The following is a 55,513-nucleotide window of genomic DNA, read 5'->3' as shown; positions in this document are numbered from 1 at the left end:
CAATAGATGCCGCCCTTGAGCTTCCAGCCGTCGATGATGTCGCCGACCAGGTAGATGCGATCGGCCTGGTAGCGCTTGAGGAAGGCGGCCAGGCGTTCGGCCTGGCAATCGCGGGTTCCGAGGTGCACATCGGAAATCCACAGGGTACGGACATGCTGCTTGCGGCTGGGCTTGCTGCGCTCGGCGATGCTCATGGGCGGCCTCCGGCTGGGTTTGCCCAAGGGTGCGAGGCGGCGGTTAAGCGACCATGACATTCGCGCGACGACTCGATGACAATCGCCGGCGCCGATGGCGGTGTACACTGACCGTTCGATCAGGAGCCCGCCATGTATCCGCTGCTATCCCTGCGCCACTACCATCACGATCAGATCGCCCACAGCCACGATCACGCCCAGCTGGTGTTCGGTCTGTCCGGCCAACTCGACTTCGAGGTGGCCGGGCATGGCTGCCAGGTCGCCAGCATGAGCCTGGCCGTGGTGCCGGCGGCGACCCACCACGCCTGTGCCAGCCCGGCGGGCAGCCGCTGCCTGGTGCTCGACGTGCCGCAGGAGGACTGGCTGCGTGAACGCCTGGGCCACCATGCCGATGCCGGCCGCCGCCTGCTGGGCACCCCGGGACGCGTGCAACTCAGCCAGGCCCAGGGCCGCCTGGTGGAGTGGCTGGCGGCCAGCCCGATCGACGATACGGTGATCGCCCAGCAGGGCGCGGCGCTGCTGCTGGCCAGCCTGAGCGGCGCCCCCGCCCTGGCGAGCGACGGCCTGCCCCTGGCGCGCCTCGATGCCTTCATCGACCGCCACTGCGCGCACCCGCTGCAGGTGGCCGACCTGGCGCGCCTGTGCGAACTGTCGCCGGCGCGCTTCCACGCCCGCTTCCTCGCCGAGACCGGGCGCACGCCGATGGAACATGTGCGCCGCCGGCGCCTGCAGCTGGGCCGCCACTGGCTGCTGCACAGCCGCCTGGCGGTGGGCGAGATCGCCGCGCGGGTCGGTTACGGTTCGCAGAGCGCCTTCACCGCCGCCCTGCTGCGCGAATTCGGCGTTACCCCGCGCCAGCTACGCCGCGAGTTGCGCGACAAACCGCGCGAGTAGCGCGACAGACGCGAGCAGCGACGGGCACCTAGACTCTGCCGAACACTCAGGAGCCCGCGATATGCAGACCATCGAATGGCAGGACTTCGAGCGCGTGGAGCTGCGCGTCGGCACCCTGCTCAGCGCCCGCCCCAACGCCAAGGCGATCAAGCCGGCCTACGTGCTGGAAGTGGACCTCGGCGAGTTCGGCGTGAAGACCTCCAGCGCCCAGCTCACCGCCCACTACGATGCCGCCGGGCTGGTCGGCCGCCAGGTGCTCTGCGTGTGCAACTTCGCCGCCAAGCGGATTGCCGGCGTGCGCTCGGAAGTGCTGGTCACCGGCGTCTACGACCAAGACGGCAAGGTGGTGCTGGCCAGCTTCGACCGGCCCTTGCCCAATGGCGCCCGCCTGGCCTGAGCCCGGCGCACGCGAAACCATCGGCCCTACTCACCCGGAATCACCATGCAACATCGCACCGCCCTCTTCGCCCTGCATCTGGCCGCCCTGTTCTTCGGCCTGTCCGGCATCTTCGGCAAGCTGGCCCTGGCCGCGCCCATGGTCATAGTGTTCGGCCGCGCCCTGTTCGCCGTGCTGGCCCTGCTGCCGCTGACCCGCTTCGGCGAGCGGCCGGCGGCCATCGGCTGGCAGCGCCGCCTGGCCCTGATCGGCGCCGGCCTGCTGCTGGGCGGGCACTGGTGGGCATTCTTCCTCGCCGTGAAGGTGTCCGGCGTGGCGGTGGCCACCCTGGGCTTCGCCAGCTTCCCGGCCTTCACCGTGCTGCTGGAGGGTCTGCTGTTCCGCGAGCGGGTGCGCTCGGTCGAATGGGCCGTGGTGGCGTTGGTCAGCCTCGGCCTGGTGCTGGTCACCCCAGACTTCGACCTGGGCAGCGACGTCACCCAGGGGCTGGCCTGGGCGGTCTTTTCCGGGCTGCTGTTCGCCATGGTCTCGGTCTCCAACCGGGCCACCACGGTCGGGGTCAAGCCGGCCCAGGCGGCGCTCTGGCAGAGCCTGGCGATACTGGTGGCCAGCCTGCCGCTGGCCTGGGACGCGCTGCCCACGGTGCGTGCCCTGGACTGGCTGTGGATCGCCCTGCTCGGCCTGTTCTGCACGGCCATGGCGCACAGCCTGTTCGTCGCCAGCCTGCGCGTGCTCAACGCGCGCAGCGCCTCGGTGGTATTCGCCCTGGAGCCGGTCTACGGCATCCTCTTCGCCTGGTGGTTGTTCAACGAGCAGCCGAGCCTGCGCATGCTGTGCGGCGGCGCGCTGATCCTGCTGGCCACCCTGGTGTCGGCACGCCTGAACAAGCACACGGTCAGCGTCGAGGCCATTGCCTAGCGATCGTTGTGGCCGAGGTCACGCCCCGGATCGATCAGGTCGCGCAGGCGCTGCTTGAGCACCTTGGCCTCTGGGAAACCGCCATCGGCCTTGCGCTCCCACAGCTGCACGCCATCGCAGGTGATGCGGAACACTCCGCCAGTGCCCGGCTGCAGGCAGACCATGCCCAGCTCGTCGGCAAAGGTGCTGAGCAGTTCCTGGGCCAGCCAGGCGGCGCGCAGCAGCCATTGGCACTGGGTGCAGTAGGTGATCACCACTTCGGGCTTGCCGCTCATGCTCGGACTCCTGGACGCATCGGGCGTGCATCATAACGCGCAGAAAGGACGACGCCGCGGGTTTGCCGCGGCGCCCTCCTCCCCGCCCTTGTTCTTACCGTCTCGACTCAGGCGATCTTGGCCAGCAGTTCGCGGGCACGCTCGCGCTGTTGCGCGTCGCCCACGCTGACCAGTTCGTTGAGGATGTCGCAGGCGCTTCCGATGTCGCCCTGTTCGATATAGGCCAGCGCCATATTCAGCTTGACCAGATGCTCGCGGCTTCCGGCCAGGTGATCCAGGTCGCTGTCCAGCGGATTGGCCTGGGTCGGCTGCGGGTTGGAGCGACCGACCGGCTCGCGGGAGAAGGCGTCGACGAACTCCTCGACCAACACCTCCTCGTGGGGATGGGGAAGATCGGCGAAGGACTCCAGCATCTCCTTGTCCGCGTCCACCTCCTGCACCTCCGGCAATTGCTCCAGGTCGGAGCTGAACGCGGGTTCGACTCCCTCTTCCTGCGCGCGCTTGATGCGGGCCGGCTGTTCCGGCTGGAAGACATTGGCCAGGTCCCAGTCGGCATCCAGCGACAGATCGTCGAGATTGAGCTGGAACTCCTCCTGCAGCGGCGGCTCGGGTTCCGGCTCGTCCAATTGCAGTACCGCGTCGGCCAGCGCATCCTCCTGCGGGCGTTGCAGCCCGGAGTAGCGCGCGCGGATCTGGTCCAACTGGGCATGGCTGGCGCCCATCTCGCGCAGCTCACGCTCCAGTTCGAAGAAGGCGGCGGCCTCACCCTGCTCGCCGCACACCTCGTACAGACGCAGGCGCAGGTCCAGCCGCTCCGGCTGCTGCCCCAGCGCCTTGCGCAGCACATTGGCGGCATCGGCGAAGCGACCGTAGGCGATGTAGATGTTGGCCTCCTCCAGAGGGTCCGCCGCGCCGGCCGGCTGACGCTCTGGGGCCGGTCGCACCACGGCAGCGGGCGCTATCTCGACTTCGCTCTCGGACTCGAGTTCGGGCTCGGGCTCGGCAGATGCCTGCGCCTGGGAGATGATCCTCACCTCGGACCTCGGCTCGGGCAGCGGTGTCGAGCGGCGCAACACTTCGGCCTCGCGCGGCACCACGCGGCGGCGCGAGAACAGCACGGCAGCGAGCAGCAGGGTCAAAACCAGCAGGCCTCCGAGCAGCCAGAGTCCCCAGTCGCTCCGCGCTTCGGCGGGCGCCGCCGCGGCTTTCTGCTGGCGGGGCTCGGTACTCGCCAGCGGAGCGCTGTCGAGCGGGCGTCGCTGCAGATCGGCGCGAATCTGCTGCAGCTGGCGATCCTTCTCGGCCATCTGCGCCTGCAACTGGGCCAACTGGCTCTGCAGATCGCCCAGGGCGCTCTGCAACTCGCGGTTCTGCGCATTGGCCTCGGCCAGCTCGGCATCGACCCGGCGCTGCTGCGCCTCGATCTGTGCGGCGGCAGGCTCCTGCGCACTCGCCTGGGCGACGGGCTCGAGCGCTGCGCCGCCGCTCTCGACCGCCGCTGCGGGCTGCGGCGTGGCGGCCAGGGCCGAGTCCGGCAGCAGCAGCTCCACGCCGGCGCGCAACCTATTGGGGTCGCCGCCGGCGAAGGCCTGCGGATTGAGGGCGTGGATATCGGCCATCAGTGCTTCCCGGCCGGCAGCGCTGCCGCCGGCCTGCAGCTGCCCGGCTATGCGCCACAGGCTGTCGCCAGTCTGCACCCGGTAGCGCTCGCCCCGCTTGGCCACTGGCTGCGGCCTGGCCGGGGCCTGGCGCGGCGGCGCAACCGCACGCGCCGGTTCGGCAGAGGTTCTGGGGCTGAAGGCGGCGGAACCCGGCGGGTCGATCAGCACCGTGTACTCGCGCAACAGGCTGCCGCCCGGGCGTGCCACCTCGACGATGAAGTTCAGGTAGGGTTCGCGCACCGGCTTACCGGAAGTCACCCGGATCAGGCCGCGGCCGCCCTGCAGCAGCGGGGTGAAACGCAGATCGTTGAGAAAATAGAAGCGCTCCACGCCGGAGCGGGTGAAGTCCTCGGCCGAAGCCAGCCGCACCTTGATCTCGTCGGTCTCCAGGTCGCCGATCTGCAGCAGCTCTATATCGGCATCCAGCGGTTGATTGAGAGCCGAATGCAGGCTGATCTCGCCCAGGCCCAGAGCGGGCACCAGGCCCGAGTAGAAGGCCGACCCCGAGGCCAGGGTCAGTAGCAGTTGGCGCATGCGAGCCATGAATCCTCCCGGCACGACCTGTCCGCGTCTCCCTATCCCCAGCGGATCTGGCGTGTGGTGTGGAACTCTGCGGGGGTGCCGTCCCTAGCGCCCCGAAAGCCCGCGCGGCATCTGGAACGCGCGACGGGTATAGGTTCAGCGTAAGAAAGGCTCAGGGCGAACGCCAATCGGGGGTTATGCCAAATCGAGATAGGGAAGGCTCGAAACTCAGCTAACGGGTTGATCAGCTTCTGACCAGATTGGCCAGGATGCGTGCGTGGATGTCCTGGCACAGGCGCTGCTCTTCCTCGCTGACGCCGGCGAACAGCTCCTTGCGCAGCTGCAGGGCGATGCTCTCGATCCGTTCGATCAGCGGGCGCGCCTTGGCGGTCAGCAGCACCTTCTTGGCCCGGCGATCCTCCGGCACGGCGATGCGCTGCACCAGCTCCTGGCTCTCCAGCCCATCGAGCAGCCGGGCCAGAGTCGGGCCTTCGACGCCGACCGTCTGCGCCAACTCGCGCTGGGTCGGCGGCTCCTTGAGCAGGGCCAGGTGCAGCAGCACCAGCCAGCGTGCCTGGGACAACCCCAGGCCGGACAGGCGTCGATCGAGCTCGGCACGCCAGGCCCGGGAAAGCTGGGCCAGCTGCATGCCGAAACTGTGGTGGGCGAAGTTATGCATAGTGGATTCCCGACTGGTCCTTGCCATTGCCCGCATCCCCTGGATTCATGGCGGACAGCAGAAAAACCTAATTATTAGTCGACTAACCATAACTCCGTACAAGCGCCAAGCCAACCCCGAATCACCACTTGACGTACTGGTCCTCGACGAAGCCCCAGAGGCTGTCGATCGCCACCGGGGCCCTGCCCGGCGGGCGCAGGGTGCCACGGAAGCGGCCGAACACCTGCTTGAAGTTGCTGGCCAGCAGGCCCAGGTCGAGTCGCTCGCGGTGCAGCCCGTAGCCCTGGAACTCCAGCTCCACCTGGCCGTCGCCGGAGAGGATGCGCCAGGGCTGCAGAGGGTCGTCGCGGTCGAACTGGAAATGCACGCCGGCGACCGGCAGCAGCTCGTCGTCCAGCCAGTAGCAGTTCTCGCTGAAGCTGGTCTCGTTGACCCCACAGGACAGGTTCAGGCCGACCCGCACACCGGCCACCTCGCCGGACAGGCAGGCCCAGTTCCAATGGGTTTCCGGGCGCATGTAGCCGGCCGACCAGTCGTGATGCGCGAAAGCGTTCAGGGCCTGCAGGTCGAAGTCGCCCAGTTCGCTGCGCACGCTGCCCCGGCAGCGCACACCGGCCACCTTCTGCGCATAGACCCAGCCGTTGACCGCGGTCGGCGTGCAGATACACATGGGCTGGAAGCCGGTCTCGGAGAAGCTCGCCTCGATCCGCGTGCCGTCGTCCAGCTCCACCAGCAGGCGCTTGTCCGGTCCGGCATTGTCCAGGCGTAGCAGGTTGGCGCCGCTGCGCAGCTCGCAGACGCCGTCGTTCGGTCGCTCGGAGAAGGCGCAGCCCAGCCCCAGCGGGCGCTTGAACTGGCGTTCGATCATGCGCCCGCTGGACGGATGGAACAGGTAGACGAAACCGGCCGTGAGCAGGCTGATGTCGGCCAGGGCGCAGCCGCCGATCAGCTCCTCGCTGACCAGGCCGAAATACTGGAACTGGTGAAAGCGCCGCCACTTGGCCAGGGCGCCGAGACGCCTGCCCATGGGCGAGCGAAAGTCGAAGTCGCGCCAGTTCACCTGCCCCGGCGCGTCGGGGAAGATGCCGTAATGGGGTTGGCCATTGGCCTGGATCAGTCGTTCCATGAGGGTCGCCGGCAGAGAGAAGCGCCGATGCTAGCAGCCACCCATGGGCCCGTGAGGGACTATTCGCGCCAGCGCCTGTGGCGCTTCAGGTCACCACCTGATTGCGGCCGAAGGCCTTGGCCTCGTACAGCGCGCGGTCGGCGTGGGCACACAGGGCGAGCGGATCCTGCTCGGCCTGCGGCTGCTGGCAGGCGATGCCGATGGACATGGTCAGCACCGGCGCCGTGGTCGAACCGGCGTGCTCGATGCCCGCCTCCCGCAGCGCGCGGCACAGGGCCTCGGCGTGCTGGCGTGCCTCGGCCGCGCCGATGTCGTAGAGCAGCACGGCAAATTCCTCGCCGCCCAGGCGCACGGCCATGTCCAGCGGGCGCCGCGCGCCCTGCCTGAGCACCTCGCCGACGCGCTGCAGGGCCTGGTCGCCGGCCTGGTGGCCGTAGCGGTCGTTGTAGGCCTTGAAGTGGTCGATATCGCACAGCAGCAGGGCCAGGCCGCGCCCCTCGCGCTGCGCCTGGCGCCATAGGCGCGGCAGCTCGCGGTCGAAACTGCGCCGGTTATGCAGCCCGGTCAGGCTGTCCTGATGGGCCAAGAGCCCCATCAGCCGGCCGATCAGGAACTGCTCGCGCGACTTGTGTTCCAGCAGGTAGCAGCCGAACGCGCCGATCAGGTTGCCGCTGACCAGGAACAGCAGATTGTTGAACAGGCGCTCCGGCGCCAGGCCACCCAGCCATTCGATCAGGGCGTAGCCGAGCAGCACCAGCAGAGACACACCGGTGGCCTCGGCCAGACGCAGGCCGACCAGGAAATAGCCGGCGATACACACCAGCAGCAGGCCCTCGTAGGGGAAGAAGTCGTTCTGCTGACGGCCCAGGGCGATGATGACCGACGTCCCCAGGCCCATGGCACCGATGCAGAGCATGCTCAGCGGGGTGGAGAGTCGCGCATGCCGGAAGATGTAGCGGGCGCAGCCCAGCAGCAGCAGAGCCACGCCCAGGCGGATCGCCAGCAGGGCCAGCAGCAGCGGCCCCTGGATCATCCAGACGTCGGCGCCGATGAAGCTCAGCCAGGCGCACAGGGCGAAGACCAGCGCCACCCGGCGCAGTTCGAGGCTCTCCCGTTGCAGATGGGCGCGGTATTCGCCCTCCATTACGGGAGAGAAACGCAGACGGCGAAAACCCCGAACCAGTTGCTCGGCATAGGGGTTGGAGCGCACTTCGGCCAGCCAGTCGGGATATGAGGGCACCGAAACCTCGCGGATGAATAGGGTGACGCCACCCTAGCCTTTCGAGAAGCGCGTCACAAGTTTGTCGCCAATAATTTGCCGCAAATTCTCGTTATTACCGCGTTACAGCTCGAACTCCGCCTGCAACGCCGCACGCACGCAGTGCAGCACGCCTTCCGGGACCTGGCCAGAGAACCGCTCGGCCACCGCCACCACCGGCGGCAGTTCGCCCTCGCCGTCGAGAAAGGCATCCTGGATCTCGCCGAGCAGCTCCTCGGGCAGGTCCAGCGCCTGCTCCAGCGACAGTTGCTGGCGGCCGATGGCCTCGGCCAGCAGGTTGTACACGCTCTTCTCGCCGCAGTTCAGCTGGCTGGCGATCTGCGCCGGGGTCATGCCGGCGCGGGCCAGGCTGACCAGTTCATGGCGCAGGTCGGTGACCGCCTTGGGCGCCTCGACGGACTCGCCGCCGGCCAGCACGGCGAGGAAGGCCTCGCCGTAGCGCTCCAGCTTGCGCGCGCCGACGCCGCTGACCCGGGCCATCTCGGCCAGGTTGCGTGGCTGGCTGCGCAGCATCTCCAGCAGGGTCGAGTCGGGGAAGATGACGTAGGGCGGCACGCCGTGCTCCTCGGCCAGCTTGCGCCGCAGGGCACGCAGGGCCTCCCACTGCTCGCGCTCCTCGCCCCGCACCAGCTGGCTGGCGCTGCTGCCGCTGGCCTTGGCCGCCTGCTGCGGCTTGAGGTCACGGCGCAGTTCCAGGCCGACCTCGCCGCGCAGCAGCGGGCGGCAGGCATCGGTCAGGCGCAGGCCCCCGTAGCCGTCCAGGTCGACGTCGGCCAGGCCGCGCGCCACCAGCTGGCGGAACAGGGTGCGCCAGTCGCCCTCGGACAACGCCTTGCCCATGCCGAACACGGCCAGGTGCTGGTGGCCGGCGGCGCGGATCTTGTCGTTCTCGCGGCCCAGCAGGATGTCCACCAGATGGCCGACGCCATAGCGCTGGCCGCTGCGGTACACGGCCGACAGGGCCTGACGCGCCGCCTCGGTGGCATCCCAGGTCTGCACCCCGTCGATGCAGATGTCGCAGTGGCCGCAGGGCTTGGCCAGTTCCTCGTCGAAGTAGGCCAGCAGCGCCTGGCGACGGCAGCGCGTCTCCTCGCACAGGGCCAGCATGGCGTCGAGCTTGTGCTGCTCGATGCGCTTGTGCCGCTCGTCGCCCTCGGACCCTGCGAGCATCTGCTTGAGGAAGATCACGTCCTGCAGGCCGTAGGCCATCCAGGCATCCGCCGGCAGGCCGTCACGGCCGGCGCGACCGGTCTCCTGGTAATAGGCCTCCAGGCTCTTGGGCAGATCCATATGGCAGACGAAGCGCACGTTGGGCTTGTCGATGCCCATGCCGAAGGCGATGGTCGCCACCATGATCAGTCCCTCCTCGTTGAGGAAGCGCTTCTGGTGGTAACCGCGCAGGTCGCTGGACAGCCCGGCGTGGTAGGGCAGCGCCGGGTAGCCCTGGGCACTGAGGAACTCGGCCACCTCCTCCACCTTCTTGCGCGACAGGCAGTAGACGATGCCGGCATCACCCTTGCGCGCGGCGAGGAAGGCCAGCAGCTGCTTGCGCGGCTGATCCTTGGGCTGGATGCGGTAGAAGATGTTCGGCCGGTCGAAGCTGGAGAGGAAGCGCTCGGCGCCCTGCAGATGCAGGCGCTGGACGATCTCCTCGCGGGTGCGCATGTCCGCCGTGGCGGTCAGGGCGATGCGCGGCACACCGGGGAACAGCTCGGCCAGCTGGCCCAGCTGCAGGTATTCCGGGCGGAAGTCGTGGCCCCACTGCGATACGCAGTGGGCCTCGTCGATGGCGAACAGGGCCAGCTGCGGCAGGCGCTGCAGGAAGTCCAGCATGCGCGGCTGCACCAGGCGCTCGGGGGCCAGGTAGAGGAACTTGATCTCGCTGCGGCGGATGCGTTCGGCGATCTCGCGCTGCTCGTCGGCGTTCAGGGTGGAGTTGAGCGCCACGGCGGCCACGCCCAATTCGTCGAGGGTGGCGACCTGATCCTCCATCAGCGCGATCAGCGGCGAGACGATCACCGCCAGGCCGCCCCGCAGCAGGCCGGGCACCTGATAGCACAGCGACTTGCCGCCGCCGGTGGGCATCAGCACCAGGGCATCGCCGCCACTTGCCACGCGCTCGACTATCGCCGCCTGCTGGCCACGGAAGGCGTCGTAACCGAAGACATCTTTGAGAATGCGCAGGGCGTCGGACATGGGCGGCAGGATCATCCACAGGCTGAAGAAGCGAGCCGCGCAGTATACGCGAGCCTGCCCGGGGCCTGACCATCGCCTGTCGGCCCTCGCCCATTTATGGGAAAGGAGAATCCACTCGTCCTCTCCCGCAGGCGGGAGAGGGGAAGATCCATGCCCCGCCGACCGTGCTTTTGCCGGCTCGGGCGGCTAGAATCCGCCTGTTCACTCACTCCAAGGTAGTCCACGATGTCCTTCGCCGAGCAACTGTCCCGCCTGCAAGCCTTCCTCGATGCCGACGACCTGCACGAAGAGGCGCTGGACTACATGGCCAGCCATGGCTACCTGACCGCCCTGGCCATCTGCCCCGAGCCGATCCCGGAGCGCGAGTGGATCGACGCCCTGTTCGCCGAGCCGCCGCATTACCGCAGTGACATCGAGCGCGAGGAAGTGGAGATCACCCTGCAACTGCTCAAGGGCCACATCGCCCGCCAGCTGGCCAGCGACGACGAGCCCGAGCTGGCCTGCGAGCTGGACCTGGGCGACGAGCCGGACGAGTCCGACCTGCGCTGCTGGTGCATCGGCTTCATGGAAGGCGTGTTCCTGCGCGAGGCGGTGTGGTTCGAGAACGCCGAGGACGAGGTCAGCGAGCTGCTGCTGCCGATCATGGTCGCCTCCGGTCTGTTCGACGAGCAGCCGGAATTCGCCGAGATCGCCCGCGACCGCCACCTGGTCGACAGCATGATCGAGCAGATTCCGGAAGTGCTCACCGCCCTGTTCCTGCTGTTCCAGGCACCGGAAGAAAAACCCGCCCTGCTCAAGCCCCGCCACCACTAAGGCGCGCCCATGGCGCACGCCGATATCCGCGAGAGTCGCCACCGCGGCGTGCGCTATGCGCTGCTGGCGCTCGGCTGGCTGAGCGTGGTGCTGGGCGTGATCGGCATCTTCGTCCCGGTGCTGCCGACCACGCCCTTCCTGCTCCTGGCCGCCGCCTGCTTCGTACGCAGCTCCAAGCGCTTCTACCGCTGGCTGGTCGAGCATCCCAGGCTCGGCCCCTGGATTCGCGACTACCTCGAGGGCAACGGCATCCCGCTCAAGGGCAAGGTCTACGCCCTCGGCCTGATGTGGGCCAGCATCGGCCTGTCCTGCTACCTGGTGCCGCTGCCCTGGGCACGCGCCTTCATGCTCACCAGCGCGGTGCTGGTCAGCGCCTACATCCTGCGCCAGAAGACCCTGCCCGAGCGCTGAGCCGCAGCCGGCAAACCACGGGACCAGCACCTACACTTTCTGCACTTTCCGCGGAGAGCGCCTTCATGCAGCCTGGGTCGAGCCCACAGGGACGAGTCTTGCGCCGGCCGGCGGGCCAAGTGCTGCTCGGCGCCCTGCTCGGCCTCTGCCTGGCCCTGGCTGCACGCGCCAACTGGGACTTCCAGCTGATCATCGGCAAGGCCGAACAGCGCTATGGCAACCTCGGCGTGGCCAAGGGCCGCATCGAGGCCTGGGACGAGCTGATCCGCGCCAGCGGCAACCTCCCGGAGAAGGACAAGCTGACGGCGGTCAACCGCTTCTTCAACCGCCAGATCCGCTTCGTCGACGACATTCGCAACTGGCGCCTGAACGACTACTGGGCGACGCCGGTCGAGTCGCTGGTCAAGGGCGCCGGCGACTGCGAGGACTACTCCATCGCCAAGTACTTCACCCTGCGCCGCCTCGGCGTGCCCAGCGACAAGCTGCGCATCACCTACGTCAAGGCCCTGCAGTACAACCAGGCACACATGGTGCTGACCTACTACTCCAGCCCCACCGCCGACCCGCTGGTGCTGGACAACCTGATCGGCGAGATCCGCCCGGCCTCCCAGCGCCGCGATCTGCTGCCGGTCTATGCCTTCAACGCCGAGGGGCTCTACCTGCCGGGCCAGGTCGGCAAGAAGAGCGATACCAAGAAACTGTCGCGCTGGCAGGATCTGCTGAAGAAGATGCGGGCCGAAGGCTTCGACATCGGAGAGGGTTGAGCTATGTCCCTGTTGAAACAGCTGTTTCTCGCCATCTGCCTGTTCCTCGTGGTGGCCTTCACCGGCAGCTTCATCGCCAGCGTGGAGACCTCGCGCGAACAGCTGCTCAGTCAACTGCGCTCGCATGCCCAGGACGCCGCCACCGCACTGGGGCTATCGATGACGCCGCACGTGGACGACCCGACGATGATCGAGCTGATGGTCAGCTCCATCTTCGACAGCGGCTACTTCGCCACCATCCGCGTGGTGCGCATCCCCGGCGAGGAAGTGATAGTCGAGCGGCGCACCACCACCACCTCGGACAAGGTGCCGGCCTGGTTCGTCGACCTGGTCCACCTCGACCCGCAGGGCGGCGACGCGCTGATCATGCGCGGCTGGGAACAGGCGGCGCGGGTCGAGGTGCTCAGCCACCCGCAGTTCGCCCTGGCCAAGCTGTGGGACAGCGCCATCGGCATCCTGCTGTGGCTGCTGTTGTGCGGGGTGATCAGCGCCATCCTCGGCGGCTGGCTGTTGCGCACCCAGCTGCGCCCGCTGGACAAGATGGTGCAGCAGGCCCAGGCCATCACCCGCCGCGAGTTCCTCACCCTGCCCCGCGTGCCGCGCACACCCGAACTCAAGCGCGTGGTGCTGGCCATGAACCAGATGGTGGACAAGCTCAAGCAGCTGTTCGCCGAGGAGGCGGCGCGCAGCGAGAAGCTGCGTGCGGAGGCCTACCAGGACAACCTCACCGGCCTGGCCAACCGCCGCCTGTTCGATATCAAGCTGGCCAACCAGCTGGCGATCACCGAGCAGAACGCCGAGGGCTACCTGATGCTGCTGCGGGTCAACGACCTCGGCGGCCTCAACCAGCGCCTCGGCGGGCAGCAGACCGACGCGCTGATCCAGGCCGTCGGCGATATTCTCAAGCGCCTGCTGGAGCAGCGCGGCAAGCCGGAATGGCTGGCCTCGCGCAGCCGTGGCGGCGAATTCACCCTGCTCGCCCCGGGCCTTGCCGGCGAGGACGCCGAGCGCCTGGCCCAGGCCCTGAGTGAGGGCCTGGAGAGCCTGCAGCAGACCGGCGCCAGCGACTGCACCCCGGTGGCCCACCTGGGCATCGCCGCCTTCAGGCCCGGCGAGGAAGTGGCCAATGTCATCGGCCGCGCCGACCAGGCCCTGGCCCAGGCGCAGAGCAACCCCAGCCAGCCCTGGGAACGCCTGGACGACTTCGACGCCCTGCCCGGCCATGACCAGCACGACTGGCGCACCTGGATCGACGAGGCGCTGCTGCAGGGCAAGCTGCAGCTGTACTTCCAGCCGGTGGCGAGCTGCGCCGACACCACCCGGATCCTCCACCGCAAGGTGCTGGCGCGCCTGCTCGATCCCCAGGGCGAGGCCGTGGCCGCCGGCCGCTTCCTGCCCTGGATCGAACGCCTGGGCTGGGCCGCGCGCTTCGACCTGGCCATGCTCGAACACAGCCTGGCGCATCTGGACCAGCACCCCCAGCCGCTGGCCCTGAGCCTGTCCGCCGCCACCCTGCGCGACGCCGGCAGCCTCGGCAGGCTGCTGAGCCTGCTCAGGGAGCATCCGCAGCAGGGCCGCCTGATGACCCTGGAGCTGGACGAGCGCTACCTGCCGCCGCCGGCCGAGCTGGAGAGGCTCAGTCAGCGGGTGCGCGAGGCCGGCTACCAGCTGGGCCTGCAGCACTTCGGCGGACGCTTCAGCCTGATCGGCAACCTGACCCACCTCGGCCTGGCCTACCTGAAGATCGACGGCAGCTACATCCACGCCATCGACCGGGAAGAGGACAAGCGGGTGTTCATCGAGGCGATCTTCCGTGCCACCAACAGCATCGACCTACCGCTGATCGCCGAGATGGTGGAGACCGAGGGCGAGCTGCGGGTGCTCCGAGAGCTGGGCATCCACGCCGCCATGGGCCGCCTGCTCGGCGCGCCGGCACCCTGGCAGGGCTGATTCGGCAGGAGCGAGCCCTGCTCACGAACAGCGACGGCGCAAGAACCTCGCGAGCAGAGGGCTCGGCGCCCTCCGGCGCCTAGGAAAAACGGCGCCGCGTCGGAGCCGACTCGACCTAGCGGAACAGACTGGCGACCCCGAGCAGCTCCGCGCCGTTCTCGGCGCTGGCCGCCACCGCCTCGATCAGCGGCGTCAGGGCGAAGCCCTGCTGCGCCAGCCAGGCATCGTCGTAGTAGCTGGTGGCGTAGCGCTCGCCGCCGTCGCAGAGAATGGCCACCACCGAGCCACGCTCGCCGGCCTGCACCATCCGCCGCGCCACCAGCAGCGCGCCGACCAGATTGGTGCCGCTGCTGGCGCCGACCCGCCGGTTGAGACGCCGGGCCAGGTAGTGCATGGCCGCCAGCGACAGGGCATCCGGCACCTGGCAGGCGGCGTCCAGCACCTGCGCCATGAACGAGGGCTCGACCCGCGGCCGGCCGATGCCCTCGATGCGCGAGCCGCAGTCCAGGGTCAGGCCGCGGTCGCCGCTGACATAGCTGGCGTAGAACACCGAACGCTCGGCATCGGCGCACAGCACCCGCGTGGCGTGCTGGCGGTAGCGCACGTAGCGGCCCAGGGTGGCCAGGGTGCCGCCAGTACCGGGGCTGGAGACCAGCCAGCTCGGCTCGGGATGCGGCTCGTGGCGCATCTGCTGGAAGATCGACTCGGCGATGTTGTTGTTGGCCCGCCAGTCGGTGGCCCGCTCGGCATAGGTGAACTGATCCATGAAATGGCCGCCGCTCTCGTCGGCCAGACGCCGGGACTCGGCATGGATGCGCGTGGGGTCCTCGACCAGGTGGGTCTGGCCGCCGTAGAAGGCGATCTGCGCCAGCTTCTCCCTGGCCGTGGAGGCCGGCACCACGGCGATGAAGGGCAGGCCCAGCAGGCGGGCGAAATAGGCTTCGGAGATGGCGGTGGAGCCGCTGGAGGCCTCGATCACCGGCGCCCCGGGCCTGAGCCAGCCGTTGCACAGGGCATAGAGGAACAGCGAACGGGCCAGGCGATGCTTGAGGCTGCCGGTGGGGTGGCTGGACTCGTCCTTGAAGTACAGTTCGACCCCCGGCAGGCCCGGCAGCGCCAGGGGAATCAGGTGGGTATCGGCGCTGCGCTGGAAGTCCGCTTCGATGATGTGCATCGCCTGGCGGGTCCACTGGCGTATATCGGTCATGTGCAAGTCCTCAGTCGAGAATGCCGGCCGACGCCGGCGCCGGCGCACTGCCGCGCCACTGGCTCAGCGCCACGCCGGCGAACACCAGCGCGGCGGCCGCGTATTGCGCCGGCGCGAGCCGTTCGCCGAGCAGCAGGGCGGCGAAGATCAGGGTGAATACCGGGATCAGGTTGGTGAAAGCGGAGGCCTGGCTGGCCGGCAGGCGGCTGACGCCGAAGATGTACAGACCATAGGCGCCGACCGTGACCACCAGGCCCAGATAGATCACCGCGCCGACCCCGAGCACGCCGAACTCGCTCGGCAGCGACTGGCCCGCCAGGGCCAGGGGCAGGAAGAACAGCGCGCCGACGAAGGCCTGCATGGCGGTGAGGATGAAGGGCGAGTAGCGCTCGCAGAGCAGCTTCAGCAGCAGGGTGTAGCCGGTGGCGCAGAGCATGGCGAGCAATTCGTAGAAGTTGCCCAGCAGCGGCGCCGGCGCGCCGGCATCGGCCTCGCCGACCAGGCTCAGCCATAGCGCGCCGCATACCGCCAGGAGGAAGCCCGCCCAGGTACTGAGGGCGACCCGCTCGCGCAGGAACAGCGAGGCTCCCACGGCCACCAGCAGCGGCAGCAAGGCGGTGATCATGCCGGCCTGGGCGGCGCTGGTGTGCTGCAGCGCCAGGGCCTCGAAGATGAAATACAGGCAGGGCTCGCAGGCGGCCATGGCCAGCAGGTAGCGCCAGTCGCCGGGGCGGTAGTCGAGGCGGCCGCGCCAGCGCCAGGCCAGCAGGAACACCAGGCTGCCGAGGGCCATGCGGGCGCAGATCACCCACATGGTCGGCAGCTCGGCGAAGGCGAACTTGAGCGCGATGAAGGAACTGCCCCACAGGGCCATGGCCAGCACCAGGCAGGCCATGGCGAACGCTTGTCCCTGCCGGGCCATGTTCACCTCCACGAGAAAAGCTCAGTGTAGGTGGCAGGCACAGGCGCCGATAGACACAGCGGCGCACAGAAACTGTGTGGAGGCGACTACTGCTCCCAGGGCTCGCCGCGAGTCTTGGGGTCGCGCGGCACCTGCTGCAGCACCGCTGCCTTGGCCAGCATGTAGGCGCTGACCGGCGCACTGATGAAGAGGAACAGGCCGATCAGCAGCTCGTGCAGACTGAAACCCTTGTCGCCGAAGGAGAAGAACAGCAACGAGGCCAGCACCAGACCGCCGAGCCCCAGGGTGGTGGCCTTGGTCGGGCCGTGCAGGCGGGTGAAGAAATCCGGCAGGCGGTACAGGCCGATGGCGCCGACCAGCACGAAGCCGCTGCCGAGCAGGAGAAACAGCGAGACCAGCACTTCCAGCCACAGGCTCATTCGATGATGTCTCCACGCAGCATGTACTTGGCCACCGCCACCGTACTGACGAAACCGAGCACGGCGATCAGCAGGGCGATCTCGAAGAACAGCTCGCTGCCGCGCCAGATGCCGAACAGCACGATCAGGCCGATGGCATTGATGTACAGGGTATCCAGGGCCAGCACCCGGTCCGGCAGGCTGGGCCCCTCGATCAGGCGCAGCACCGCCAGCAGCAGGGCCAGGCCGAGCATGACCAGGCACAGCGGGATCACGTAGCCGAGCATGGGAATATCTCCTTGAGCGGCGCCTCGTAGCGCTGCTTGATCTCGTCGATCAGGTCCTGCGGCTCGCTCACGTTGAGGCCATGGACCAGCAGGGTGCGGCGATCCTGGCTGAGGTCGGCGGCCAGGGTGCCCGGGGTCATGGTCACCACGCTGACCAGGATGCTGATGGCCAGCTCGTCGTCCAGCTCGATGGGCACCTCGACGAAGGCCGGGCGCAGCGCGCCCATCCGTCCCAGAGTCAGGCGCGCCACCTGGAAGTTGGCGACCAGGATGTCGCCGAGCACCATCAGCAGGAAGGGCAGCAGCCGCAGCGCTCGCCAGCCGCGCGGATGCTCTACCAGCAGCGGCCCCAGCAGGTGCGGAATGACCAGGGCGAGCAGAGCCCCCAGCAGCCAGTGGGCGAAGGCGAAGGAGTTCACCAGCAGCAGCCAGGTCGCCAGCAGCAGCAGACTCTGGGCGGGATGAGGCAACAGGCGTGCGATCATGGCGCGGCCTCCAGCGGGATCGCCCGGTACGGCCCCAGGTCGTGCAGCTGCGCGGCGGCGGCCTGGGCGTAATCCAGCAGGGGCGCGGCCAGCGGCACCAGCAGCAGCGCGCTGGCCAGCAGCAGGACACAGGCCAGCAGGCGCCCGCCGTCCAGCTCGGAGCTGTCCAGGGTGCTCTGGCCGACGCGCCAGAACAGCGTGCTGCCGGCCCGGCTCATGGCCACCAGCACCACCAGGCCGCCAATCAGCACCACGCCCCACAACCAGGGCGAAGGCACGGCGCGCAGCAGCAACAACTTGCCGAGGAAACCGGACAGCGGCGGCAGGCCGATCACGGCGATGGCGCCGAAGAAGAACAACGCGCCGAGCAGCGCCGGATGCTCCAGCGCGGCGCCCTGCACCAGTTCGCCGCCCTTGTCGCCACGCTGACGGGCGATCAGGTCGGCCAGGAGGAACAGGCCGCCGCCGACCCAGGAACTGTGCAGCAGGTAATAGAGCGCCGCCGCATGGGCCTGCGGCGTGCCGACCGCCAGCGCGGCCAGCAGTGTGCCGGCCGATACCACCACCAGGTAGGCCAGCAGCCGCTGCAGGCTGCGCGCGGCCAGCGCCCCGACGGCGCCCAGCGCCATGGTCGCCAGGGCCAGCGGCCAGAGCCAGGCCTGGGCCAGATTGGCCAGTTCGCCGGCACCCTCGCCGAAGGCCAGGGTGAACACCCGCAGGATCGCGTAGATGCCGACCTTGGTCATGATGGCGAACAGCGCCGCCACCGGCGCGCTGGCCGTGGCATAGGCCTGCGGCAGCCAGAAGTACAGCGGCAGCAGGGCCGCCTTGAGGGCGAACACCAGCAACAGGAGCAGGCCGGCGGCGGCCAGCAGCGGAACCTGGTCGCCCGTGGCCGCCGCCGCGCGCAGCGACAGGTCGGCCATGTTCAGGGTGCCGGAGGTGCCGTAGAGCACGCCCAGGGCGATGAGAAACAGCGCCGATCCGGTCAGGTTGAGCACCACGTAGTGCAGCCCCGCCCTCACCCGCTGAGCGCCCTGACCGTGCAGCAGCAGGGCGTAGGAGGCGATCAGCAGGATCTCGAAGAAGACGAACAGGTTGAACAGATCGCCGGTGAGGAAGGCGCCGTTGACGCCCAGCAACTGGAACTGGAACAGCGCGTGGAAGCGCGCCCCCAGGCGGTCGTCGCCACGCAGCGCATAGAGCAGCGCGGCGACCGCCAGCACGGCGGTGGCCAGCAGCAACCAGGCGCTGAGGCGGTCGAGCAGCAGCACTATGCCGAAGGGCGGCGCCCAGTCGCCGAGGGCGTAGACACGCACCTGGCCATCGCCGGCCAGCTGCAGCAGATACAGGGCCAGCGGCAGCAGGGCCAGGGTGGCCAGCAGCGACAGGCAGCGCTGGAGCCGCTCGTGCGACGGCAGGATGAGCAGCAGCGCGCCGGCGAACAGCGGCAGGAGGATGGGCAGTATGGACCAGTGATTCAAGACGCCTTCTCCTCGTCCGCCTGGCCATCGACATGGTCGCTGCCCAGCTCGGCCATGCCGCGCAGGGCCAGGACCACGACGAAAGCGGTCATGGCGAAGCCGATGACGATGGCGGTCAGCACCAGCGCCTGCGGCAGCGGGTCGGCGGGATTGCCGCCCCGTCCCAGCACCGCCACGTCGCCGGTCAGGCGGCCCATGGCGAAGAGGAACAGGTTGACCGCGTAGGACAGCAGGGTCAGGCCCAGCACCACCGGGAAGGTGCGCGCGCGCAGCAGCAGGTAAACGCCGCTGGCGCTGAGCAGGCCGAGGGTAATGGCGAACAACGCCTCCATCAGTGCATCTCCTTGCCTGGCGCCAGGCTCAGCTTGCCGAGGTTGACCAGCACCAGCTGGGTGGCGCCGACCACCGTCAGGTAAACGCCGAGATCGAACAGCATGGCCGTGGCCAGCTCGAACTCGCCCACCAGCGGCAGCTCGAAGTGGCCGAAGGCCGAAGTCAGGAAGGGCCTGCCGAAGGCCCAGCTGCCGAGGCCGGTGAGGCCGGCGAGCAGCACGCCGCAGCCGGCCATGCGCTGGTAGTCGAGCGGCAGGCGCTGCTCGACCCAGCTCACGCCGCTGGCGATGTACTGCAGGGCCAGGGCCACGGCCGTCACCAGTCCGGCGATGAAGCCGCCGCCCGGCAGGTTGTGGCCGCGCAGGAAGATGAACACCGAGATCAGCAGGGCCAGCGGCAGCAGCAGGCGCGACAGGGTCAGCAGGACCAGCGGACTCTTGCTCCAGGCCCAGCGCCGCCCCTGCGGATCGCGGGTCGGGACGGGCAGGCGCAGGTCGTGCAGCATGGCCAGGATGCCCACCGCGGCGATGGCCAGCACGGTGATCTCGCCCAGGGTATCGAAGCCGCGGAAGTCGACCAGGATCACGTTGACCACGTTGCTGCCGCCGCCACCGCTGAGACTGTTGGCCAGGAAGTAGCCGGCGATGCTGTCGTAGGGCCGGGTCAGCACCACGTAGGCCAGCAGCGCCACCATCACGCCGCAGCCGCAGGCCACCAGGAAGTCGCGCAGGCCACGCAGACTGGAGCTCTCGGCCGGGGTGCGCGAGGGCAGGTAGAACAGCGCCAGCATCAGCAGGACTATGGTCACCACCTCCACCACCAGCTGGGTCAGGGCCAGGTCCGGCGCGGAGAAGCGGGCGAAGGCCAGGGCCACCAGCATGCCGCCGAGGCCGAGCACCAGCAGCGCGACCAGACGCTGGCGATGCAGCGCGGCGGTCATCACCGCGCTGCATGACAACAGCAGCAGGCCCAGGGCGGTGATGCCATCCAGCGGACTGAGCCCACGCGGCCCGGTCAGCTGCGGCAGCGGCGCCAGGGCCACGGTCACCAGCAGCAGGGCGCTGAGCAGCAGCAGGCTCAGGTAGCGCTGCAGCGAGCCGCTCTCCAGGCGCGCGGTCAGCCAGCCGGCCAGGCGCACCAGGGCCTGCACCTGGCGCTCGAAGAATGTCCGCGCGTCCATGTCCGGCAGCCCGGCGTACCAGAGGAACAGCGGCCGGCGTAGGGCGTAGACCAGGATGCCGCCGGCCAGGGCGACGCAGCTCATCGCCAGCGGCAGGTTGAAGCCGTGCCAGATGGCCAGGTCGTACTCCGGCAGGCTGCCGCCCAGGCTGGCCTGCGCCGCCACGGCCAGCAGCGGCGCCACGGTGTAGGCCGGCAGCATGCCCACCAACAGGCAGATGAACACCAGGATCTCCACCGGGATCTTCATGTAGCGCGGCGGCTCGTGGGGCGGAAACTTGGGCAGGCTGGCCGGCTCGCCGTTGAAGAACACGTCGTGGATGAAGCGCAGCGAGTAGGCCACCGAGAACACACCGGCCAGCGTCGCCGCCGCCGGGATGCCCCAGCTGAAGCTGCCCAGCAGGTGCTGGCGGAGGGTCTCGCCGAAGAACATCTCCTTGCTCAGGAAGCCGTTGAGCAGCGGCACCCCGGCCATCGCCGAGGACGCCACCATGGCCAGCACCGCCGTGTGTGGCAGGTACTTCCACATGCCGTTGATCAGGCGCATGTCGCGGCTGCCGGTCTCGTGGTCGATGATCCCCGCGGCCATGAACAGCGAGGCCTTGAAGGTGGCGTGGTTGATGATGTGGAAGATCGCGGCGACGTTGGACAGCGGTGTATCCAGGCCGAACAGCAGGGTGATCAGGCCCAGGTGGCTGATGGTGGAGAACGCCAGCAGGCCCTTGAGGTCGTGCTGGAACAGCGCCATGCAGGCGCCGACCAGCAGGGTGGCCAGGCCGGTCAGGCTGACCAGGTAGAACCACAGGTCGGAGCCGGCCAGCGCCGGGTACAGCCGCGCCAGGAGAAACACCCCGGCCTTGACCATGGTCGCCGAGTGCAGATAGGCCGACACCGGCGTGGGCGCCGCCATCGCGTGCGGCAGCCAGAAATGGAAGGGAAACTGCGCCGACTTGGTGAACACGCCCAGCAGCACCAGCACCAGGGCCAGGGGATAGAGGGCGTGGGCGCGGATCAGCTCGCCGGACTGCAGCACAGCGCTCAGCTCGAAGCTGCCGACCATGTGGCCGAGCAGCAGGATGCCGGCAAGCAGCGCCAGGCCACCGCCACCGGTCACCGTCAGGGCCATGCGCGCGCCCTTGCGCGCATCGCTGCGCGAGCCCCAGAAACCGATCAGGAGGAAGGATGACAGGCTGGTCAGCTCCCAGAACATCAGCAGCTGCAGCAGGTTCTCGGACAACACCACGCCAAGCATGGCGCCCATGAACAGCAGCAGGTAGGCGAAGAAGCGCCCGGTCGGCTCGCGCTCGGAGAGGTAATAGCGGGCGTAGAGGATGACCAGCAGGCCGATGCCGAGGATCAGCAGGGCGAACAGCAGGCCCAGGCCATCGAGGCGCAGCGACAGGTTCAGGCCGAGCTGCGGCAACCAGGGCTGGCTGACCAGCAACGTCTCGCCGGCGAATAGCCGCCGCGCCAGCCAGAGCACCCAGCCGAGGCCGAGCAGCGGCGCGACGGCGGCCGCCAGGGTGCAGGGCACACGACCGAAGCGATCACACAGCAGGGGCAGGAGTGCGCCGAAAAACGGCAGTGCGACGATGAGCAGCAGCTCCATGAATCCCCCTCTGCGTGCCCCGGCGGGGGCGAATCCACTCTCTCCTCGGGCTGCCGGCAGTGGCCGGAACAGCGCGGCCGCCGATTATCCATAACTATCGAGGGCAAGTCATGGATGAATTATTGCTAAAACTTATCGCCCCGAGCCTTCGTCCTGCGCCGAAGGCCCGCGATCAGACGCCGATATCAGTGGGCAACCCGGCTGGTGCCGTCGACGCTGAGAATGCGCACGCGTTCGCCGACGCGGAAGATCTCGTTCGGCTGCACCTCCTGAACATAGGCGCGCAGGCTGCCGTCGTCCTCGCGCACGGTGATCTCCACGCCCTGGGTACGGGTCAGGCCTTCCTCGGCCGCCGCGCCGATCAGGCCGCCGGCCACCGCACCTATCACCGCGGCCACGGCGCTGCCGCGGCCACCACCGACGGAGCTACCGCCGATGCCGCCGATCACCGCGCCGGCGCCGGCGCCGATGGGCGTCTTGGTGCCCTCGATCCTGACCGGACGCAGCACCTCGATGGTGCCCATGCGCACGGTCTGCACCCGGCGCGCCTCGTCGCGGCTGTAGGTGTCGCCGGTCAGGCTGGAGGCGCAGCCACCCAGAGCCAGGGTCAGGGCGACGAAAGAAGCGGTGAACAGCTTGGAATGGCGCATCGGGCATCTCTCCTTGTGAGGCATGGGCTATTAGACCGCGCGTACCAGCATCTGTCACCCGCCGGCCGCCCTGCCTAGAGTGTAGGGCCTGTCTGGGCCGCGCCCCGCCTCAGGGAGCGAGACGCTCGCGCAGCCAGGCGCCGTCGACCAGGCGATAGTTGAGGCGGTCGTGCAGACGGCTGGCGCGGCCCTGCCAGAACTCCACGCGCTCGGCCAGCAGGCGATAGCCACCCCAGTGTGGCGGACACTCCGGGGCACGGTCGAGGAAGCGCCGCTCGGTCTCGGCCAGCAGGGCCTCCAGCTCGCCACGCCCGGCGATCACCCGACTCTGCGGCGAGGCCCAGGCACCCAGGCGGCTGCCCAACGGGCGCACCTGGAAATAGGCATCGGACTCCTCGGCCGAGACCTTCTCCACCCGCCCCTCGATGCGCACCTGGCGCTCCAGGCTGGGCCAGAAGAAGGTCATGGCGGCGAACGGCCGTGCCGCCAGCTGGCGCCCCTTGGCACTGTCGTAGTTGCTGAAGAAGGTGAAACCGCGCGAGTCCAGGCCCTTGAGCAGCAGCACCCGGCAGTGCGGACGCCCCTCTTCGTCGACCGTGGCCAGGGTCATGGCGTTGGGCTCCACCGGCGGCTGCTCGGTCTTCACCGCGTCGTCGAACCAGTGGCGGAACAGGCTGAAGGGCTCGTCCGGGGCCTGCTCCTCGCTGAGGCCATCGCGGGTGTAGTCGCGGCGCATATCGGCCAGGGTCTGAACCATGGCGAACTCCTTGCTGTGGGGGAAGCCCCAGTTTACCGCGCCTTGTCCTTGTTCTTTTGCTCTGCGCCAACCTGGGCCACCGGCAGGACCGCGGCCGGAGCCGGCTGGCTGTACTTGGACAGCAACGCCACCAGGGTCGGCTGCGGAGTCAGGACGATCTCCACGCGGCGGTTGAGCGAGCGTCCGGCGGCGCTGTCGTTGGCCGCACGCGGCATGTCCGGGCCGACGCCCTTGAGCAGCAGGCGGTCGCGCTGCAGGCCGCTGAGGCGGAAGATCGAGGCCACCGCCTTGGCGCGGTCCTCGCTGAGCTTGAAGTTGGCGTCGAGCTGGCCGCTGCTGTCGGCATGGCCGAGGATCAGCACGCCGGTACGCTTGTCCTGCTCGAGGATCTTGGCCACCCGGGTGAAGGGGCCGAGCACCGCCGGCAGCAACATGCTCGGCCGGTCCGGATTGAACGAACTGTCCACCGGCGCGGTGACCACCAGCACGTTCTCGCGTCGCTCCAGCTCCATCTTGCTGCCGACCAGCGCCGTCTTCAGGCGCGGCTCGTACTCGTCCAGCCAGGCATTGGTGAGTTGGTGGTCGACCTTGAGCGGTGCCGTCTTGGCGGCGCCCTGCTCGACGCCACTCGCGGTGGCGGGCTTGTCGCCGGTAGCGGAACAGGCGGCGAGGCCCAGGCTGCAGAGCAGGACGAGTGTTTTCTTATGCATGGTCAGATCTTCCCCCAGCGAGTTACAGGCATTGGCCCAGCGTTCGCGCCAGTCTCTGCGCGCGCGGGTCCATGAGTACATATGGTCCGAGACTGTTGGTGACGAAACCGAAGGCGACCTCGCGCTCCGGGTCGGCGAAGCCGACCGAGCCGCCGGCTCCGGGATGACCGAAGGCCTTGCGGCCCAGGCCATAGGTGGCATTGGCCACATCCGCCTGGTCGAGCATGCAGCCCAGCCCCAGGCGCGTGGCGGTGAGCAGGGTACGGTCCTCGCCGCGAGCGTGTTCGCGGGTCATCTCGCTGAGCATGTCCGCCTCCAGCAGGCGGCCGTCGAGCAGCGCGGCATAGAAGCCGGCCAGGGCACGGGCATTGCCATGGCCATTCGCCGCCGGCTGCTGCATGCGCCGCCATTCGGGCTTGTTGGTACTAGTGAGAATAGACGGCGGATTGGCGAAGGCGCGGGTGGTCAGCGCCTGCGGCTCGCCCATCATGCATTTGAGTAGGCGCTGCGCGGCGGCATCGCCCATGTCGCCCTTCTTGCGCGAGATATGGGCGACGCGCGGGAACTCCGCCTCGGCCAGGCCGACATGGAAATCCAGGCCCAGCGGCCGGGCGATGCGCGCGACTATGGATTCGCCGGGGCCGCGACCGTCGACCCGCCGCAGCAGCTCGCCGACCAGCCAGCCGTAGGTGATGGGCGAATAGCCATGCGCCTGCCCCGGCTCCCACCAGGGCCGCTCGGCGGCCAGCGCGGCGGTCATCGTCTGCCAGTCGTAGAGCGCCTCGGCGGGCAGCGATTCGCGCAGCGCCGGCAGGCCGGCACTGTGGCCGAGCAGTTGGCGCAGGGTCACCCGCTCCTTGCCGGAGGCGGCGAACTCGGGCCACCAGCGCGCCACCGGCACGTCCAGTTCGAGCTTGCCTTGCTCCACCAGCTGCAGGGCCGCCACGGCGGTGAAGGTCTTGGTGCAGGAGAACAGGTTGAGGATGGTGTCGCCGTGCCAGGCTTCGGCGCCATCCTTGTCGGCCGTGCCGGCCCAGATGTCGACGACGGTTTCGCCGCCGATCTGCACGCACAGCGCGGCGCCGCGTTCCTGAGGCTCCTCGAACAGCCCGGCGAATGCCTCCTTGAGCGGCTCGAAGCGCAGGTCGTAATAGCCCTGGATTTGCAACTGGTACTCCTTGGTCGATGGCCGGCATTGTTCCAGCCTGGGCCGTGCATGGGAATCCTGGCCCTTTGCCCAAGGTGCCTCGTCAGACCAACGGTTAGCCACCCCGGCCCGAGACCGGGCCAGGATGTCGCGCGCGGATCTCAGGGCTTGGCGGCGGGTTTCGCCAGCAGCGCGGCCGGCACTTTGAGATTGGCCGCCCGCACCTGCTCGACGAAGCCCTGCCAGGGGCGGTCGGTGATGCCGACCAGGCCGAAGTGGCCGTTCTCGCCGTCCAGCAGGCGGCCGCTGACCGGCTGATCGAGGTACTGGAACCAGTGCACCCCGACTATGCCCGGCTCCTCCAGCGCACGCGCCAGGAAGTGGGCATAGGCCGGCCCGCGCCGCTCCTCCGTGGGCACCTCGCTGAGCCCGCCCCAGAACGGGCCACGGTCACGCGAGCCGAAGTGGAACTCGCTGACCAGCAGCGGCTTGTCCAGGGCGCGCAGGGCGGCGAAGTCGTAGCCCTGCTGCGGCTCGCGGGTGTAGAAGTTGAAGCTGAGCACGTCGCAATAGCGGGCGCAGGCCTCGATCGCCTCGGGCGTGACGACGGCGAAGCGGCCACCGAGCAGCAGCTGGTTGGGCGCGTGCCACTCCAGCGAGTCGGCGATGGTCTTGAAATAGGTCTCGGCGAACAGGCGCTGGAAAGCCTGCAGGTCCCGCTCGATCTGCGGGAACTCGGCGCGCGGCAGCGGCGCCTCGAAACCCGGATCCTCGATCAGCTCCCAGGCCTTGAGCTCGATGCCCCAGGCCTTGGACAGACCGGCGTGGTTGCGGTACTTGTCGCGCAGCTGCTTGAGAAAGGCGCGCTTGGCCGGCACATCGGTGCTCAGGCGCAGGGTGCCGTAGGCCAGGGCATAGCGCGCCTTGGGCGCAGCGCCGGGGGCGGCCCAGGCCAGCTCGTTGTCGGCGAAATAACCAAGCAGCCAGGGGTCGTCGCGGCGGTCACGGGTGGCGATGGCGATGGCCCGTTCCGCGGCCATGGCGAAGCGCGGATCGAAGGGGTCGGGCATGCCGCCCCACCAGTCGTGGCCGGTGCTGATGGTGGCGTAGTCGCCGGAAATCGACAGCGGGATGCTGTAGGGCATGCGCTTGGCCTGGGCCAGGCGGTCGTCGCTCCAGTTGCCCAGGCTGTTGAAGCCCCAGGCCTGCAGGCGATCCAGGCTGTGGCCGACCCAACGCACGGCGTCCAGGCCGACCCGGGCACAGCCGTCGACGCCGCCTTCGGCCGGCGCCGGCGTGGCCGCCAGTGGGGTCGGCGCCGGCACGCAGGGCTCGGCATAGCTGCGCTGCAGATTGGCCTGGTAGAAGTCGAACCAGCGCCCCTGAGCGAAGGCACGACCACGGGTGGCGCCGCTGTCGCCGCGGCTGTCGGCCTGGCCATAGTAGGCGGCGAGACGCTCGCCCTCGGCGGGCAAGGCGGCGAACATCGTCTCGCGCCCCTCGACATAGGTGCGCCCCTGATAGGGGCTGACGGCATTGACGCCGAGGGAGAAGAACGGGTTGCCCTCGGGGGTGACCAGGTACCAGCGGCCATCGCGCTTCTCGGTGCGGAAGAACCCCTTGGCCTCGAAGCTCGGCCCGCCCAGCCAGCCACCAAAACTGTCCTGCCGTGGCCGTTCGGCCAACCAGGCCTTGAGCTGCTCGCGCTCGCGCGCGGCGCCTTCGCGCAGTTGCTGATCGGTGTGCACCTTCTCCGGCCACTGGCCACGGCTGTACTGGCCGTACGCGTCGATGATGCCGCCGTACGCGGCCTGCCGCGCGGCATCGCCGGCCTGCACGCCGAAGCGGCCGAGCAGCACGCTTTGCGGCACATCGGGGCTGTCCATGCTCAGGGTCACGGCACTGACCCGCGTCGGGTCCAGGGCGCCCTCCACCGTCTCGGCCAGCAGCAGGCGCTGACCGTTCAGGCCGATCGGCATGGGCGCGCCGGCGCGCATGCCCAGCGCCCGCGGCGAAGTGGCGGCGAGCGGCACCAGCAGGGTCTGCGCCGGCCCGGCCGGCAGATCGATACGGCTGACCAGAGCCTGGCCGTCGCGGCTCTCGATGCGCACATTCAGGGTAATGGCCCAGTCCATGGCGTTCTGCACACGCAGACTGATGGCGCCGGCCTGCGCCCAGTCCCAGTCACCCTTGGCCGGCGACAGGCGCAGGCTGGGACTGGGCGCCGCGGTGAAGGTGAAGCGGCGCAGCACCTCGCCCTCCGCCGTCGGCTCGGCGGTCAGCTCGGGAAAGCTGGCGGCCCGGGACTCGACCTTCACCACATCGGTCGGTTTGACGAAGCTGTACAGGGTCTGTTGGCCCTCGGGCGCAGCCAGGGCGGGCGCAACGAGGCTGAGGGCGAGCACAAGCGGGAGGCAACGGCGGATCATCGAACTGGTACTCCAGAAGATGGCCAAGTAGACACCAGGCGGGCCTGCCAATGCCACCCCGGACTGCCCTATCCGGGCTCGGCGACCAGCTCCAGCATACGATCGACCCAGGCATCCAGGCGCGCCCTGGCGCGGGCCTGACCGTCGCCGGCGGCGCCCTCCTCGTCCGCCAGCAGGCGCCGGGCCGCGCCCTCCAACTGCGCGGCGAAATCCGATACATCGCCCCGCCAGCACAGCACCTCATGGCGCAGACCTAGCTCGGCGGCGCGCCGCACATTGCCGAGCTGCTCCGGCTGGTCGGTGACCAGTAGCAGGATCGGCCTGCCATAGACCTGGGCGATCGACAGCGCGGCCATGCCCGGCGCCGAGACGATCAGCGCGCTGCTCGCCGCTGCCTCGACCCACTGCGGGTCGCGCGCCAGCCAGCCACTGCGCCCGGCATAGCCCTCGCCCACCCGCAGGCTGTCCAGGCCGACGGCCGCCAGGCCCTGCTCCAGCCCCTCGGCCAGGCACGGATCGCGAAAGTGCGGATTGAGGTAGACGGCCGCCCGCGGCACCTGCTGCGCCTGGCACGACGCCAGGGCCACCGGCGTCGGCAGGTTGAAGCGCCACGGCGCGGTGCGCACCACCTCGGCATAGGCGAAGTCATGCTGCAGGCAGGCCCGCGCGCGGCGCAGCTCGAAGCCTATGGCCGCGGCGAAGGCCCGCGCCAGCCAGCTGGGCAGGCGCCCCCGGAAGTTGTCCAGCAGGGCCCGGCGCAAGCTGGCGCCGTACACGTGCACAATCTTGCGCCGCCAGCCAGGCAGGCAGCCCATCACCAACAGGGCCGGATGGAAGGAGTCGTTGACCAATAGATCGACGCCGGCGATCAGGCGGCGCAGGCGCCAGATGTCGCGCAGCATGCGCCGCGGATCGAACAGATAGCGCGCGACGTTGCGGTCGGTGGCGCCGCGCTGCATGTTCTGCCGCTCGTCGAACTGCACCGAGTAGTGCCGCGACAGCACCTCGGCGGCGATGCCGAATTCGCCGAGAAAGACCGCGCCCTCGTCCGAGGTGGTCAGCACCCGTACCTCGGCGCCGCGCTCGATCAGGGCGTGGGCCAGCAACTGGGCACGCATCAGATGGCCACGGGCATCGGCGGTGGCCAGGTAGAGAATCCGTGGCCTCATCCGAGCAGGCGTGCCCGTAGCCGCAGCCAGATACCGGCCAGGTACATGCCCAGCGCGCCGCTGACGCCGAAGGAGCGGTCCACCGCCCGCGCCTCGGCCAGCAGGCGCTGCAGCCGCGGCATTTCCGCCTCGCTCACGCTCAGGCCGAGGGTGCGCATGCACAGGCGCACGTGCTTGCGCTCGTCGCGCAGCACGCGACCGAGCAGCGGCTGCAGGGGATGGTCGGCGGCCAGCACCGCGCAATGGCGGCTCAGCACCCGCTCGGCCATCTGCTCGGCGCACAGACCGATGGCATAGGCGGACACCAGCACGCCCTGCTGGAAATACGGCGCGTGGCGCCGGGCGATGCACTGCCAGCGGCGGATCTTGGCCCGGCTCAGCCAGTCCGGGCGCAGCTCGCCGGGTGGCTGCATGCCGCGTTCGCGCAGGGCGGCGGCGAACAGCTCGCTGTGCTCCTGTTCCTCGCGCAGATGCTGGTTCACCTGGCGCTGCAGCCAGGCCGGCGCGCTCGGCATCAGCTCGTGCTGCAGGGTCCTCTCGGTGGCTTCCTCGCCGATCAGGTAGACGCGCAGCAGCAGCAATTCGCCCTCGCGGCTGGCGTGCAGCTGGCGCAGGGCCGCGCGCTTGATGCGGTCGACCAGCCAGGCCTGCAGACGCGGCCAGCCGCGCAGGCGTGGCGCGGCGAAGGCCGCCAGATGCATCACGGTCATGGGGTCGAATGCTGCTGGCCGCTGAGTACCAGGCCGATGAAGCTGTCCTGCAGGAAGGCTTGGGCCGCGGCGGCGGCCTGCGGATAGTCGATCCGCTGGCCGCGGAAGCCGAGGTAGCCCTTGCCGTCGCGGGCGCCGAGCAGCAGCTTGTCGTGCTTGGCGAAGCCCTCGCTGCGCAGCGGCCGCAGCAACTCGACGCCCTCCATGCCGAAGAGGAACAGGTCGCGCCGGATCACCGACAGCGGCAGGCGGCTGCGCAGGGCCTGCAGCTCCAGGGTCCAGTCGCCGCCCTGCAACGCCTTGACCAGATCCGCATGCCCTCCCGGCACATGCAGGCTGGCGCGCACCGCCGGCAACGCGGCCTTGCCCAGGCCGAGGGCGATGGTGATATCGGAGTACTCGGCCTTGGCCGCCTCGACGCGGTTGTCGCGCACCTGAACGAATTGCTTGGCCAGCTTGGCGGCGGTGGACGGCGAGGCCAGTGTCTGCAGTGCCTGCTCGTGGGTCAGCAGCACCTGGCGGCGGCCACCCGCCTCGGCCTCGATGCGGTAGGCGTCCAGCTTCACTTCGGCCAGATCGCCCGCTACCGGCGCATGGGCATGCACGCTGCTGCGCCACTCCTGACCGTTCTTGCTGACCAGCAGATGCAGACTGACCGGCACCACCCGGCCATCCGCCGCCTTGGCCCGGCCATGCAGCAGCACGTCGCCGATCAGAGTGTCGTCGGCATAGTCCTGAGTGTTGCGAAACAGGATGCTGCCGGCGGCGCGGTCCAGCTCGACGCGGCCCTGGTCATCATCCAGAGCGATGCGATTGCAAGAAGTCAGGCCGGCCAGCGGGCAGCCGCTGCCACTGGCGAAGGCATGTACGCCACGACCGCCGATCGCTTCGGCCTGGGCCAGGCCGCTCAGGCCAAGGGCCAGCAGCAGCGCACCGCGCGGTAGAAATTTCGACACTTCCATGGTCGTTCCTCAGTGGGTGGCGGGCTTATGGTAGGACAGGGCCTGGGCATCGGCATTGTGGCGGCCCAGGGTGTTGATGCCGAGGCCTCGGGCCAGGGCGCCGCACATGTCGATGGCGGAGAAGGCGACTATCAGGCCCATGGCACCGAGCCAACGCAGGCCACGCAGGGGCGGCAGGTCCTGGTGGTTGAGCGCGCGCAGGCTGAAACCCAGGCGGGCGAAGAGGATGCACAGCGGCGCCAGCGGGCCGCTGCGGGCCAGCCAATGCAGCTTCTGCGGAAGATAGGCACGCACCAGATAGGGCGTCAGACCGACCGAGTCCTGGCCGCGCATCCAGCGCAGCTTCAGTGCCTCGCCACGGCTGTCCGGCAGGCGATGCTCGGTGTGCGCCGCGGCGGCGTAGTGTAGGGCGACGCCGGCGGCCTGCAGGCGCAGGCCGAGCACCTGGCAGTGGGCGCGGTACACGCCCTCCAGCGCCTGGTAGGCATGCTCGGCGAACACCTCGCGGCGGAACACCACGTTATTGGCGTAGAAGTTGCGGGTGGCGCCGGCCTGCAGCGGGCTGGGGAAGTACATGAAGTCGAGGGTGGTCAGCGCCGTGCCGGCCAGGCTGCTGCTGTAGCTGGTGCGCCCGGCCACCACGGCCGGCGGCTGTTCGGCGCACAGCGGCAGCAGCAGCTGTTCGAGCCAGTCGGCGGCGGGGATGCAGTCGGCGTCGGCGAACACCACATGGTCGCAGCGCGCCGCATCGAGGGCGGCGAAGCCGAGGTTCTTGGCGCTGTAGTAGCCGGTGCTGGCGTCGATCAGGACGAACTGCAGGGCCAGGCCGGAACTGCGTTGCAGCTCGGCACAGACCCGCTCCGGCAGGCCGTCGTGGGTCACCACCACCTGGGCCAGGCGACCCAGCGCCAGACTCTGGCCCTTGAGGCGTTCGAACAGGCGGGCGAGGCTACCGGCGACCTTGTCCAGGTCGGCGCCACCGCGCAGGTTGTTGGTTTCCAGCACCAGGGCCGTGCGTGCGGCCAGATCGTGCAGCTTCATCCTTGCCCCTCGGTTCATCCATGAGCGATGCCAGCAGACTAGCAGGCCGTCGCCTGCGCCAACTTGCGCCAGCTCACGCCGGCGTCAGACGGTGCCGCCTTTCATTCGGTCGAGCAGGCGATCCGGCAGCAGGCGATTGAGCACGCGGAACAGCTTGGCCGGCACCGTGACCGGGTAGCGGGTGCGCGGCGCGCGGCAATCCAGGGCACGCAGCACGGTCTCGGCCACCGCCTCGGCCGGCAGGGTGTATTTCACCGCGGCGCCCTCCTTGGCCAGGCGCTCTTCCATCAGCGCGTAGCGGGCAGCATGGGCACCGCGGCCGGTGTCCACATGCTTGCGCAGGGCTAGCAGGCTGTTGGCGCGGAACCGCGCGATGATCGGCCCCGGCTCGATTAGCACCGCCTCGATGCCGCTGCCGGCCAGCTCCAGGCGCAGGGTGTCGACCAGCCCTTCCATGGCGAACTTGGAGGCGTTGTAGGCGCCGCGCAGTGGCAGTGCGGCGTAACCGAGCACCGAGCTGTTGAACAGGATGCGGCCGTGGCCCTGGCGGCGCATGACCGGCAGTACCGCGGCGGTCAGCTCGATGGGGCCGAACAGGTTGCTCTCGAACTGCTCGCGCCAGGCCACGCGCGGCAGGTCCTCGATGGCGCCGGGCTGGCCGTAACCGGCGTTGTTGAACAGCGCGTCGAGGGTACCGCCACTGCGCTCCAGCACCCAGACCAGGGCCGCGGCGATGCTGACGGAGTCGTCCAGGTCGAGCCGAACCGCCTCGAAGCCCTCGGCCTGCAGGCGCTCGACATCCGTCGCCTTGCGTGCGCTGGCGAATACCCGCCAGCCGGCATCGCGGCAGGCCCGTGCCGTGGCCTGGCCGATGCCCGAGGAACAACCGGTGATGAGGATGGTGCGCATGGGCCAACTCCCTGGCAGATGGATGGATTCAGCCGATCTCGCGACGGAACGGCGGCAAGGCGTTGAGGATGGCCTTGCCATAGCGCTGGGTGACCACGCGGCGATCCAACAGGGTGATGGTGCCGCGGTCGGCCTCGGTGCGCAGCAGGCGGCCACAGGCCTGGATCAGGCGCAGGGAAGCGTCGGGCACGGCGATCTCCATGAAGGGGTTGCCACCGCGTGCCTCGATCCACTCGGCCAGGGCCGCCTCCACCGGGTCGTCCGGCACGGCGAAGGGAATCTTGGCGATCACCACATGCTCGCAGTAGGCGCCCGGCAGGTCGACGCCCTCGGCGAAGCTGGCCAGGCCGAACAGCACGCTCTCCTCGCCGTCGTCGACCCGCGCCTTGTGCTTGTTCAGGGTCTCCTGCTTGGACAGGTTGCCCTGGATCAGCACGCGCTTGCGCCAGTCGCGGTCGAGGCCGTCGAACACGTCCTGCATCTGCTTGCGCGAGGAGAACAGCACCAGGGTGCCGCGCGCGTCCTGTACCAGCGCCGGCAGGTCGCGAATGATCGCAGCGGTATGCGCGGCGGCGTCACGCGGATCGGCCTTGAGGTCCGGCACCCGCAGCAGGCCGGCCTCGGCGTGGTGGAAGGGGCTCGGCACCACGGCGGTGACCGCCGCCCTGGGCAGGCCGGAACGCATGCGAAAACGATCGAAGGTGCCCAGCGCGGTCAGGGTGGCGGAGGTCACCAGGGCGCCGTAGGCGACATTCCACAGATTGCGGCGTAGGGTCTCGGCGGCCAGGATCGGGCTGGCGTTGACCTCGATGTCGAAGGCCGCGCCGCTTTCGGCCAGGGTCAGCCAGCGCGCCATGGGCGGGCTGTCTTCCGGGTCCTCGACGGTGAAGGCGGTCCACAGCTCCCAGTTGCCCTGGGCGCGGGCCAGCAGGCTGCCGAACAACGGATACCACTCCTCGGCCTGGTGGCTGGCCAGGCCCAGGCTGCTGCCTTCGTCGTCCATGGCCTGCTTGAGCAGCTCGGTGAGGCGGGTGAACACATCGGTGAGCCTGGCGAAGCCCTTCTTCAGCTCGATGCCCAGCTCGCGCAGATGCTCCGGCACCAGGCCGCCCTCGAAACGGTGGCGCGGGCGTTCGCGGCCCTGCATGTCCTCGCCGGCGCGGAAGTCGGCCAGCTGCTCGCAGGCGCTGAACATAAACTGCTGCTGCGTCCTGAGTTCACGGGCCTGCTCGGGTACCTGCTCGATCAGGCGGCCGAGGTCGCCGGGCAGCGGGTGCTGGGCCAGCAGCTTGGTCAGGTTCTTCTCCACCTGGCCGAGCCAGTCGGCGGTGCTGCGCAGGCGGGTGAAGTGGGCGAAATGGCCGATGGCCTTGTCCGGCAGGTGATGGCCCTCGTCGAACACATAGATGGTCTCGCGCGGGTCCGGCAGCACGGCGCCGCCGCCCAGGGCCAGGTCGGCCAGGACCATGTCGTGGTTGGTGACGATGACGTCGACCTTGGTCATGCCCTCGCGCGCCTTGTAGAAGGCGCACTGCTGGAAGTTCGGGCAGTGGCGATTGGTGCACTGGCTGTGGTCGGTGGTCAGGGTGCTCCACACCTGGTCCTCCAGTTCTTCCGGCCAGCTGTCGCGGTCGCCGTCCCAGCGGTTGCCGGCGAGTTTCTCGATCATCTTGCTGTAGAGCTTCTGGCTCTGCTCGTCGACATCGATGCGGAAGCCCTCTTCCTCGAACAGCTGGGCCGTGGCGCTCTGCGCCTGGCCCTCCTGCAGCAACAGGTCCAGCTTGGACAGGCACAGGTAGCGGCCGCGGCCCTTGGCCAGGGCGAAGCTGAACTGCAGGCCGGCATTGCGCATCAGGTCCGGCAGGTCCTTGTGCACGATCTGCTCCTGCAGGGCGACGGTCGCGGTGGCGATCACCAGGCGCTTGCCGGCGGCCTTGGCCGCCGGGATGGCGGCCAGGCTGTAAGCCACCGTCTTGCCGGTGCCGGTGCCCGCCTCCACCGCCACCACGGCCGGCTCGCCGTCGCGCTGGCCCTCCTCGTTGGCCTTGATCGCGCCGAGCACCTTGGCCACTTCGGCGATCATCAGGCGCTGGCCATAGCGGGCCTTGAGCCCCTTGGCTTCGAGGAAACGGCTGTAGGCGCCCTGGATCTGGGACTTGAGTTCGGAACTGAGCATCGGGGCGAGAAACGCTGGATAAATTTTCAGTAGTTTACCGATAGGTTATGCTCGCGCGCCATCGTTAACCGGAGCCTGCCGATGACCGTCTTTTCCGCCCTCTATGCCGTGCACCTGCTGGCCGCCCTGATCTGGGTCGGCGGCATGTTCTTCGCCTGGATGATCCTGCGCCCGGCCGCCGTGGCCAAACTGCAGGCGCCTGAGCGCCTGAGCCTGTGGCTGGAAGTGTTTCAGCGCTTCTTCCTCTGGGTATGGATCGCCGTATTGGCGCTGCCCATCACGGGCGTGGGCATGCTGCACCTGCGCTTCGCCGGCTTCGAGACCGCGCCGCGCTATGTTCAGGTGATGATGGGGCTGTATCTGGTGATGCTCGCCCTGTTCCTGCGCGTGCGCCTGCTGCAGTTGCCGCACCTGCGCGGCGCCGTGACCACTCAGAACTGGCCCGAAGGTGGAAGCGTGCTGGGGAAGATTCGGCGCCTGGTTGGGATCAATCTGCTGATCGGCCTGCTGCTGACAGCCATCGCCGCCGCCCGTCCGACCTTCTGAGGGAAACTCCCGCGCCACCGGTCCGTTGGCGCGGGAGTCATACCGCTATGGCTGCACTTCGACCGCCGCCTCGACCCGACGGTTGATGGCACGCCCCTCGTCGGTACCGTTGTCGGCCACCGGACGGGATTCGCCGTAGCCCACCGACGAGACCCGGTCGCCCGACACGCCATACTGGTTGACCAGGAGATCACGCACGGCATTGGCGCGCCGCTCGGACAAGCCCTGATTGTAGGCATCGGTACCGATGGAGTCGGTATGGCCTTCGACCACGGTGGAGGTCTGCGGATACTGCTTCATGAACTCGGCGAGACTCTGGATATCGCCGTAGCTCCCCTCCTTGACCACCGACTTGTCGAAATCGAACTTGACGTCCAGCTCGACACGAATCGGTTCGCTCACTTCGACAATGGGCTCGACGGCCGGCGCGCTATCCGGATAGACCGGCAACGGGCAGCCATTGTGGTGTACGGGGGTGTTGGGCGGAGTGTCGGGGCAACGATCACGGCGGTCATGCACGCCGTCGCCGTCCTGATCACCGTCCTGCGCATAACAGATCAGAGTGCCCATAACTGCGCCGGCCACGGCACCTCCGGCTGCCCAGGTAGAACTTTCGATGGCGCCAAGACCGCCTCCGGCCAGGCCGCCAATTGCCGTACAGATGGGCCAGTTCCCTTGGTTGAGCGGCGCATCTCCCGTACTGGAAGTCGTGACGCAACCAGAGAGAACACTACTGGCCAAGAGAAGGGGTACAACGGACCTTGAGAGTCTTCTCATGGCGGGATCTCCTGTGTCACCGGTTGAATACCGGTCACACAGGAGTAAAGACCGCTCCCCCCAAGTGTACAAGCCGCCAGCCTAGCGACCGTGGCGAATGCCGCAGCCGCCAAACCGGGGGAACGCTTAGGGACGCGCCTCGACCTCGGCCTCGACACGACGGTTGATGGCCCGGCCTTCGGCGGTGGAGTTGTCGGCCACCGGACGGCTTTCGCCATAGCCAACCGAGCTGACGCGATCGCCACCCACACCATACTGGTTGACCAACACATCGCGCACGGCATTGGCACGACGCTCGGACAGGCCCTGGTTGTAGGCGTCGGTACCGACGGAGTCGGTATGGCCTTCGACCACCGTGGTGGTCTGCGGGTACTGGCTCATGAAATCGGCCAGAGCCCTGATGTCGCCTTGGCTTTCCGGCTTGACCACGGACTTGTCGAAGTCGAACTTGACGTCCAGCTCGACGCGCACGGGCTCGGCAGGTTCCGGAGTCGGGGCCGGCTCGACCACCTCCTCGACCACGACGACCTCTTCCGAGGCACCGTGTACCCAGCAGTAGGCCGCAGCCATGCCGGCACCCACCAGGGCACCGCCACCCGCCCATTCGGCGCTCTCGATCGCACCCAGCGCAGCACCGGTGACACCCCCGACGGCGGCGCAGGTCGGCCAGTCGGTTTTCTGGATACCAGCACAACCGGTCAGCAGGCCGCTTGCCAGGATCAGGGGTACAGCTTTCCTTGTGATACTCATCTTCTTAGGTCTCCTGTAGGGAATCGGCATGGAACCGACAGCAAAGAAGTAAAGATGGCTTCCTTACTATCCGCCAGTTATAGGCGCTTTCCGCACCGAGTGCCATAGGCCTATGCCGCAGAGCGCGATAGTCTTGGCATTCGCACTGGGAACCTCCTTATATGAGCCAAAGCACTTCTTCTCGCACACCCCAGCAAGCCCTGGCCGCATTGCTCGACCACTATGCTCCGCAGCGCCTGCTGTTGGTCGGCGCCAGCCAACTGCCCGCACTCGACGCCTTCCAGCAGGCCCACCCGCAGTCCCTGTTGGCCCAGGCACCGGCCGGGCCACTGCCGGCTGAGCTGGCGGGGCAGCGCTACGACCTGGCCGTGCTGGTCGACTGCCTGGAGCACCTGCCCAAGCGCAGCGCCCTGGAACTGCTCGGTGGTATCCGCAATCTCAATGCCAGCCGCCTGGCGGTGCTGGTCGACCTGGATGCCTGCGATTGGCAGGAAATCGACTTCTTCGCCCTGGCCCTGCAGGCCAGTGAGCGTTTCCAGCGCGAGGGACAGACGCTGACCCTGTTCACCTACGACCTGCGCGACTACAAGCAGGTGCCGGACTGGCTCAACGCCAAGTTCTGGGCCAACCCGCAGAACTTCGGCAAATACTGGTGGTGAGCGTGAACCAAGCCTGCCCCTGCGGCAGCGGCAACGCTCTCGATGCCTGCTGCGGCCACTACCACCAGGGCACCCCGGCCCCCAGCGCCGAGGCGCTGATGCGCTCGCGCTACAGCGCCTATGTGCTGGGCCTGGTCGATTACCTGGTTGCCACCACCCTGCCCGCCCAACAGCCCACGCTCGACCGCGAGGCCATCCGCGCCTGGAGCCTGGGCAGTACCTGGCTGGGCCTGGAGGTGGAAGGCGGCGAGCTGATCGGCGCGCAGCCCGAGCATGCCTTCGTCACCTTCGTCGCGCGCTGGCACGACGACAGTGGCGAGCACAGCCACCGCGAGCGCTCGGCCTTCGTCCAGCGCGAGGGGCGCTGGTACTTCCTCGACCCCACCGCGCCACTCAAGGCCGGGCGCAACGATCCCTGCCCCTGCGGCAGCGGACAGAAATTCAAGAAGTGCTGCAGCGGCTACCTGAGCTAGGAAAACTCTGCTTCATTTGTTGGGCAGAGCCCGGCGGGGGCCAGGCTCGTCAACAAGGAGAAGTCAATGCACAAGAACAACGGAGCGGTGGCCGTCCTGGCCGCCCTGCTGCTCGCCGGAGCCGCCCAGGCGGACGAGGTCAAGGTCAGCCTGGGTAGCAGCGAACGCGTCGCTCGCCTATTCGCCTTCCCCAACAACTGCAGCGTGATCTGCTACCGCGACTGGACCCTGGAGCAGACCGCCGAGCACTATCTCGGCCAGAGCCTGCAGCGCGACGGCTACGCCACCGCCACGGTCAAGGTCAGCCGCGACGGCGACATGCTCAGCGCCAGCTTCAGCGGCGTCCCCGCCGACTACGGCACTCCGCTGACCAACCTGCTCAACACCGGCGACCTGGCCTTCGACGGCGCCAGCAAGCTCAACGGCGACGGCAAGTGGCAGTACGACTGGTACTTCTTCCTGCCCCTGGGCATGGCCCTGGACAATCGCAAGAGCGTGGAACTGCTGCACTTCCCGCCGGATTACTCGCTGACCCAAGCCCAGGACTACCTGGAGTCCAAGACCACCGACCGCTGGGCCGAGCTGCTCAGCGAGAACGGCGTGGCGGCGGCGCAGACCCCGGCCTACCAGACCATCATCGACATCGCCCCGATCGCCGCTCCGGCCAATGCCGGCAGCACCCTGGAGGGGGTGTACGACTACTTCACCGACTACCAGAAGACCATGGTCGCCCAGCTCACCGCGGGCAGCGACACATCCCTGCCGATGGTCGCCTTCGGCAGCCCGGTGCGTACCTGGGTCAACACCACCTACGGCGCCAACATCGGCGTGCTGGGCCTGGACGAGATCACCCCGGCGCCGGGCCAGAGCGTGCCGGTGCTGGGCGCCAACCACCCGAGCTACATCTGGTACGCGGCCGACCCGGAGAACTATGGTGGCGACCAGAAGAAGGCCGACGCCGCCGGCCTCAAGGTGATGGGGCAGGACATCAGCGCCGCCTGCTGGCAGGCCGGCATGGGCCAGAACCCGTCCGCCGACCCGCAGCAGACGCTGAACGCCTGCACCGAGAAATGGCAGGTGACCGACAAGGTGCAGACCTGCGAGCTGTTCTACACCTCGATCCGCAACCTGACGCCCGAGCAGGCCCAGGCCAAGTGCAGCAGCGGCGAGAGATGATGCCGAACGCGGCGAGGCCCGCATCCGCGGGCCTCGTTCTTCATTCCTGCAACTTGATATGCGAGGTGTCCGGCGGCGGCGCGGCCGCCGGCGCCTTGGCCTGGCCCATGTCGCTGCCCACCGGGGCCAGGCTGAACTGCGACAGATCGACGGCGGGCGCCTCGGCCTCGGGCTTGGCGTCCTGCAGGTCGGCACCGATCGGTGCTATGCCGAAGTCCGGCGCCTCCACCTCGCTGAACGCCGCCATGTATTCGTCGCGCGGAATCACCCGGGCGGAAGTCCCACTCTTCGCCGGCGCCGTCGCAGCAGCAGCTGCCGACTGCGCTGCGGGAGCGGCGGGCGGCGGCGCCATCGCCACCTCCTCTGCCTGCAGGGCCTGAACTATGGCCACGGCGCCGGCACGCTCCATGGTGGCGCGGTACTTCTCGGCACCGGCGGCATCCAGCCCGCTCTTGATCACGATGCGCCGCCCGGAAAACAGCAGCGCGATGCGCTGGGCATCGGCCTGGAACAGCCGCGCCAGGTTCGCCTGCACCTGCTCCAGCGGCGCCCCCGGCACCACCTGCCCGGCGAAAGCGATCTCGTAGAGGCTCATGGTCACACTCCTGTCCAATTCGGCCCCCAGTATGGCGCAGTTTTTTTCTCGCCACAGCTGCTGGTCGCCTAGCAGCCGCTTGTTACACTGGGTCATCGACTGGAGCCACACGATGCTTTTGCGACCGCGCACCTACCTGATCTGCCTGCTGCTGGGCACCCTGAGCGGCTGCGCCAGCTGGTTCGGCGGCGACTTCCAGGCACCGCAGGTGCACCTGCTCAGGGTCGACGTGGTCAAGGCCAAGTTGCTGGAGCAGCGCTTCAACCTGCGCTTTCGCATCGACAACCCCAACACCGCCGAGCTGAAGATTCGCGGCCTGGTCTACGACATCCGGCTCAACGGCACCCCCCTGGTCGAAGGCGAATCGAGCCAGTGGCTCAGCGTGCCCGCGCACGGCCGCAGCGAGTTCGAGGTGCCGGTGCGTACCAATCTCTGGCGCCACCTCAAGGGCATCGTCAAGGCCCTGGAAGACCCCGACCGGCCGATCCGCTACAACTTGCGCGGCGAGGTGAAGACCGGCCTGCTGTTCGGCCGCAGCGTGCATCTGCAGCGCGAAGGCGAGATAATTCCCGGCGAACATATCCCGGAGTGAGCCTCATGACTCAGCAACCCCACGTCCATGGCCCCGACTGCAACCACGACCACGATCATCACCACGATGACGGTCACGTGCACGGCCCGCACTGCAACCATCACCACCAGGAACCGGTGCGCAACCCGCTGAAGGAAGTCGGTCGCAACGACCCCTGCCCCTGCGGCAGCCAGAAGAAATTCAAGAAGTGCCACGGCGCCTGAGCCGACCCCGCCTGTAGGAGCCGGCGCTGCTGGCGAAAGCCCCCAGGGCATGCCATTCGCGAGTAGAACTCGCTCCTACCGCCCTCTACAATCCGCCCCCATCATCAGCCTCCGCGCCAGGAGCCAGTCATGGGTTCGCGCTTCCTTCGCCTCACCGCCCTCGCCACCCTGGGCAGCAGCCTGCTGCTCGGCGGCTGCCAGTCCTTCCTCGACGGCCGCTATGCCAGCAGCGTGCATCCGGACCAGGGCATCGTCCGCGTCCAGGGCCTGGCGCAGAGCGTGGTGGTGCGGCGCAACGCACTGGGCATGCCGCTGATCGAGACCACCACCTTCCACGACGCCCTGTTCGCCCTGGGCTACGTGCACGCCGCCGACCGCCTCAGCCAGATGGTCGGCATGCGCCTGCTGGCCGAAGGCCGCCTGGCCGAGATGAACGGCCCCGGCCTGCTGGAAGTCGACCGCTTCATGCGCACGGTCAACCTGCGTGCGCAGGCCGAGTTGCTGTACAAGAACGCCTCGCCGCGCATCAAGCAGTTTTTCGAGGTCTACGCCCGCGGCGTCAACGCCTACCTGTTCCGCTACCAGGACAAGCTGCCGATGGACCTGGCCGAGAGCGGCTACCGCCCGGCCTACTGGAAACCGGAAGACTCGGTGCTGCTGTTCTGCCTGCTCAACTTCGGCCTGTCGGTCAACCTGCAGGAGGAAATCGCCGCGCTGACCCTGGCCGACAGGGTCGGCGCCGACAAGCTGGCCTGGCTGCTGCCCAGCTACCCGGACGAGCCGCTGCCCTTCGAGGAAGCCGAGAAGCTGCGCGGCCTGACGCTGGCCGGCAAGATTCCGGGCCTGGCGGCGGTTAACCAAGCCGCCGGCCAGGTAGCGGCGCTGAACATGCTCGGCGTGGCCGCTTCCAACAACTGGGCCATCGCCCCGCAGAACAGCCGCAGCGGCAAGAGCCTGCTGGCCAACGACACCCACCTGCCGCTGTCGATGCCCTCGGCGTGGAACTTCGTGCAGATCCGCTCGCCGAAATTCCAGGCCGCCGGCGTGACCATCGCCGGCGTGCCGGCCGTGGTCGCCGGCTTCAACGGCAAGCTGGCCTGGGGCATGACCATGGTCATGGGCGACAACCAGGACCTGTTCCTCGAGCAGCTCAAGCGCGAGGGCGGCCGCCTCTACTACCTGGCCGATGGCAAGTGGCAGCCGGCCCGCGAGCGCCAGGAAACTTTCTTCATCAAGGGCCAGCGGCCGATCCGCGAGACCCTCTGGGAGACCCGCCACGGTCCGCTGCTCAACTCCGCCCTGGGCGAGCGCAAGACGCCGCTGCAGCCGCTGCCGTTCGCCAGCGGCTACGGCCTGGCCCTGCGCAGCATCCAGGGCGAGGTCGACCGCTCGCTGGACGCCTTCTTCGACCTGTCCCGCGCCCAGTCGGTGGAACAGGCCTTCGAGGCCACCCGCGAGGTGCGCGCCACGGCGCTGAACATCGTCTTCGCCGATGCCCAGCATATCGGCTGGCAGGTCACCGGCCGCTACCCCAACCGCACGCAGGGCACCGGCCTGGTGCCCTCGCCGGGCTGGGACAACGCCTACGCCTGGGACGGCTACGCCGACCCCATGCTGCACCCCTACGATCAGGACCCCATGCAGGGTTGGCTGGGCACCGCCAACCAGCGCACGGTGCCACGCGGTTACGGCATGCAGCTGTCCAACTCCTGGTTCTACCCGGAGCGCGCCGAGCGCATCGCGCAACTGGCCGGCAGCGGCCGTCACGATCAGAAGAGCATGATCGCCATGCAGTACGATCAGACCACGCCCTTCGCCGGCAAGCTGCAGGCGATGCTGGACGCCCCGGGCATGGCCGAGTCCTTGAGCCGCGCCATCGCCGCCCTGCCAGCCGCCGAGCGCAGCAAGGCCGAGGAGGCCCGCAAGCGTCTGCTGGCCTTCGACGGGCGCATGGCCGCCACCTCGGCGGATGCCGCCCTGTACAGCGCCTTCCTGCAGGAGAGCGCGCGGCAGACCTTCCTCGACGAACTGGGCCCGGACACCAGCCCCGCCTGGCAGGCCCTGGTGGAGATCGCCAACGACAGCTACTCGGCCCAGGCCGACCACCTGCTGGGCCGCGATGACAGCCCGTTCTGGGACGACCTGAAGACCGCACAGAAGGAGGACAAACCGGCGATCCTGGCACGCAGCCTGGCCGGCGCCGTGACCTATCTGGAAGGCACTCTGGGCGTCGATCGCGGCGCCTGGCAGTGGGGCAAGCTGCACCAGTACCGCTGGACCAGCAACGCGACCAAGATGGCGCCCTATCTCGATGCCGGCCAGCGCCGCGCCGTCGAGTCGATCAAGGGCTATCTGGATCGCGGCCCCTACCCGGCCGGCGGCGACCACGGCACGCTCAACGTGGCCGCCTACCAATGGGGCAATGACTTCGACGTGTGGCTGATCCCGGCCATGCGCATCGTCGTCGACTTCGGTCTGGAAGAGCCGATGATCGGCGTCAACAGCTCCGGCCAGTCCGGCAACCCGGCCAGCCCGCACTACGCCGACGGCATCGAGGCCTGGCTCAAGGGCGGCTACATGAGCTTCCCCTTCCAGAGCCGCAACGTCGACAGGGTCTACGGCAACCAGCGGCTGATGCTGATGCCGGGCCGCTGAAAGCCGCATCCCTCTGCGCATTGCACTGAGCGAGCTCTGCTCGCGAAGCTTTTGCTGGGTCTGTCTCGCGGCAGGGCTCGCGCCTACAACACGCATGCTCCCTCCGCCGGCTACTCGCTCCCAGACGCGAATAGCCGGCCGCCCCTAATCGCCGAGTGATATATCAGCCCTACCTCCAATCCTTAAACAGTTTAAAAACAGCCCTTTACAGCCGATTTGTCGCACTACACTTCAAATCGAGCGGCTAACCCCGCTCCCGGCGGGGCCTTTATTAGAACCAAGAACAGCTGCCAGGCACCTGGCCCCGCCGGCACCTTTCGCGAGGGCCCCATGGGAATTGCCGCCAGCGAGTTGTGCCAGCACGTCATCCGCCCCACGCTGATCTACCTGGGGCGCCACTCTCCCACCGCCGAAGCCCTGCTGCTGGGCGCCGCCGCCAGCCAGTCGGCACTCGGCAGCGCCCTCGGCGACCCGCACGGCCACGGCCTGTACCGCATCAGCGAGCGGCGTCACCGCCAGCTCTGGGACCAGCACCTGGCGCGCGACCCGGATCTCGCCAGCCTGGTGCGCGGCCTGGCCAGCCAGCACGCCTTCCTCGCCGCGCCCGAACTGGAACTGCGGGTGAACCTGCGCTACGCCACGGCCATCGCCTGGCTGCTGGTAGAGAGCGAACAGCCGCTGCTGCCGGCCGCCGACGACCTGCACGGGCTGGCCCGCATCTGGCGCCATGTATTCCAGCCCCAGGGCCGGCTGCGCGACTTCCTCCAGGCCTGGCAGCACTGCGTGGCCGAACAGTACCGGGCAGCCTGAGCGGAACATCAAATCGACCACCCGGATATTTGTATGTAACTGATTCGATTACGAATCTTCACGAAAAATGCGTCCCCGAGGCGTTGGCAACCACGGTGAAAGGGGATAGTTTGCCGGCCCTCGATTTCGCTGTTCGTGAGCTGCCTAATGAAAAACCTCCGGTTGCAGACCTCCCTCGCCCTGGCCATAGGCGCGATCTCCACCCACAGCCTGGGCAACGGCATTGCCATCAACGAGCAGAGCGTCAGCGGCATGGGCACCTCCTTCGCCGGCCGCGCCTCGACCGTCAACGACGCCTCCGTGCTGTTCGGCAACCCGGCCGGGCTGAGCAAGCTCGAGCGTGCGCAAGTGACCGGCGGCCTGGCGGTGGTGGATGCCAATATCGATATCGACGACGCCAGCCACGAAACGGCAGAGGGCGACATGGTGCCCTTCGCCGCCGTGCCCTTCGCCTACTACGCCAGCCCCCTCGACGAGCGCTTCAGCTGGGGCCTGGGCCTGTATGTGCCCTACGCGCTGATGAGCGACTACGAGAACGGCTTCGGCGGCCGCTTCAAGGGCCTGACCAGCAAGGTCGAGGTGGTCACCCTGCAGCCGACCCTCAGCTACCGCATCAACGAGCGCGTATCCGTCGGTTTCGGCCCGACCCTCAACAAGATCAAGGGCACCCTGATCAACAAGCTGGACAACAGCGCCGTCTTCGGCAGCGGCGAGACCAAGGTCGGCATCAAGGGCGACGACCTCGGCTACGGCTTCAACGCCGGGATCATGGTCGACATCGGCGACAGCCTGACCTGGGGCCTGACCTACCACTCCAAGGTCGACTACACCCTGGAAGGCCGCACCCGGATCAGCGGTGGCAACGGCCCGTTCCTCAGCGCCTTCAATGGCGAGTACGACGCCAGCCTGGACTTCACCACCCCGGAGAGCGTCGACACCTCCGTCAGCTATGCCTTCGACGAGCAGTGGACCTTGCACGCCGGCGCCACCTTCACCCGCTGGAGCCGCCTGCAGGAAATCGTGGTGGAGAACCGTGGCACCCCAAGCCTGCTCGGCATGCAGCCCATCGCCGAGGTCAGCGAGGAGCTGAAGTGGCACGACACCTGGTCCTACGCCATCGGCGCGTCCTACCGGCTGAATCCGCAGTGGGTCCTGCGCACCGGCCTGGCGCTCGACCCGTCGCCGGCGGAAAACGCGCACCGCAGCGTGCGCATTCCCGTGGGCAACCGCAAGGTGTTCTCGCTGGGCGCCGGCTGGTCGCCGAACGCCGACCTGACCATCGATGTGGCCTACACCTACCTGCGGGAAAACCCGGCCAAGGTCAACCAGCCGGGCAAGGAACTGGCCGGCCGCGACATCGCCCCGGGTTTCAGCGGCGAGTACAACAACAGCGCCCATGGCCTGGGCGTGCAGGCCACTTACCGCTTCTGAAGGCCCACACGAAAAGCCGGGCACTCTGCCCTAATGCTGTTCACTTAGCGACATCATGGCCACGGCTGGACTTTGCTTGAGTCGGCACCGCGACTGTTGTTCTCCCTCTCCCCCAGGGAGAGGGCCGGGGTGAGGGTCTCGCCGAAACGCCCTCACCCCCTCTCCCGGCGGGAGAGGGGGCACTTGGGACATTTTTCACTACCGAGCTACGGCATTGCGCAGTGTGCCCTCAGGCAGACACAAGCCAGAAAACGCCGCGACGCTTTAAAGAAGTCGCGGCGTTTTCTTAAGTGAACAGCATTAGACGCTCTGCCCGGTTTCTTCATGCCCGGGCGATGCTCTGCTCCAGCCGTAGCCCGGGTTGCATCCGGCTCCGACCCTCTCTACTCCTGGGCGATGGCCTTCTCCAGCGCCTCGATCAGATCCTCGTCGTCCGGCTTGGTCAGGCTGGAGAAGCTGGCGATCACCTTGCCGTCGCGACCGACCACGTACTTGTAGAAGTTCCAGCGCGGCTTGCTGCTCTGCGCGGCCAGCTCGCGGAACAGCGGCACCGCGTCGTCGCCGCTGACCTTCTGCGGCTCGCTCATGGCGAAGGTCACGCCGTAGTCGATGAAGCAGACCTTGGCGGTCTCCTCGCTGTTGTCGGCCTCCTGGCGGAAGTCGTCGGAGGGCACGCCGAGCACTTCCAGGCCCTGTCCCTTGTAGCGCTGGTAGAGCGCCTCCAGGCCCTTGAACTGCGGGGTGAAACCGCAGTGGCTGGCGGTGTTGACCACCAGCAGCGGCTTGCCGGCGAAGCGCTGGCACAGGTCGATGCGCTCCTTGGAGCGCAGCTGCTGCAGCTCGCCCTGGCCCTGCAGCAGCGGCGGACAGTCGGCCGCCCAGAGCGGGGCGGACAGCAGGGCAAGCAGGGTCAGCGAGGCGATGCGCGGGAACATGGGGCAGGCTCCGATTCGGTCATGCCCACCACGCTACGCGCCCCTGCCCGCCACGGCAACGCTCAGCACAGGCTCATGCCCAGCTGCAGCAGGGCCAGGCCGCCCTGGCTCCAGCCCCACCAGGCCAGCACCAGCGCTCCCGCCAGCGCCAGCCCGGCGAGCGGCAGGCCGAGCTGCCGGCTCATGCCGGCTGCACCTCGCGCAGGCGCGCCACCGGCTGCTCGCGCACCGGCCAGTTGAGCGCCGCCGCCAGCAGGCCGAAGAGGATCGCCAGCTGCCAGACCAGGTCGTAGCTGCCGGTATGGTCGTACAGATAGCCGCCCAGCCAGCCGCCGAGGAAGGAGCCCAGCTGGTGGAACAGGAAGACGATGCCGCCGAGCATGGACAGGTTGCGCACGCCGAACAGGGTGGCCACCGTGCCGTTGGTCAGCGGCACCGTGGACAACCACAGCAGGCCCATGGCCGCGCCGAAGGCATAGGCGCTCCACTGGCTCAGCGGCAGGTAGACGAAGGCCGCTATCACCAGGGTGCGCGCCAGGTACAGGCCGCTGAGCAGGCGCGGCTTGGACAGGCGGCTGCCAAGCCAGCCGGCAACATAGGTGCCGATGATGTTGAACAGCCCGACCAGCGCCAGCACCGTGGTGCCCACCGTGGCCGGCAGATGCTGGTCGACCAGGTACGACGGCAGGTGCACGCCGATGAACACCACCTGGAAGCCGCAGACGAAGAAGCCCAGCGCCAGCAGCCAGAAGCCCGAGTGCCCACAGGCCTCGCGCAGCGCCTCGAGCAGGCTCTGTTCGCTGCCGGCCGGCGCCGCCTGCGGATTGTCGCGCACCATCAGCGCCAGCGGCACGATCAGCGCCACCAGCAGGCCGAGGGCGAGCAAGGCGGCGGACCAGCCGAGCCAGGCGATCAGGCCCAGCGAGCCGGGCAGCATGGCGAACTGGCCGAAGGATCCGGCCGCCGCGGCGACGCCCATGCCCAGGCTGCGCTGCTCGGCCGGCAGGGCGCGACCGACCACGCCGAGCAGCACCGAGAAGGAGGTGCCGGACAGGCCGATGCCGATCAGCAGGCCGGCGCTCAGCGACAGCGACAGCGCCGAGTCGGACAGCGCCATCAGCGCCAGGCCGGCGGCGTACAGCAGACCGCCGGCGACTATCACCCGACGCGCGCCGTAACGGTCGGCGATGGCCCCGGTGATCGGCTGGGCCAGGCCCCAGATCAGGTTCTGCAGGGCGATGGCGAAGGCGAACACCTCGCGCCCCCAGCCGAACTCGCCGCTCATCGGCGCGAGAAACAGGCCGAAGCCGTGGCGGATGCCCAGGGACAGGGCGAGGATCAGCGAGGCACCGAGCAGCACCCAGCCGCTGGTCCGCCAGAGCGAATTCATAATGCGTCCTACCCACGGGCACGCCCGCGGCGATATCGGCGGTGGCGGCCCAACGCCGACACCAGCGCAGCACTATGCGCCCGACGACCATAGGTGCGGCAGTCACAGTTGGCCGTTCAGTCGGCGGAACAGAAGGGGAAGACGGCTGCAGTTCCCTCTCCCCCGCCCCTCTCCCACAAGTGGGAGAGGGGTGAGAAGACAGTAGCCCGGATGCAATCCGGGCTACAAAACCATCAGGTAGAACGTAGGGTGGGCAACGCCGCAGGCTTGCCCACCTTAGTGCCATCCACCCTGCGCCTCAGCGCAACGCCAGCTCGCTGCGCACGCGCGGTGCCAGCAGCTCGCCGAGCACGGCCAGGGCACCGATGGCACCGGCGATCCAGTACCAGCGGGCGATCGGGTCGAAGCCCAGCCAACCGAGGGCATGCAGGAACACGATGCCGATCAGCACCGGGCTGACGTAGCGCACCATGAACAGCCACAGCGCATAGCCCAGCGGCGGCAGGTTCAGCTCGTCGCGCATCACCTCGCTGCGCAGGCAGTAGCCGGCGAGGATCACCATGCCGATGCCGCCCAGCGGCATCATCCAGCGCGAGGTCAGGTAGTCCAGCCAGTCGAACAGGTTCTTGCCGCCCGGCGTCCAGCCGGCCATGACGTTGAACGAGAGCATGGCCAGCAGGCTGATCAGCAGCAGCACCACGCCGGCGCCGGTAGCGGCCCTGACGCGGCTGATGCCGTGCTTCTCGTTGAGGTAGGCGACGGTGGCCTCGACCAGGGAAATCGCCGAGGTCAGCGCGGCGACCGAGACCATGGCGAAGAACAGTACGCCGAAGAAGGTGCCGAACGGCATCTGCTGGAAGGCCAGCGGCAGGCTCATGAAGATCAGCCCCGGTCCGGCGCTGGGGCTCAGGCCATTGGCGAAGATGATCGGGAAGATGGCCAGGCCGGCGAGCAGCGCCACGCAGGTGTCGGCGATGGCGACGACCAGGGTGGTGCGCACCACCGACTGGCCGTCCGGCAGATAGGAGCCATAGATGAGGATGGCGCCGGAGGCCAGGCTGAGGGTGAAGAAGGCATGGCCGAGGGCCGCCAGCAGCGCCTCACCGGTGATCTTCGAGGCATCGAAGGTGAACAGGAAGTCCACCCCGGCAGTGAAGCTGCCGCTGCTGTAGGCGTAGCCGACCAGGATCAGCAGCAGCACGGCCAGGCCCGGCATCATCCAGCTCACCGAGCGCTCGATACCCTTCTGCACGCCCTTGGCCACGATGAACAGGGTCAGCAGCGCCACCAGCAGGCTCCAGCCGCCGAGCTGCCAGGGGTTGGCGTTGTGCGCCTCGAACACCCCGCCCAGCGCCTCGACGCTGGTGGCGGCCAGCGAGCCGTCGAGCATCTTCCACGTATAGGCGAAGGCCCAGCTGGCCGCGACCACATAGAAACACAGGATCATGAAGCCGCAGAGCATGGCCATCAGCCCTACGCCGCGCCACAGCGGGTGGGCCCCGCCCTCGCGCGCCACCCGCGCCACCGCGTCCAGCGGGCTGCCGCGGCCACGGCGGCCGAGGGCGATCTCGGTCATCATCACCGGAATGCCGATGGCCAGGATGCACGCCAGGTACATCAGGACGAAGGCACCGCCGCCGTACTCGCCGGTGATGTAGGGAAACTTCCAGATATTGCCCAGGCCCACGGCGGAGCCGGTGGCGGCGAGGATGAAGCCCCAGCGCGACAGCCAGAGATTCTTCGGTGTTTCACGGGTCATGCGTCACCTGCTTGTTGTTGTGTGTGACGGAAGGAATGCGCCGCCGCACACCGGCGGCGCGGTGCTTGGGTCAGGCGCGGCCGAGGATCTCGCGGGCCATGCGGTCGGCGACCGCCGTGGTGGTGGCGCCTTCGGCCGCGGCGCGCTGGAAGATCTCGTCCAGGGTCGCCTCGATGCCCTCGATATGCGCCTTGAGCTGCTCGGCGCTGCCGCCGGTGCGCTCGTAGCACACGTCGATGATGCCGCCGGCGTTGATCGCGTAATCCGGCGCGTACAGGCAGTCGCGGCGGCGCAGCTGCTCGGCCAGTTCCGGGCTGGCCAGCTGGTTGTTGGCGGCGCCGGCGATGATCGGCGCGCGCAGCGCTTCCAGGGTCTGCGGATTGACGATGGCACCCAGGGCGCAGGGAGCGAACACGTCGACGTCGAGGCCGAAGATCTCGTGCTGGCTCACCGCCTTGGCGCCCAGCTGCTCGACCGCACGGCGCTGGTTGGCCTCGAAGATGTCGGTCACCCACAGCTCGGCGCCGGCGTCCTTGAGGTGCCTGGCCAGACCGAAGCCGACCTGGCCGACGCCCTGGATCGCCACCTTCAGGCCTTTGAGGTCGTCACGACCGAGGCGATGACGCACGGCGGCGCGAATGCCGACGAACACGCCGTAGGCGGTGGACGGCGACGGGTCGCCGTCGCGGGTGCCGCCGCCGAAAGCCTCGCGCTGGCCGGCGCCGGCCACGTGGCGGGTGCGCTGGGCCATGATCTGCATCTCGGCCACGCCGGTGCCGGAGTCGGCCGCGGTGATGTAGCGGCCGCCGAGCTTGTCGACGAAATCGCCCATGGCCTGGAACAGCGCCTCGCTCTTGCCAGTGCGCGGGTCGCCGATGATCACCGCCTTGCCGCCACCCAGCGGCAGGCGCGCCAGGGCCGATTTGTAGGTCATGCCGCGCGACAGGCGCAGCACGTCGCGCAGCGCCTCCTCGCCTGTGGCGTAGTTCCACATGCGGCAGCCGCCGAGGGCCGGGCCCAGGCTGGTGTCGTGCACGGCGATGATGGCCTTGAGGCCGCTGGCCTGGTCATGGCCGAAGACCACCTGCTCGTGATGGTCGAAGTCGATATGGGTGAAGACGGGCATGGATTCCTCGATATTCTCGTTAAATGCGGAGTGATCCCTTCTCCCCCTGGGAGAAGGTGGCCGAAGGCCGGATGAGGGAGTTACAGGGGCCTGGGAGTCCCTCACCCCTAGCCCCTCTCCCAACGGGAGAGGGGGACAGGTGGATCAGGCGGCCGGCTCGAACAGCTGCACGGCGGCGATCTCGCTGGCCAGCAGGCGGGCCTTGAGTTGCCTGGCCTGCTCGCGCACCTTGGCCACGGCGTGTTCCTTGACGTGGCCGTAGCCGCGGATCTGCTCCGGCAGCTCGGCCAGGGCCACGGCGGTGCGCAGGTTGTCCGGGCGCAGCTCCTTGAGCAGCAGCTCGACCAGATCCTCGTACTCGCCGATCAGCTCGCGTTCGACCTTGCGCTCGGCGCTGTGCCCGAACGGATCGAGCAGGCTGCCACGCAGGAACTTGAAGCGCGCCAGCACGCCGAAGGCCTTGAGCACCCAGGGCCCGAACTCGCGCTTGATCGGCGCGCCGGTGCGCGCGTCGGGCTTGGCCAGCCAGCTCGGCGCCAGGTGGAAGTGCAGGCGGTAGTCGCCCTCGAACTGCGCCTCCAGCTGCTGGCGGAAGCTCGGCTCGCTGTACAGCCGCGCCACTTCGTACTCGTCCTTGTAGGCCAGCAGCTTGAAGTAGTAGCGCGCCACCGCGCGGCTCAGGGCCAGATCGGCGCTGCCGTCGGCCTGGCGCACACGCTCGACCAGCTGCAGATAACGCTGCGCGTACTCGGCATTCTGGTAGGCGGTCAGGCGCTGCATGCGGTCGGCGACTATCTCCTCGAAGCTCTCGCAACGTGGCGCTTCCGGGTTCTTCGGCGTGGCCAGCTGCTCCACCGCCGCCAGGTCATGGGCGGCGCGGCGGCCCCAGAGGAAGGCCTGCTGGTTGAGCTTGATCGACACGCCGTTGAGCTCGATGGCCTTGTCGATGGCCTCGGCCGAGACCGGCACCAGGCCCTTCTGATAGGCGTAGCCGAGCATAAACAGGTTGCTGGCGATGGTATCGCCGAGCAGCGCGGTGGCCAGGCGGGTGGCGTCGACGAAGTGGGTCTTGCTCTCGCCCACCGCCTCGACCAGCGCCTCGCGCATGGCCGCGCCGGGCACCTGGGCGTCCGGGTTGCGGGTGAACTCGGCGGTGGCCGCCTCATGACTGTTGACCACCGCGTGGGCGATCTTGTCATTCAGCTTGGCCAGGGACTCCTCGCCGGCTGCCACCACCAGGTCGCAGGCCAGCAGCAGGTCGGTCTCGCCGGCGGCGATGCGCACGGCGTAGATATCGTCCTGCTTGGCGGCGATGCGGATATGGCTGATCACCGGGCCGAATTTCTGCGCCAGGCCGGCCTGGTCGAGCACGGTGCAGCCCTTGCCTTCCAGGTGCGCGGCCATGCCCAGCAGCGCGCCGACTGTGGTCACGCCGCTGCCGCCGACACCCGGCAGGAGGATGTTCCAGGGCCGCGCCAGATCGGGCTGGCGCGGCTCCGGCAGGGCCACGAACAGCGCCTTGGCGCCGAGGGCCTCGGGCTTGCGCAGGCCGCCGCCATGCACGGTGACGAAGCTCGGGCAGAAGCCCTCGACGCAGGAGAAGTCCTTGTTGCAGGCGTTCTGGTCGATCTGCCGCTTGCGCCCCAGCTCGGTCTCCAGCGGCAGCACGGACAGGCAGTTGGACTTCACGCTGCAGTCGCCGCAACCCTCGCACACGGCCGGGTTGATGAAGGCGCGCTTGGCCGGGTCGACCAGCTTGCCGCGCTTGCGCCGGCGACGCTTCTCGGTGGCGCAGGTCTGGTCGTAGAGGATCACCGACACGCCCTTGAACTCGCGCAGCTCGCGCTGCACGGCGTCCAGCTCGCGGCGGTGGTGGAAGGTGACGATGGGCGCGAAGGTGGCGCGGGTCGGGTACTTGTCCGGCTCGTCGCTGACCAGGGCGATGCGTTTGACGCCCTCGGCGTAGACCTGCTGGCTGAGCTGGTCGATGCGCAGCTCGCCGTCGATCGGCTGGCCGCCGGTCATGGCCACCGCGTCGTTGTAGAGGATCTTGTAGGTGATGTTGACCCCGGCGGCGACCGCCGCGCGCAGGGCCAGGTGGCCGGAATGGAAGTAGGTGCCGTCGCCGAGGTTCTGGAACACGTGCGGGGTGTCGGTGAACGGCGCCTGGCCGATCCAGGTAACGCCCTCGCCGCCCATCTGGGTGAAGGTGTCGGTGTTGCGGTCCATCCACTGGGTCATGTAGTGGCAGCCGATACCACCGAGGGCGCGGCTGCCTTCCGGCAGCTGGGTGGAGCTATTGTGCGGGCAGCCCGAGCAGAAGTGCGGGGTGCGCTTGGTGTCGTGCTTCGGTGCGGCCAGCGCGGCTTCCTTGGCGGCGAGGAAGGCCAGGCGCTCCTCGATCTGCGGGCTGGTGTAGATCGGCGCCAGGCGCCGGGCTATCACCCGGGCGATCATCGCCGGGGTCAGCTCGGCCAGGTTGGGCAGCAGCGAATTACCCTCCTCGTCGAACTCGCCGACCACGCGCGGGCGCTTGTCCACCGGCCAGTTGTACAGCTGGCCGGTGAGCTGGTCCTCGATGATGCTGCGCTTCTCCTCCACCACCAGGATCTCGTCCAGGCCTTCGGCGAAGTTGTGCACCGCCACCGGCTCCAGCGGCCAGCTCATGCCGATCTTCAGCACGCGCAGGCCGACCTGGGCGCACAGTTCTTCGTCCAGGCCGAGGTCATCCAGGGCCTGGCGCACGTCCAGGTAGGACTTGCCGGTGGTGATGATGCCCAGGCGCGGGTTGGGCGAGTCCAGCTTGATCTGGTCGAGCTGGTTGGCCAGGGCGAAGGCGCGGGCGGCGTAGATCTTGTACTGGTTCAGGCGTTTTTCCTGGGCCAGGGGCGGGTCCGGCCAACGGATATGCACGCCGTCTTCCGGCAACTGGAAATCGGTCGGCAGTTTGACCTCGACGCGTAGCGGGTCGACGTCCACCACGGCGGAGGAATCGACGTTCTCGGCGATGGTCTTCAGCGCCACCCAGCAGCCGCTGTAGCGCGACAGTTCCCAGCCGAGGATGCCGTAGTCGAGGATTTCCTGAACGTTGGCCGGGTTGAGCACCGGCATCGACGCGGCGATGAAGGCATGCTCGCTCTGGTGGGCGATGGTCGAGGACTTGCAGCCATGGTCGTCGCCGGCCAGCACCAGCACCCCGCCATGTTTGGATACGCCCGCCGAGTTGCCGTGCTTGAACACATCGCCGCTGCGATCCACGCCCGGGCCCTTGCCGTACCACATGGCGAACACGCCGTCGTAGCGCGCGCCGGGGAACAGGTTGGCCTGCTGGCTGCCCCACACGGCGGTGGCGCCCAGTTCCTCGTTCACGCCCGGCTGGAAGTGGATGTGGTTTTCCTGGAGAAACTGCTTGGCTTCCCACAGGCTCTTGTCCAGGCCGCCCAAGGGCGAACCACGGTAGCCGGAGATGAAGCAGGCGGTGTTCAGCCCATGGGCGGTATCGCGCTGCTTCTGCAGCATGGGCAGGCGGGTCAGCGCCTGGGTGCCGGTCAGGTAGAGCCGGCCAGTGGCTACACGGTACTTGTCGTCCAGACGGATTTCGGCCAGAGACATGGGCGCTCCTTTTGTTCTTGTGTGAGCGAGACGACCTTTCTTGGAGGTCGCCGATAAACCCTGGCACGGGGTCGCCGCGCCGGGTCGGATGACAAGACTATGACCGAGGGGTTCCGGCTTTTTCTTTCTTTTTTAGGGCTGCGGCGGCAATACTGCGCATGACTTATCCCTACATGACCAATAAAGAGAAAAATTCATGCAGGAAAAACTCAGCCCCATCGACCGCCGCATCCTCCGCCTGCTGCAGCACAACGCCGACCTCTCCGCCGCCGAGATCGCCGAGAAGGTCGAGCTGTCGCAGTCACCCTGCTGGCGACGCATTCACCGCATGCAGGAGGAAGGGCTGATCGAACGCAAGGTCGCCCTGCTCAACCCGCAGAAGCTCGGCCTGGGCATCACCGTGTTCGTCGACATCAAGCTGTCGGCCCACGGCCGCAGCAATCTGGAGGAGTTCGAGGAGGCGGTGGTCGGCTACCCGCAGGTGCTGGAATGCCACACCATGGCCGGCGGCTCGGACTACCTGCTCAAGGTGGTGGCCAAGGACATTGCCGACTATGAACGCTTCCTGCGCGACCATCTGTTGCAGCGGCCGCATGTGCAGGAGGCGCATTCGCATATTGCGATGAGTGTGGTGAAGAGGACTACGGAGTTGCCGTTGGATTGATCAATACAACCGCCCCACCTGCACTAGGCATCTGGGGTTACATGTAGAGTTAGCGCACACTAACACCTCCTCTAATAGCCAATTACGTTCGGCTTGATCTGTTGTCAGCAGCGAACAACTGGCAGATATCGGGCTATTCCGACTGGACTAGAGACTGGCCTTACCCCCGTAAATTCAGTCCAAACCCTCTGACGCTGGTTGGCCCAATCAAGCTGGGGCTACAATGGGCAACATTAGCGGTTTAATCCCTAGGAGCTGCAATGATCGAAGCACAAAAGGGCAGGCAGGATCTGACCGTCAAAGGCGAATCAGTTGAACGGGTGTTCGGGAACTACCAGGCTCGGCAATACATGGTGAATCGCCGGTATCAACGCAAGCTAGTTTGGACGCTTGACGAAAAACGCAGGTTCATTGACTCACTGCGATCCGGTTTCCCTGTCCCGATCGTCCTGCTTGCCGAACGCAAAGGCGCGAGCGATCACGGTCTTTTCGAGATCATCGACGGCATGCAACGGTTGAACGCCATCTTTGGGTATATCGAAAACGAGTACGCAGTTGATGACATGTTTTTCGATCTGAATACTATGGCAGAAACTAAGGAAATTCTGAAGAAGACTTCCCGAATCTGGTGAAATACGCCGATCCCGTTGCCCGAGTTTCCCGATGAAGCAGATGACCTTCGCCGATGCCGAGTACGCCGGCAAGCGCAAGCAGACC

At 68.2% G+C, this 55,513-nt stretch carries 51 protein-coding genes and 2 pseudogenes (1 of these 53 cut by a window edge); 18 read left to right on the top strand and 35 right to left on the bottom strand.

Annotation, left to right across the window (positions count from 1 at the left end):
* Positions 1-194: the beginning of a UDP-2,3-diacylglucosamine diphosphatase gene (locus AAFN46_RS16835; RefSeq protein WP_347809852.1), read on the bottom strand. Its footprint begins 616 nt before the window's first position; only the first 194 of its 810 coding nucleotides appear in the window; it begins with the start codon at positions 192-194; its stop codon lies off the left edge, out of view.
* Positions 195-326: 132 nt separating this feature from the next.
* Here AAFN46_RS16835 and AAFN46_RS16830 point away from each other — a divergent pair, with 132 nt between their 5' ends.
* From AAFN46_RS16830 to AAFN46_RS16820, 3 genes are all read left to right on the top strand, one after another.
* Complete coding sequence (locus tag AAFN46_RS16830; protein ID WP_347809851.1) at positions 327-1,088, top strand: AraC family transcriptional regulator; 762 nt, start codon at positions 327-329, stop codon at positions 1,086-1,088.
* Positions 1,089-1,149: 61 nt separating this feature from the next.
* Positions 1,150-1,485: a tRNA-binding protein gene (locus AAFN46_RS16825; RefSeq protein WP_347809850.1), complete on the top strand. Its 336-nt coding sequence runs from the start codon at positions 1,150-1,152 to the stop codon at positions 1,483-1,485.
* A gap of 45 nt (positions 1,486-1,530) precedes the next feature.
* A complete protein-coding gene (locus AAFN46_RS16820) occupies positions 1,531-2,403 on the top strand; it encodes a DMT family transporter (protein ID WP_347809849.1) in 873 nt (290 codons plus the stop codon).
* On the opposite strand, the gene AAFN46_RS16815 is transcribed toward AAFN46_RS16820, so the two are convergent.
* The 6 genes from AAFN46_RS16815 to recQ all read right to left on the bottom strand — a co-directional run bounded on the left by AAFN46_RS16815 (position 2,400) and on the right by recQ (position 10,141).
* Positions 2,400-2,678, bottom strand: coding sequence for a SelT/SelW/SelH family protein (locus tag AAFN46_RS16815; RefSeq protein ID WP_347809848.1), 279 nt, complete (start codon positions 2,676-2,678; stop codon positions 2,400-2,402). The two genes, AAFN46_RS16820 and AAFN46_RS16815, sit on opposite strands and share 4 nt — an antisense overlap.
* Positions 2,679-2,785: 107 nt before the next feature.
* Positions 2,786-4,882, bottom strand: a complete 2,097-nt coding sequence (locus AAFN46_RS16810; RefSeq protein ID WP_347809847.1) for a FimV/HubP family polar landmark protein — start codon at positions 4,880-4,882, stop codon at positions 2,786-2,788.
* Between the two features lie 223 nt (positions 4,883-5,105).
* Positions 5,106-5,540 carry a MarR family transcriptional regulator gene (locus AAFN46_RS16805; RefSeq protein ID WP_347809846.1) on the bottom strand — a complete coding sequence of 145 codons (435 nt, stop codon included), beginning with the start codon at positions 5,538-5,540 and terminating at the stop codon, positions 5,106-5,108.
* A 121-nt stretch (positions 5,541-5,661) separates the two neighbouring features.
* On the bottom strand, positions 5,662-6,666 hold the full coding sequence (locus AAFN46_RS16800; protein WP_347809845.1) for a DUF2804 domain-containing protein: 1,005 nt from the start codon (positions 6,664-6,666) through the stop codon (positions 5,662-5,664).
* Positions 6,667-6,751: 85 nt separating this feature from the next.
* Positions 6,752-7,906 (bottom strand): GGDEF domain-containing protein, encoded by a 1,155-nt coding sequence (locus tag AAFN46_RS16795; RefSeq protein ID WP_347809844.1) that lies wholly within the window; start codon positions 7,904-7,906, stop codon positions 6,752-6,754.
* 102 nt (positions 7,907-8,008) lie between these two features.
* Complete coding sequence (gene recQ / locus AAFN46_RS16790) at positions 8,009-10,141, bottom strand: DNA helicase RecQ (RefSeq protein ID WP_347809843.1); 2,133 nt, start codon at positions 10,139-10,141, stop codon at positions 8,009-8,011.
* Positions 10,142-10,366: 225 nt separating this feature from the next.
* On the opposite strand from recQ, the gene AAFN46_RS16785 reads away from it, so the two are divergent.
* The 4 genes from AAFN46_RS16785 (at position 10,367) to lapD (ending at position 14,079) form a co-directional block, all read left to right on the top strand.
* Positions 10,367-10,954 (top strand): YecA family protein, encoded by a 588-nt coding sequence (locus AAFN46_RS16785; protein WP_347809842.1) that lies wholly within the window; start codon positions 10,367-10,369, stop codon positions 10,952-10,954.
* A gap of 9 nt (positions 10,955-10,963) precedes the next feature.
* Positions 10,964-11,365, top strand: coding sequence for a YbaN family protein (locus AAFN46_RS16780; RefSeq protein WP_347809841.1), 402 nt, complete (start codon positions 10,964-10,966; stop codon positions 11,363-11,365).
* 65 nt (positions 11,366-11,430) lie between these two features.
* Entirely contained in the window at positions 11,431-12,129 is a 699-nt protein-coding gene (gene lapG / locus AAFN46_RS16775; protein WP_347809840.1) for a cysteine protease LapG, read from the top strand.
* A gap of 3 nt (positions 12,130-12,132) precedes the next feature.
* Complete coding sequence (gene lapD, locus AAFN46_RS16770) at positions 12,133-14,079, top strand: cyclic di-GMP receptor LapD (protein WP_347809839.1); 1,947 nt, start codon at positions 12,133-12,135, stop codon at positions 14,077-14,079.
* 115 nt (positions 14,080-14,194) lie between these two features.
* Here the strand turns inward: lapD and AAFN46_RS16765 are convergent, their stop codons facing one another.
* From AAFN46_RS16765 to dinG, 19 genes and pseudogenes are all read right to left on the bottom strand, one after another.
* Positions 14,195-15,286, bottom strand: coding sequence for a PLP-dependent cysteine synthase family protein (locus AAFN46_RS16765; protein WP_347809838.1), 1,092 nt, complete (start codon positions 15,284-15,286; stop codon positions 14,195-14,197).
* 10 nt (positions 15,287-15,296) lie between these two features.
* Positions 15,297-16,208: a DMT family transporter gene (locus tag AAFN46_RS16760; RefSeq protein WP_347809837.1), complete on the bottom strand. Its 912-nt coding sequence runs from the start codon at positions 16,206-16,208 to the stop codon at positions 15,297-15,299.
* Positions 16,209-16,294: 86 nt separating this feature from the next.
* Complete coding sequence (locus tag AAFN46_RS16755; protein ID WP_347809836.1) at positions 16,295-16,627, bottom strand: Na+/H+ antiporter subunit G; 333 nt, start codon at positions 16,625-16,627, stop codon at positions 16,295-16,297.
* Entirely contained in the window at positions 16,624-16,893 is a 270-nt protein-coding gene (locus AAFN46_RS16750) for a K+/H+ antiporter subunit F (protein ID WP_347809835.1), read from the bottom strand. The genes AAFN46_RS16755 and AAFN46_RS16750 overlap by 4 nt, the downstream gene beginning before the upstream one ends.
* Complete coding sequence (locus AAFN46_RS16745; RefSeq protein ID WP_347809834.1) at positions 16,878-17,378, bottom strand: Na+/H+ antiporter subunit E; 501 nt, start codon at positions 17,376-17,378, stop codon at positions 16,878-16,880. Before AAFN46_RS16745 ends, AAFN46_RS16750 begins: the two co-directional genes overlap by 16 nt.
* Positions 17,375-18,862, bottom strand: coding sequence for a monovalent cation/H+ antiporter subunit D (locus AAFN46_RS16740; protein WP_347809833.1), 1,488 nt, complete (start codon positions 18,860-18,862; stop codon positions 17,375-17,377). The genes AAFN46_RS16745 and AAFN46_RS16740 overlap by 4 nt, the downstream gene beginning before the upstream one ends.
* Positions 18,859-19,194, bottom strand: coding sequence for a Na+/H+ antiporter subunit C (locus AAFN46_RS16735; protein ID WP_347809832.1), 336 nt, complete (start codon positions 19,192-19,194; stop codon positions 18,859-18,861). Before AAFN46_RS16735 ends, AAFN46_RS16740 begins: the two co-directional genes overlap by 4 nt.
* Entirely contained in the window at positions 19,194-21,983 is a 2,790-nt protein-coding gene (locus AAFN46_RS16730) for a monovalent cation/H+ antiporter subunit A (protein ID WP_347809831.1), read from the bottom strand. Before AAFN46_RS16730 ends, AAFN46_RS16735 begins: the two co-directional genes overlap by 1 nt.
* A gap of 185 nt (positions 21,984-22,168) precedes the next feature.
* Positions 22,169-22,633, bottom strand: a complete 465-nt coding sequence (locus AAFN46_RS16725; RefSeq protein WP_347809830.1) for a glycine zipper domain-containing protein — start codon at positions 22,631-22,633, stop codon at positions 22,169-22,171.
* 109 nt (positions 22,634-22,742) lie between these two features.
* The gene (gene pdxH, locus AAFN46_RS16720; protein WP_347809829.1) at positions 22,743-23,390 is read right to left on the bottom strand and encodes a pyridoxamine 5'-phosphate oxidase; all 648 of its coding nucleotides are present in this window, start codon (positions 23,388-23,390) and stop codon (positions 22,743-22,745) included.
* A gap of 86 nt (positions 23,391-23,476) precedes the next feature.
* A pseudogene (locus AAFN46_RS16715) lies at positions 23,477-23,968 on the bottom strand (OmpA family protein); the annotation flags it as partial.
* Positions 23,969-24,122: 154 nt separating this feature from the next.
* Positions 24,123-25,268 carry a serine hydrolase domain-containing protein gene (locus tag AAFN46_RS16710; RefSeq protein WP_347809828.1) on the bottom strand — a complete coding sequence of 382 codons (1,146 nt, stop codon included), beginning with the start codon at positions 25,266-25,268 and terminating at the stop codon, positions 24,123-24,125.
* 140 nt (positions 25,269-25,408) lie between these two features.
* Positions 25,409-27,676: a beta-agarase gene (locus AAFN46_RS16705; protein WP_347809827.1), complete on the bottom strand. Its 2,268-nt coding sequence runs from the start codon at positions 27,674-27,676 to the stop codon at positions 25,409-25,411.
* Between the two features lie 68 nt (positions 27,677-27,744).
* Positions 27,745-28,845: a hypothetical protein gene (locus AAFN46_RS16700; RefSeq protein WP_347809826.1), complete on the bottom strand. Its 1,101-nt coding sequence runs from the start codon at positions 28,843-28,845 to the stop codon at positions 27,745-27,747.
* Entirely contained in the window at positions 28,842-29,555 is a 714-nt protein-coding gene (locus AAFN46_RS16695) for a hypothetical protein (RefSeq protein ID WP_347809825.1), read from the bottom strand. The genes AAFN46_RS16700 and AAFN46_RS16695 overlap by 4 nt, the downstream gene beginning before the upstream one ends.
* A complete protein-coding gene (locus AAFN46_RS16690; RefSeq protein ID WP_347809824.1) occupies positions 29,552-30,517 on the bottom strand; it encodes a hypothetical protein in 966 nt (321 codons plus the stop codon). The genes AAFN46_RS16695 and AAFN46_RS16690 overlap by 4 nt, the downstream gene beginning before the upstream one ends.
* 9 nt (positions 30,518-30,526) lie before the next feature.
* Positions 30,527-31,558 carry a glycosyltransferase family 2 protein gene (locus AAFN46_RS16685; protein WP_347809823.1) on the bottom strand — a complete coding sequence of 344 codons (1,032 nt, stop codon included), beginning with the start codon at positions 31,556-31,558 and terminating at the stop codon, positions 30,527-30,529.
* Between the two features lie 84 nt (positions 31,559-31,642).
* On the bottom strand, positions 31,643-32,467 hold the full coding sequence (locus AAFN46_RS16680) for an SDR family NAD(P)-dependent oxidoreductase (protein ID WP_347809822.1): 825 nt from the start codon (positions 32,465-32,467) through the stop codon (positions 31,643-31,645).
* Positions 32,468-32,495: 28 nt separating this feature from the next.
* On the bottom strand, positions 32,496-34,643 hold the full coding sequence (gene dinG, locus AAFN46_RS16675) for an ATP-dependent DNA helicase DinG (RefSeq protein WP_347809821.1): 2,148 nt from the start codon (positions 34,641-34,643) through the stop codon (positions 32,496-32,498).
* An 81-nt stretch (positions 34,644-34,724) separates the two neighbouring features.
* Between dinG and AAFN46_RS16670 the strand changes: the two genes are divergently transcribed.
* Positions 34,725-35,189 carry a CopD family protein gene (locus AAFN46_RS16670; RefSeq protein WP_347809820.1) on the top strand — a complete coding sequence of 155 codons (465 nt, stop codon included), beginning with the start codon at positions 34,725-34,727 and terminating at the stop codon, positions 35,187-35,189.
* 45 nt (positions 35,190-35,234) lie between these two features.
* On the opposite strand, the gene AAFN46_RS16665 is transcribed toward AAFN46_RS16670, so the two are convergent.
* Together AAFN46_RS16665 and AAFN46_RS16660 are read right to left on the bottom strand one after the other, a co-directional pair.
* A complete protein-coding gene (locus tag AAFN46_RS16665) occupies positions 35,235-35,966 on the bottom strand; it encodes an OmpA family protein (RefSeq protein ID WP_347809819.1) in 732 nt (243 codons plus the stop codon).
* A gap of 126 nt (positions 35,967-36,092) precedes the next feature.
* A pseudogene (locus tag AAFN46_RS16660) lies at positions 36,093-36,446 on the bottom strand (OmpA family protein); the annotation flags it as partial.
* 431 nt (positions 36,447-36,877) lie between these two features.
* Between AAFN46_RS16660 and AAFN46_RS16655 the strand changes: the two are divergent.
* From AAFN46_RS16655 to AAFN46_RS16645, 3 genes are all read left to right on the top strand, one after another.
* A complete protein-coding gene (locus AAFN46_RS16655) occupies positions 36,878-37,375 on the top strand; it encodes a DUF6231 family protein (protein WP_347809818.1) in 498 nt (165 codons plus the stop codon).
* Positions 37,372-37,848, top strand: a complete 477-nt coding sequence (locus AAFN46_RS16650) for a YchJ family protein (protein ID WP_347809817.1) — start codon at positions 37,372-37,374, stop codon at positions 37,846-37,848. Before AAFN46_RS16655 ends, AAFN46_RS16650 begins: the two co-directional genes overlap by 4 nt.
* Before the next feature lie 66 nt (positions 37,849-37,914).
* Positions 37,915-39,024 (top strand): hypothetical protein, encoded by a 1,110-nt coding sequence (locus AAFN46_RS16645; RefSeq protein ID WP_347809816.1) that lies wholly within the window; start codon positions 37,915-37,917, stop codon positions 39,022-39,024.
* Between the two features lie 40 nt (positions 39,025-39,064).
* On the opposite strand, the gene AAFN46_RS16640 is transcribed toward AAFN46_RS16645, so the two are convergent.
* Positions 39,065-39,619, bottom strand: coding sequence for a hypothetical protein (locus AAFN46_RS16640; protein WP_347809815.1), 555 nt, complete (start codon positions 39,617-39,619; stop codon positions 39,065-39,067).
* A 112-nt stretch (positions 39,620-39,731) separates the two neighbouring features.
* On the opposite strand from AAFN46_RS16640, the gene AAFN46_RS16635 reads away from it, so the two are divergent.
* The 5 genes from AAFN46_RS16635 (at position 39,732) to AAFN46_RS16615 (ending at position 45,310) form a co-directional block, all read left to right on the top strand.
* The gene (locus AAFN46_RS16635) at positions 39,732-40,211 is read left to right on the top strand and encodes an LEA type 2 family protein (protein ID WP_347809814.1); all 480 of its coding nucleotides are present in this window, start codon (positions 39,732-39,734) and stop codon (positions 40,209-40,211) included.
* A gap of 5 nt (positions 40,212-40,216) precedes the next feature.
* The gene (locus AAFN46_RS16630) at positions 40,217-40,414 is read left to right on the top strand and encodes an SEC-C metal-binding domain-containing protein (protein WP_021701673.1); all 198 of its coding nucleotides are present in this window, start codon (positions 40,217-40,219) and stop codon (positions 40,412-40,414) included.
* 129 nt (positions 40,415-40,543) lie between these two features.
* On the top strand, positions 40,544-43,069 hold the full coding sequence (locus AAFN46_RS16625; protein WP_347809813.1) for a penicillin acylase family protein: 2,526 nt from the start codon (positions 40,544-40,546) through the stop codon (positions 43,067-43,069).
* Positions 43,070-43,399: 330 nt separating this feature from the next.
* Positions 43,400-43,879 (top strand): hypothetical protein, encoded by a 480-nt coding sequence (locus AAFN46_RS16620; protein ID WP_347809812.1) that lies wholly within the window; start codon positions 43,400-43,402, stop codon positions 43,877-43,879.
* Between the two features lie 147 nt (positions 43,880-44,026).
* Positions 44,027-45,310 carry an outer membrane protein transport protein gene (locus AAFN46_RS16615; RefSeq protein WP_347809811.1) on the top strand — a complete coding sequence of 428 codons (1,284 nt, stop codon included), beginning with the start codon at positions 44,027-44,029 and terminating at the stop codon, positions 45,308-45,310.
* Positions 45,311-45,693: 383 nt separating this feature from the next.
* Here the strand turns inward: AAFN46_RS16615 and AAFN46_RS16610 are convergent, their stop codons facing one another.
* The 6 genes from AAFN46_RS16610 to AAFN46_RS16585 all read right to left on the bottom strand — a co-directional run bounded on the left by AAFN46_RS16610 (position 45,694) and on the right by AAFN46_RS16585 (position 54,132).
* The gene (locus tag AAFN46_RS16610; protein WP_347809810.1) at positions 45,694-46,245 is read right to left on the bottom strand and encodes a glutathione peroxidase; all 552 of its coding nucleotides are present in this window, start codon (positions 46,243-46,245) and stop codon (positions 45,694-45,696) included.
* A 62-nt stretch (positions 46,246-46,307) separates the two neighbouring features.
* Entirely contained in the window at positions 46,308-46,430 is a 123-nt protein-coding gene (locus AAFN46_RS16605) for a hypothetical protein (protein WP_347809809.1), read from the bottom strand.
* On the bottom strand, positions 46,427-47,635 hold the full coding sequence (locus tag AAFN46_RS16600; RefSeq protein WP_347809808.1) for an MFS transporter: 1,209 nt from the start codon (positions 47,633-47,635) through the stop codon (positions 46,427-46,429). Before AAFN46_RS16600 ends, AAFN46_RS16605 begins: the two co-directional genes overlap by 4 nt.
* Positions 47,636-47,933: 298 nt before the next feature.
* A complete protein-coding gene (locus AAFN46_RS16595; RefSeq protein ID WP_347809807.1) occupies positions 47,934-49,394 on the bottom strand; it encodes a sodium-dependent transporter in 1,461 nt (486 codons plus the stop codon).
* A 70-nt stretch (positions 49,395-49,464) separates the two neighbouring features.
* Positions 49,465-50,520, bottom strand: coding sequence for a Glu/Leu/Phe/Val dehydrogenase dimerization domain-containing protein (locus tag AAFN46_RS16590; RefSeq protein WP_347809806.1), 1,056 nt, complete (start codon positions 50,518-50,520; stop codon positions 49,465-49,467).
* A gap of 144 nt (positions 50,521-50,664) precedes the next feature.
* Entirely contained in the window at positions 50,665-54,132 is a 3,468-nt protein-coding gene (locus AAFN46_RS16585; protein ID WP_347809805.1) for an indolepyruvate ferredoxin oxidoreductase family protein, read from the bottom strand.
* Positions 54,133-54,328: 196 nt separating this feature from the next.
* On the opposite strand from AAFN46_RS16585, the gene AAFN46_RS16580 reads away from it, so the two are divergent.
* Together AAFN46_RS16580 and AAFN46_RS16575 are read left to right on the top strand one after the other, a co-directional pair.
* Positions 54,329-54,796, top strand: a complete 468-nt coding sequence (locus AAFN46_RS16580; RefSeq protein ID WP_347809804.1) for an Lrp/AsnC family transcriptional regulator — start codon at positions 54,329-54,331, stop codon at positions 54,794-54,796.
* A gap of 260 nt (positions 54,797-55,056) precedes the next feature.
* Positions 55,057-55,428: a DUF262 domain-containing protein gene (locus AAFN46_RS16575; RefSeq protein WP_347809803.1), complete on the top strand. Its 372-nt coding sequence runs from the start codon at positions 55,057-55,059 to the stop codon at positions 55,426-55,428.
* Positions 55,429-55,513 lie beyond the last annotated feature (85 nt).

Origin of the sequence: Pseudomonas sp. CAU 1711 (genome assembly GCF_039888625.1) — a bacterium.
Classification (GTDB): domain Bacteria; phylum Pseudomonadota; class Gammaproteobacteria; order Pseudomonadales; family Pseudomonadaceae; genus Aquipseudomonas.
Note: the sequence above shows the minus strand (reverse complement) of the source record. Positions and strands in the feature narration are given on the sequence as shown.

What these genes read in the sequence shown, in the direction of transcription:
- AAFN46_RS16830 (WP_347809851.1), top strand. Translation starts at nt 327, where the DNA reads ATGTATCCGCTGCTATCCCTGCGCCACTACCATCACGATCAGATCGCC.
- AAFN46_RS16825 (WP_347809850.1), top strand. Translation starts at nt 1,150, where the DNA reads ATGCAGACCATCGAATGGCAGGACTTCGAGCGCGTGGAGCTGCGCGTC.
- AAFN46_RS16820 (WP_347809849.1), top strand. Translation starts at nt 1,531, where the DNA reads ATGCAACATCGCACCGCCCTCTTCGCCCTGCATCTGGCCGCCCTGTTC.
- AAFN46_RS16815 (WP_347809848.1), bottom strand. Translation starts at nt 2,678, where the DNA reads ATGAGCGGCAAGCCCGAAGTGGTGATCACCTACTGCACCCAGTGCCAA.
- AAFN46_RS16810 (WP_347809847.1), bottom strand. Translation starts at nt 4,882, where the DNA reads ATGGCTCGCATGCGCCAACTGCTACTGACCCTGGCCTCGGGGTCGGCC.
- AAFN46_RS16805 (WP_347809846.1), bottom strand. Translation starts at nt 5,540, where the DNA reads ATGCATAACTTCGCCCACCACAGTTTCGGCATGCAGCTGGCCCAGCTT.
- AAFN46_RS16800 (WP_347809845.1), bottom strand. Translation starts at nt 6,666, where the DNA reads ATGGAACGACTGATCCAGGCCAATGGCCAACCCCATTACGGCATCTTC.
- recQ (WP_347809843.1), bottom strand. Translation starts at nt 10,141, where the DNA reads ATGTCCGACGCCCTGCGCATTCTCAAAGATGTCTTCGGTTACGACGCC.
- AAFN46_RS16785 (WP_347809842.1), top strand. Translation starts at nt 10,367, where the DNA reads ATGTCCTTCGCCGAGCAACTGTCCCGCCTGCAAGCCTTCCTCGATGCC.
- AAFN46_RS16780 (WP_347809841.1), top strand. Translation starts at nt 10,964, where the DNA reads ATGGCGCACGCCGATATCCGCGAGAGTCGCCACCGCGGCGTGCGCTAT.
- lapG (WP_347809840.1), top strand. Translation starts at nt 11,431, where the DNA reads ATGCAGCCTGGGTCGAGCCCACAGGGACGAGTCTTGCGCCGGCCGGCG.
- lapD (WP_347809839.1), top strand. Translation starts at nt 12,133, where the DNA reads ATGTCCCTGTTGAAACAGCTGTTTCTCGCCATCTGCCTGTTCCTCGTG.
- AAFN46_RS16765 (WP_347809838.1), bottom strand. Translation starts at nt 15,286, where the DNA reads ATGACCGATATACGCCAGTGGACCCGCCAGGCGATGCACATCATCGAA.
- AAFN46_RS16760 (WP_347809837.1), bottom strand. Translation starts at nt 16,208, where the DNA reads ATGGCCCGGCAGGGACAAGCGTTCGCCATGGCCTGCCTGGTGCTGGCC.
- AAFN46_RS16755 (WP_347809836.1), bottom strand. Translation starts at nt 16,627, where the DNA reads ATGAGCCTGTGGCTGGAAGTGCTGGTCTCGCTGTTTCTCCTGCTCGGC.
- AAFN46_RS16750 (WP_347809835.1), bottom strand. Translation starts at nt 16,893, where the DNA reads ATGCTCGGCTACGTGATCCCGCTGTGCCTGGTCATGCTCGGCCTGGCC.
- AAFN46_RS16745 (WP_347809834.1), bottom strand. Translation starts at nt 17,378, where the DNA reads ATGATCGCACGCCTGTTGCCTCATCCCGCCCAGAGTCTGCTGCTGCTG.
- AAFN46_RS16735 (WP_347809832.1), bottom strand. Translation starts at nt 19,194, where the DNA reads ATGGAGGCGTTGTTCGCCATTACCCTCGGCCTGCTCAGCGCCAGCGGC.
- AAFN46_RS16730 (WP_347809831.1), bottom strand. Translation starts at nt 21,983, where the DNA reads ATGGAGCTGCTGCTCATCGTCGCACTGCCGTTTTTCGGCGCACTCCTG.
- AAFN46_RS16725 (WP_347809830.1), bottom strand. Translation starts at nt 22,633, where the DNA reads ATGCGCCATTCCAAGCTGTTCACCGCTTCTTTCGTCGCCCTGACCCTG.
- pdxH (WP_347809829.1), bottom strand. Translation starts at nt 23,390, where the DNA reads ATGGTTCAGACCCTGGCCGATATGCGCCGCGACTACACCCGCGATGGC.
- AAFN46_RS16705 (WP_347809827.1), bottom strand. Translation starts at nt 27,676, where the DNA reads ATGATCCGCCGTTGCCTCCCGCTTGTGCTCGCCCTCAGCCTCGTTGCG.
- AAFN46_RS16700 (WP_347809826.1), bottom strand. Translation starts at nt 28,845, where the DNA reads ATGAGGCCACGGATTCTCTACCTGGCCACCGCCGATGCCCGTGGCCAT.
- AAFN46_RS16695 (WP_347809825.1), bottom strand. Translation starts at nt 29,555, where the DNA reads ATGACCGTGATGCATCTGGCGGCCTTCGCCGCGCCACGCCTGCGCGGC.
- AAFN46_RS16690 (WP_347809824.1), bottom strand. Translation starts at nt 30,517, where the DNA reads ATGGAAGTGTCGAAATTTCTACCGCGCGGTGCGCTGCTGCTGGCCCTT.
- AAFN46_RS16685 (WP_347809823.1), bottom strand. Translation starts at nt 31,558, where the DNA reads ATGAAGCTGCACGATCTGGCCGCACGCACGGCCCTGGTGCTGGAAACC.
- AAFN46_RS16680 (WP_347809822.1), bottom strand. Translation starts at nt 32,467, where the DNA reads ATGCGCACCATCCTCATCACCGGTTGTTCCTCGGGCATCGGCCAGGCC.
- dinG (WP_347809821.1), bottom strand. Translation starts at nt 34,643, where the DNA reads ATGCTCAGTTCCGAACTCAAGTCCCAGATCCAGGGCGCCTACAGCCGT.
- AAFN46_RS16670 (WP_347809820.1), top strand. Translation starts at nt 34,725, where the DNA reads ATGACCGTCTTTTCCGCCCTCTATGCCGTGCACCTGCTGGCCGCCCTG.
- AAFN46_RS16665 (WP_347809819.1), bottom strand. Translation starts at nt 35,966, where the DNA reads ATGAGAAGACTCTCAAGGTCCGTTGTACCCCTTCTCTTGGCCAGTAGT.
- AAFN46_RS16655 (WP_347809818.1), top strand. Translation starts at nt 36,878, where the DNA reads ATGAGCCAAAGCACTTCTTCTCGCACACCCCAGCAAGCCCTGGCCGCA.
- AAFN46_RS16645 (WP_347809816.1), top strand. Translation starts at nt 37,915, where the DNA reads ATGCACAAGAACAACGGAGCGGTGGCCGTCCTGGCCGCCCTGCTGCTC.
- AAFN46_RS16640 (WP_347809815.1), bottom strand. Translation starts at nt 39,619, where the DNA reads ATGAGCCTCTACGAGATCGCTTTCGCCGGGCAGGTGGTGCCGGGGGCG.
- AAFN46_RS16635 (WP_347809814.1), top strand. Translation starts at nt 39,732, where the DNA reads ATGCTTTTGCGACCGCGCACCTACCTGATCTGCCTGCTGCTGGGCACC.
- AAFN46_RS16630 (WP_021701673.1), top strand. Translation starts at nt 40,217, where the DNA reads ATGACTCAGCAACCCCACGTCCATGGCCCCGACTGCAACCACGACCAC.
- AAFN46_RS16625 (WP_347809813.1), top strand. Translation starts at nt 40,544, where the DNA reads ATGGGTTCGCGCTTCCTTCGCCTCACCGCCCTCGCCACCCTGGGCAGC.
- AAFN46_RS16620 (WP_347809812.1), top strand. Translation starts at nt 43,400, where the DNA reads ATGGGAATTGCCGCCAGCGAGTTGTGCCAGCACGTCATCCGCCCCACG.
- AAFN46_RS16615 (WP_347809811.1), top strand. Translation starts at nt 44,027, where the DNA reads ATGAAAAACCTCCGGTTGCAGACCTCCCTCGCCCTGGCCATAGGCGCG.
- AAFN46_RS16610 (WP_347809810.1), bottom strand. Translation starts at nt 46,245, where the DNA reads ATGTTCCCGCGCATCGCCTCGCTGACCCTGCTTGCCCTGCTGTCCGCC.
- AAFN46_RS16605 (WP_347809809.1), bottom strand. Translation starts at nt 46,430, where the DNA reads ATGAGCCGGCAGCTCGGCCTGCCGCTCGCCGGGCTGGCGCTGGCGGGA.
- AAFN46_RS16600 (WP_347809808.1), bottom strand. Translation starts at nt 47,635, where the DNA reads ATGAATTCGCTCTGGCGGACCAGCGGCTGGGTGCTGCTCGGTGCCTCG.
- AAFN46_RS16595 (WP_347809807.1), bottom strand. Translation starts at nt 49,394, where the DNA reads ATGACCCGTGAAACACCGAAGAATCTCTGGCTGTCGCGCTGGGGCTTC.
- AAFN46_RS16590 (WP_347809806.1), bottom strand. Translation starts at nt 50,520, where the DNA reads ATGCCCGTCTTCACCCATATCGACTTCGACCATCACGAGCAGGTGGTC.
- AAFN46_RS16585 (WP_347809805.1), bottom strand. Translation starts at nt 54,132, where the DNA reads ATGTCTCTGGCCGAAATCCGTCTGGACGACAAGTACCGTGTAGCCACT.
- AAFN46_RS16580 (WP_347809804.1), top strand. Translation starts at nt 54,329, where the DNA reads ATGCAGGAAAAACTCAGCCCCATCGACCGCCGCATCCTCCGCCTGCTG.
- AAFN46_RS16575 (WP_347809803.1), top strand. Translation starts at nt 55,057, where the DNA reads ATGATCGAAGCACAAAAGGGCAGGCAGGATCTGACCGTCAAAGGCGAA.